The following is a 53445-nucleotide window of genomic DNA, read 5'->3' as shown; positions in this document are numbered from 1 at the left end:
GAACGAGGCGCCGGGGTTTAGAGGGGGGGACCGCCGATCCCCACCGGGAGCATGCGGGGGGACGGAAGACGCGGGGTGTTGAAAGCGGGTGGGCTCGCCGCCGTCGGCGGAACCCTCGTGTCGCGGTCGACGGCCGCCGACGGCGCGGCGGGGCAGGTCGGTTCGACCGAGCGGGGGTGGACCTCCAGTCGCGGGGACCCCGGTAATACCGGGTACGCGGCCGGAGAGAGTGGACCGGACGATCCCGCCGTCGTCGACTGGGAGCACACCGAGTCCGGCGGTTCGGTCGCGGTGAGCGACGGGGTCGTCTACCGGACGGCCGACGGCGCGGTTCACGCCTTCGACGCCGCCGACGGGGAACGGATCGCCGAGAGCGACGACGTCGGCGCGGACGGCACCCCGACGGCCGTCGACGGCAGAGTCTACGTCGGTGGCGAGGATCTCACCGCCCTCGAGAACGAGGGCGCGGAGCCCGTCTGGCAGCAGGGGTTCGAAAGCGACGCGGTTTCCGAGCCGACCGTCGTCGACGGACGAGCGTTCGTCGTCGCCGACGGGACGCTCCACGCGGTCGACGCCGCGGAGGGCGCCAGATTGTGGGCGTTCGAGCCCGACGACGGGACGCTGGTCGATCAGCCCGTCGCCGCCGCCGACGGCGCCGTCTTCGCGACCGACGGGCGGTTGCTGTACGCGCTCGAGGTCGGCAACGGCGACGTGCGCTGGAGCTCCGACGACGGCGGGTTTCGAGAGCAAGTCGTCCTCGCAACGGACGACGTCGTCGCGGTCCAGGTCGGCGGGGTCGACGAGGTCGCCGTCTACGAGACCGAAACCGGCGACCTTCGCTGGATCGGCGACGGGTACGCCGCGACGCTGGCGACCGACGATCGCATCTACACGCTGACCCGGGACGACATCGTCGGCTACGATCGCGAGAGCGGCGAGGAGCGGTGGCGGCCGGCGCTCGAGTCGGCGGTGTACGGTCCGCCGGTCGCGGACGGCGAGACCCTGTACGTCGGCATCCGGAGCGCGAACGGAGGGGCCGGGATCGTCGCGCTCGCCCTCGAGGACGGCACGCTCGAGTGGTCGATCAGAACCGACGCCCACCCCCACGAGCTCGCGCTCGCCGGCGACACCCTCTACGCCGCGGCCGGGGGGCTGCTGGCGATCCGGTCGGAGTCGGCGTTCGACGACGTCAGCGCCAACGAGAGCGACAGCGACAACGTCTCTCAGCCCGAAAACGGCAACGACACCTTCGAAACCCGAGATCCCGAAAACGCCGGCGTCGGGTCCGGAAACGACAGCGGGTCCGGCGAGGGGAGCAACGAAACCGAAGACGCCGACGAGGTGCTCGGCAACGACACCGACGACGAGGACGAGGCGGTACCCGGGTTCACGTCGGGCGCGGGGATCGCCGGCGGCGCCGTCGTCCTCGAGTGGTTGCGACGAAGCGCCGCCGGCGATCGACCCGCGTCCGTCAATCGGAAGTGAGCGTGCAGAGAGCGGGCCGCTTAACATCCTCACTCTCCAAGCGGGGACAATGAGTGAGTCGCGCGCGTTCTGTCCTCGCTGCGGAGATCCGGTACCCGACCGATCGGCGGGCGACCCCGAGGCGGCGACCGATCCGCTCCGCCCCGGCACCGAGGTCGAACTCTGCGATAGCTGTTACTTCGACGACTTCGACTTCGTCGACGCGCCCGAACGGATCGAGGTGCGGGTCTGCGCCCGCTGCGGCGCCGTCTACCGGGGGAACCGCTGGGTCGACGTCGGAGCGAAAGACTACACCGACGTTGCCCTCGAGGCGGTCAGCGAGGCCCTGGCGGTCCACGTCGACGTCGAGGACGTCGCCTGGCAGGTCGAGCCCGAACAGGTCGACGAGAACGCGATCCGGATCCACGCCTACTTCACGGGGGTCGTGCGCGGAACGCCCGTCGAGGAGCAGGTGACGGTCCCGGTCAGGATCGCCCGCCAGACCTGTCAACGGTGCGGCCGGATCGCCGGCGACTACTACGCCAGCATCGTCCAGATCCGCGCCGAGGGCCGAACGCCGACGAGCGAGGAACTCGAGCGCGCCGAGGAGATCGCGAACCAGGTCGTCGCCGACATGGAGGCGACGGGCGACCGCAACGCCTTCGTCACCGAGGTCGGCGAGACCGACGACGGCCTCGACATCAAGGTCTCGACCAACAAGATCGGCAAGAAGATCGCGAACAAGACCGTCGAGGAGTTCGGCGGCTCGGTGAACGACGCCGAGACGCTCGTCACCGAGGACGAGGACGGCAACGAGGTCTACCGGGTCACATTCGCCGTCCGCCTCCCGCCGTACAGGCCGGGCGACGTCATCGACCTCGCGGACGACGACGGCGGTCCGGTCCTCGTCCGCAGCGCCCACGGAAACCTCAAGGGAACCCGGGTGACCACGGGCGAGCGCTACGAGGCCGACTACGAGGAGGGCGACTCGCCGGAGGCCCGCAAGCTCGGCGAGCGCGAGGACGGCGTCGAGACGACGGTCGTCACCGTCGAGGACGAGAACGCGGTTCAGGTGCTCGATCCCGAGACGTTCCGGGCCAAGACCGTCGCCCGTCCCGACTACTTCGATCCCGACGCCGAGACCGTCCCCGTCCTGAAGAGCCGCGAAGGAGTACACATCCTGCCCGATCCCGATCCCGACACCGGCGACGAGGACGACGACGGCTACTACGACCCCTACGAGGACGATGCCTGAGGAGTCCGATCCCGACGCGGATGCGACCGCGGCGACGGGCGCCCTCGAGCGCGCCGACGCGCCGCTGGCGGCCGTCGTCGAGAGCGAGCGGACGGAGACGGCCATCGAGTCGCTTCGCGCCGAGGGCGTCTACGACGACTCGCGGCGCGTACAGGCGGTCAGCGACGTGGTCCGAGACCACGGCGAGCGCGTCGACGAGGCGCTCGAGGGACGCCGGGCTGCGAGCGAAATGACATCCTCGGAGGGCGACGGGAATCGTGAGAAGGGCCCCGAGCGGATCGCGCTCCCGATCACCGAACCCCCGACCGACACCCGCGTCCTCGAGGTCGTCCGCCAGCTCGAGCCCGCGTTCCGGAGCCGAGACCTCGAGGACCTGCTCGCCGAACGGGGCTGGAGCGACGCCGACCTCGAGGGTGCGCCCGGCTCCTGGGCCGTGATCGGCTCGGTCGTCCTCGTGACGCTCCCGAACGAGTGCCCCGACGAGACCGACGTCGCTGAGGCCCTGCTCGAGCTCCACGGCGGGGCCGACAGCGTGCTGGCCGACGAGGGGATCGCCAACGAGGGGACGGCGGGCACCTACCGCGAACCCCGGACCCGCCTGCTCGCGGGCGAGCGCGACACCGAGACGGTCCACGTCGAGCACGGCACCCGATACGGGCTCGATCCCGCGACGGTGATGTTCTCACCGGGCAACCAGGCCGAACGGGTCCGGATGGGCGAGGTCGTCGACCCCGGGGAGCGAGTGTTCGACATGTTCGCCGGCATCGGTTACTTCGCGCTCCCGATGGCTCGCTCAGGTGCGCGGGTGACCGCAACCGAGCTGAACCCGACCGCCTTCCGCTACCTCCTCGAGAACGCCGTGCTCAACGACGTCGGCGATCGGATCGACGCCTACACGGCCGACTGTCGGGAGCTGGCGGGCGACCTCGAGGTCGACAGGGTAGTCATGGGCTACTACGGGCGCGCAGACGGCGCGGGAAGCGAGGACGCGACCGACGCTCGCGGCGCCAGAACCGACGAGGCCCGCGAGTTTCTCCCGCACGCCCTCGAGGCGCTGGCCCCGGGCGGGGTCGTCCACTACCACGAGGCGACCCCGGAGTCGCGGCTGTGGGACCGACCGATCGAACGGCTCGAGGCGGCCGCCGCGGACAGGGAGCTCGAGGTGCTCGAAACGCGACGGGTCAAGAGCCACAGCGCGGGCGTCGCCCACGTCGTCGTCGACGCGCGCTTCGGCGGCGAAGCGTGAGTCGACGCGACTCGAGGAGTGAGCCGGACGTGACATTCATACCGCGGGACTGACTGCGCGTACACATGGACCGAAACCAGCTCATCGCCCTGCTGTTCGTCGTCCTCATGGTGACCTCGATGATCGCCTGGGGCGCGACGGCGGCGCTCTGATGGCCGCCCACGGCTGTCGGCGTGGATCCCAGCGCGGATAGAACCCACGGAGCGGTTCACGGCGAACCGGTATCGGGACGGGAGTACGGTTTCGGCGTTCAGCGGTACCGGTGAACGGGAGAGGACACTGATCCGAGCAGCACCTCCCCGAAAACACCTACCGAGTACGCGACTCCCGTCGAACCGACCGCCTCGTTCCGGGCGGTTGTGGCTCTTACGTCGAAATCGCTTCGAACTCGGAGGCGCCACACTCACAGCCGCTCGGCAGGCCGATGGGTTGAACCGTGTTATCGGAAAACACCCACGCCGAGTAGACGCTCCCGCACTCGAGACACCGTGCGGCCACTTTCGTCCGATCTTCGGTCCCTTCAACGTCGTTTTCCTGCGTTTGCGGGGGGGTAGTCATACGAGCACAGAGATCCTTCCGACGGAAAGCATCGCGGGTTGTATAGACCACGTCGTTCTCGAATCCCGGAACGTACTACTGATCGTCCGGATGGGTAAACGTCAACGTACTCGTGATGAGGTTCTTGTGTGCGGCGTGGAAGCGTTTCGAGAGGGCCTGCTGAGAGACGCCCACGTCGTTCGCCAGTTCGCTCATCGAGATCCCCTGCGGAACGTCGTAGTAGCCTTCCTCGAGTGCAGTCACCAGGGTTTCGCGCTGTTTCGTCGTGAGATCGTACTGCGCGCTCGCCATCGGCTGTTCTTGCTCTTGCAGCTGGTTGAGCTCGAACGAAATATCGTTCTGCTGGCAGTACTCTTCGAACTGCGAGAGAGCCTCTCGGTCGTCGAATCGCATCCGTATCTCCCAGTTTCTATCCCTCGCGACCGCTTGGAGGATCGACGCTCCGAGCTCGACGTACGCGTACACGATCGTTTCGACGTTTTTCGTCCATTCAGCGCGGTACAGGATGGCGGCGTCCGCTCGATCGATACGAGCGACGTCGGTCACCGAATCGTCGTTTTGAAACGCTTCTTCGAACTCCGCGTGATCGCCGCCGCTCACCCAGAAGTACGGCATCACTCTGTTTTCCATCGTCGCCACGACCTGCTCGATTTCGACGACCATGTGTGGGGCTTCGGTGAGCGAATGGCACAGCGCAAAGTCGTCGGATTTTATCGAAAACTCAGCGACGATGCTCATACTGATGCTTTCCCCGATCTCCTAAGAAACGTACGCCGGGAAGCGAATGCAGAAGATCGGCCAAACGCCGGCTCTTCGCTCCCGTCCCGCTATTTGCTCCGGTCCCGACACGACCGCCGTTACCCGTCCGTATCCCAGACGTCCGCTAACGGACTCGAGCCCGACGAGCGTCGCGACCGGGAGCCGGAACCGCCACGACCGCTCCTCGAGTATCCGCTCGAGTTCCGATCCGAACCGCTCCGCGAACGATCGCCCGAACTCGAGCCGTCGACGGCCGCACTCGGCTCGAACGCCGGCAGCTCCGGGCGCTCCATCCGATCGACCTGGGCCGCGAACCAGTCGGGCATATCCGAACGGGCGCGGTCGAAGACGTCGAGCAGGCTCGAGTCGGCGAGGTAGGTCGCGCCGTAGTCGTCGGGCGCGCGGACGACCCGCCCGCAGGCCTGGACGATCGTCCGCAGGGCGGTCCGGTAGTACCACGCCCACTGGCCCTCCTCGAGGCGGTGGGCGACCCTCGAGTCGCCGGTGTTGAGAAACGGGGCCTTACACAGCACCTGCCAGCGACAGAGGTCGCCCTTCAGGTCCAGCGCTTCCTCCATCTTTACCGAGAGGAACACGTCGGGGTCGTCGCTCGCTTTCCACTCCTCTAAGGCGGCGTCGCGGTCGTCGCGGTCGTGGACGCGGATCCGATCGCCGACGCCGAAATCACCCAGGAGGTCGGCCAGTCGCTCCTGGATGGCGTAGGAGTGGGCGTGGATCAACCCCTTCTCGTCGGGGTGTTCCTGCATGAGCCGAACGATCGTCCGGGCGAGCTTCGGCGTCGTCTCCGATCGGTGCTCGTAGGTCATCTTCCCCTGCGTGACGTCGTACAGCGGGCGGTTCTCAACGGGGAAGGTGTGGGGGACGTCGACCAGCGCGACGTCGGCGGGGTCGAGTCCGACCTGCCGACAGAAGGCGTCCTTGTTCAGGATGGTCGCCGACAGCAGCGCGAATTTGTTGCCGCGGTCCCAGACGGTGTGACGGAGGTAGCGCTCGGGGTTCATCGGTTTGATCGTCAGGGGGCCGCCGAGCTTCTCGCCGTCCCCCTCGGAACCACCACCGTCTCCGTCGCTTCCGTTGGAACGCGGTTCGGACTGATCGACCAGCCACGTCGTCGGGCTCTCGGGGTCCCGGTAGTCCGAGACGAACCAGTCGAGTTCGCCGAGCAACTCCTGGAGGCGGTCGCGCTGACGGACCTCCCGGGGCGTGAGCGACTCCTGGCCGAGCAGCTCGTCCTTCCGGCGGGTGCAGATCTGCTCGAGGTTCTCGGCGTACCGGACCGCTCGATCCAGGCCGTCGATCTCGGGAACGCGCAGCTCGTCCCAGAACGGCACCGTCCGCGGCCCCAGCCGAATCGTCGCGTACATCTCGGCCCACTCCGCCAGTCCGTGAGCCTCGTCGATCACGACGACGTCGCGCTTGCGAAACACCTCGCTGCCGGCCGTCTGCATGAAGTAGGCCAGCGTCATCGCCGCAATCGACCGGTTCGAGGCGATCGCCCGGTCGGAGAAGTACGGACACCGGTGTTTGACCGAGCAGTCGTACCCCCGCTCGCGGACGCAGGGGGCCTGGTTCACCGGCGTGTCGCGCTCCTCGGGGAGGATGCAGGTGTAGTTCGACTTCCCACGGATGACGTTGAGATCCGCGAGCAGGTCGTCGGCCGCGACGTCGTCGAGCTGGGAAACCTGCGGGGTCGTGTAGTAGGCGCCCGCGGCCTCGCTGGGCTCGGCCTCGCCGACGGTCCGCGCGCAGCCGGCGACCGCGCGGGCGAGCAGGGACTTCCCGCTGCCCGTCGGCGCCCGCACCAGCACGACGTCGTTGTCGGCCGCGAACGCGTCCCGGACGTCGCGAAGTGCCGCCTCCTGAGCGCCGCGGTAGCTCGGCGCGGGGAAGGCCTCGAAGATCCGCTCGGGATTCACCGTTCGTCCCACGGTTCGGTCGCGCCCTAAAGGCTGCGAACCGTCTCGCGTCCCGCAGTCGTCGCCGACGGTTTCGGCCGACGTAACTCGAGAAGGCGCCGCCTATCGGTCGGTAGGAGCCCGGTACGGTGTCGGTAGCGGGTCGATTACGAATACGGACCCCGTCGTCGACCTCGAGTGCGGAAGGGTCGCTCAGCGGTAGAGCACCGCGGCGCCGTCAGGCCCGCGGCGGCCATCGTGCCTCGTGGCGTTCAAATCCCACCCCTTCCGCTCGCGGCGTCGGGTCGAACCGCGACGGCGATCGCGGTGGTGTGTCACGCGTTTGCTTTCGGTTCGAGGTTCCGTTCTCCGGCGCCGCCTCAGTTCGATTCGAGCCGCGACGTCTCCTCGTCGACCCGGGCCAGTCGCGCGACGTCCGCGTCCGTCGGCTCGTCGGGCAGCGCAGCGATACACGGGTAACACAGCAGGTAGTCCGAACCGTCCTCGAGCTCGAGCGCGATCGCGGTTCCGGCGTTGCCGGCCTCGCCGAACGACCAGATGTTGGCGATCCCGCCGGCGATCGTCACCGTTCGCCCGCAGCCCTCGCAGGTGTCCCGCGCCATGTGCGAGGATCGGCCCCGAGCGGTGAAAGTCGTTCCCCCGGCACAGCCGTTATTGCCGCGCCCACGGTACCGGCGACCATGGAGGTGCACTGCGAGGGCTGTGCCGGCTGCTGTCTCGACTGGCGACCGCTGCTCGAGGAGGGCGGGACCGACGCGGGTGATCGTGCCCTCGGTCGGTCGATTCCCGAAAGCGGCTCCGAGGCCGAGCGCACCCCGATCGACGACGGCTACAACTTCGCCGCGCTCACCCGCGACGAGGTTCGGACCTTCCTCGAGCGGGGGGCGGCCGCGGCGCTGACGCCGCGGTTCTGGGAGGTCGGCGAGGCCGAGGGCGTCGCGGTCGGCGACCGAAGGGTCGCCGCGGTCGCGGGCCGTCCCGCCTTCTTCGTCGGGCTCCGGAAGCCGCCCAAGCCCGTCGCCCCGTTCGGTCGCGAGGACGCGACCTGGCTGCCGACCTGCGTCTTCCTCGACCCGACGACGCTGCAGTGTCGGATCCACGGCACCGACCGCTTTCCCGACAAATGCGGCGTCTACCCCGAGCGAAACCTCGTGCTGGGCGCCGAGACCGAGTGCGAGCGCGTCGAATCGACGTTCGGTGGCGAGCGCCTGCTCGAGCGCGACCACGACGACGCCGACGACCTGCTGTTCGGCCCGCAGGCGATCGGCGCGAAGCTGTTCTGTCACCCTCGACCCGACGATCTCGAGGGACTCCTCGATCGACTCGCCGTAGACGAACTGCGACCCGCCGACCGCGCGGAGTGTCTGGCCGTCGCCGTCGCCTCGAGTCCGGGCACCCTCGCGATCTCCGAGCACCACTACGAGCGGGGGTACGAACGGGTGATCGAGTCGCTCGAGGGGACGAGGGCGGGCGACGCCGCGAGCGACGAGGACGCCTGGGTGGGTCCGGCGATCGAGGAGTGGGAACGACGGGAGGCGAGCGCCGGCGGAGCGATCCCGGCGCCGTCGGCCGCCAGAACGGTCGAGGAAGAGCGGGGCGCACCCGAGACGCCGGGCTGGGACGCCCTCGAGTGAGCTCCGCGGCGAAGGGGCTGCAACGCGACCGATTAAGGATCGAGCGTCCGTCACACCGGTATGAACGTGCTCGTGACCGGTGCGACCGGTTTCGTCGGGAGCCGCCTCGTCGCCGGGCTGTGCGCGCTGACCGACCACGACGTGACGGTGCTCGTTCGGGATGCCGAGGACTACGACCCGCCCGACGACGGGATCACCGTCGCGGAGGGCGACGTCCTCGAGGAGGGCAGCTTCGAGGACGCCCTCGAGGGGATCGATCTCGCCTACTACCTGATCCACACGATGGGGGGCGGCGACGAGGACCTGATCGCACAGGACCGCCAGGCTGCGCGGAACTTCGAGCGGGCGGCGACCGACGCCGGCCTCGGACGGATCGTCTACCTCAGCGGGCTGGGCAACGAGGACGAGCGGCTCTCGGAGCACCTGGCCTCGCGCCGGCTCGTCGAATCCGAGCTTCGGGCCGGCAGCGCCGACGTGACGGTGCTCCGGGCGGCGATTATCATCGGCGCCGAGAGCGCGAGCTTCCGGATCGTCCGCCAGCTCGCGAAGCGACTCCCGGTAATGGTGACTCCGCGGTGGGTCCACGTCGAGTGCCAGCCGATCGCCATCGACGACGTGATCGCGTACCTGCTCGCCGTCCTCGAGCGCCCCGAGACCGCGGGCGAAACCTACGAGATCGGCGGTCCGGACGTGCTCACCTACGGCGAGATGCTTCGAACGACCGCGCGGATCACGAGGGGATGGGAGCCGGTGATCGTCCCGGTTCCGGTGCTGACGCCGACGCTGTCGGCGTACTGGGTCGATCTCGTCACCGACGTCGACCCGCAGGTCGCCCACCGGCTGATCGAAGGGATGGTCAACCCGGTGGTCGTCGAGGACGACCGCCTGCGGGAGCTCGTCGGCGTCGACCCGACGCCGTTCGAGGAGGCAGTCCGCAGCGCGCTCGCCGAGGAGGTAACCCTCGACGGGGACACCCTCGAGAGCGGACTGCCCGACGAGGGGCACCCGCTCGAGGAATGACCCGGACGCCGGAGTACGGCGAGACCTGGGTGTACGAGAGCATCGTCGGCGCGCTGCCGGGCGTCGAGCTCTCGGATCGGCTCGCGATCGCGATCCAGTTCGCCGCCTTCGAGGCCGCGGTACTCGTCGCGGCGACGGCCTACGGGCTGTGGGACGCGGTGGTCGCGGGAACCGTCGCCGTCGCCGTCGCCGCGATCGGCAGCTGGCTCATGCTGCGGTACAGCCGCGCCGTTCGGGCACTTCACGCCCCGGCGGGGTACCGACGCGTGCTGTTCGGCTCGAACATCGAGGTCGTCCTGGGCGTGGTGGCGTTCGTCCTCCTGGTCACGTACCTGTTCGTCACCGATCCCCGGACCAGCGACGTGCCGTTGCTGACGGAGATCCTCGGCCCCGAGCCCCCGGCACTCGCGGTCGCTCTGCTCCTGTTGATCCTCTGGGACGTCGTCTACCGGATCGGCACCTGCTGGTGGGCGACCGTCGCCGGACTCTGGCGGTCGATCGTCTACGAGTTCGAGCCGGAGACGGCCCGAGAGTACGCCCGAACCGACGGGCTCAACGTGGCGTTCGCGGCCGTCCAACTGCTGTTCGTCCCGTTCGTACTCGACCACCCGATCCTCGTCGGCGCGCTCGTGGGCCACGTGATCGCCGTCGTCGCGGTGGCGGCGCTGTCGGTACTGTTACAGCGACGGTCCCAGAGAGAACCCGGCGGGACGACCCCCTAATCGGACTTGATCTCCTCGAACTTGTTCAGCAGCTCCTCGGCGGATTCGCCGGCGTCGTACTCGACCTTGCCGTGGTAGATCGTCCGCTCGTCGTCGAAATCCGCGTCCACCCGCGAGGCCTGCGCCTCGCGCCGCTCGTGTTCGTCCTCGTCATAGGCACCCATTGACATGGTAAGTATACACATTGTAGGGAGCTGACGCTTATCAATGTAACGGTGGTCCACACTCCGACCGTCCCGTCAGCGAACAGTATATACCCTCCCGGGCACAACCTACTGGCGTGGCACGGCCGCTTCGCTTTCGTTACTCGCCCGCTCGCTGGAGCGAGCAACGAGTCCGACAGGAGATACTGGGGCCGCTTCGCTCGAACATCGGCGCTCGAGCCGTCGCCCCGCGATTCGACATCGGCGCAGACTGGGAGACACACCGCTTCGAGATGCAAAACGGCGACCTCGCGCTCTTTGCCCGCAACGGCGAGGAAGCCTACTGGATGGGCAACACCGAGACCCCCTCGGCGCTGTGGAAGACCGACAAGTTCGGCTGGCAGAACGTTCCCTACCACGTCGCCCGGTGGAGCCAGCGGGAGTTGCTCGTGACGCTTCACGAAACCGACCCCTGGCTCGAGGACTACCCGTACCTCTCGTGGTTCTTCCTGCCCGTCTTCATGTCCAAGGACGGCCGCGAGTCGACGCGGGCCTTTTTCCGCGAACACGCCGCGGGCTTTCCCGACGCCGGCCGCCGCGAGTCGACGCAGTTCTTCGAGGAGTTTCTCGAAACCGGCGTCCTGGACGAGTACCGCCACGTCATGGCGGGCAAGCTCGGCACCAGCGACCACGTCGACCGCGTCCGGATGAGCGCCGCGATGGGCGAGTTCGTCGCCGCGAAGATCCTCACCGACGCGGGTTACGAGGTCACCCCCGAGATCGAGGTGACGACCGGTCACTCGCTGGACTACCGGGCGGAAAACGAGGGGACGAACCGCCTCGTCGAGGTGACCCGTCCCCAGCCACCGGGCAACCGGGTCGCAGCCGGCCCCGTCGCCGCCGTGCGCGACACCGCCGAGACCAAAACCGACGGCCAGCTCGCCGAACACGGCGGCGGCGCCGTGTTGTTCGTCGACTGCTCGAGCTTTCGCGAGGACGCCTGGGCCGCAGTTCGGGGCGAACGACCCGACCTGCGACACCGCCCCGCGGTCGTCTACCGCGCCCGCCCGGACGGCCGCGTCGAGGGCTACCGGAAGGGGTCGGTCCCGCTCGAGCTCAGCGATGCGATCGAGTTCGTGGACTAGGCCGCGACAGATCGCGCCGTTTTTGGCCCCCTCGAGGCCGTCCTCAGAACGAAAACGGGTTTACCCGCCGCGCTGTGGCGACACGTATGATCGTCAGCGGATCCACTTCCCAGGCCCTCGGCGCGGCACTCGCCCGCGAACTCGAGGAACCGCTCGCCGCCGTCGAGTACGACCGCTTCCCCGACGGCGAACTGCTCGCGGCCGCCCCCGAGGTCGCCGACCGCGACGTCGAACGGGCGATCGTGGTCGCCTCGACGACCTCGAGCGACGCCCACCTCGAGGTGCTCCAGCTCCAGGACGCCGCTCGGGAGGCCGGCGCCGACGAGGTCGTGACGGTGTTGCCGTACATGGGCTACGGCCGTCAGGATAAGGCCTTCGAGGCGGGCCACCCGATCTCCGCGCGGGCGGTCGCCCGCGCCGTCTCGACCGGAACGGATCGCGTGCTCACCGTCGACCCACACGAGGAGTCGATCTGCGAGTTCTTCGAGCCGTCGGCGACCGCCATCAGCGCCGCCGACCGGCTGGCCGGCCCCCTCCCGACCGATCTCGAGGACCCCGTCTTCCTCTCGCCCGACGCGGGCGCGATCGAACTGGCCGAGACGGTGCGGGACGCCTACGGCGCCGGCGAGACCGACTACTTCGAGAAGACCCGACTCTCGGGGACCGAGGTCGAAATCTCCCCGAGCGACGTCGCCGTGACCGATCGGGACGTCGTCGTCACCGACGACATCATCGCGACGGGGTCGACGATGAGCGAGGCCGTCGGCGTCCTCGGCGAGCGGGGGGTCGGTCGGGTGTTCGTCACCTGCGTCCACCCGTTGCTCGCCCGCGACGCCGTCACGAAGCTCTCGAGGGCCGGCGTCGACGCGATCTACGGCACCGACACGATCGAGCGCCAGTACAGCGCGGTCTCGGTCGCGCCGTCGATCGCCGACGAACTGTAACGGGAGAGCGAAGCACGGTTTCGGTATTCAGCCTCTCGAGTAGAAATTGCGTTCCATATAGGTGAAGACGATATCACGGCCAGCATCCGCGAGCGGAGCGAGCGGTTTCCCGCCGAAGCGGGCGAAGCCCGCGGAGGCGGCTTTTTAGCGTAGATTTTTGGAGGAGTGGTGAGCGAGCCCTGCGAGCGAACCCGACGAGAAAAAGGTACGTCTGCACGCTCTACATAACGATCGACCGTTCTGGGTTCGACATCACGGCCGAACAAAAAATCGGATTGCTAACTACCGGTAACGGAAATCCGGTTTTGCGCTTAGTCCGACGCTTCCGCCGCCGCAACGGGCTCGAGCGCGATCTCCATCGCGACCCCGTCGACGTCCCACTCCTTACGGTGACCGTCCTCGACGGTCCGGAGCTCGTCGGCGCGAACCTCCTCGCGGATCAGGTCCTCGCGTTCCTCGACCAGCGAGGCCACGCGGTCGTCGTCGATCTCGACCTCGAGGACGATCCGTTCCTCGACGTCCAGGTCGAGGTCCTTGCGCATCTCCTGGACCCGGCGGATGACCTCGCGGGCGTACCCCTCGCTCTCGATGTCGTCGGTTAGCGAGGCGTCGACGTAGGCGACCCCGCGGTCGTCGCCGTCGAGCGAGAAGGCGGTGCCGGCGATATCGTCGGGGGTCTCGGTGACGAAGGAGACCATCGACTCCTCGAGTTCCGCTCGCGGCTCGTCGCCGCTCGCGTCTTCCGCGGAGCGTTGCTCCGCGCTCTCGCCGTCCTCGAGGACGTCCGCGACGGCTGCCTCGAGGGCCTCGAGGTCGGGCTCGTCGATCCGGGCCTCGTTGAGCGCGTTCATCACTTCTCCGGCGCGGCCGCCGAAGGCGGGACCGAGTTCGCTCATGTCGGCCTCGGCGCTGTACCGAAGCTCCTCCCAGCGGTTCTCGGCCGAGACGAGTTCGATCTCGCGGGCGTTGAGCCGCTCGGCGAGCAGGTCGGCGTGGCGCTCGACCGCCTCGGCGACCCGCTCGTCGTCGGCAGCGACGACGACCCGCGGGACGGGCCAGCGCAGCTTGCGGCCGGCCTGCTGGCGGGCGTTGGCGCCCGCTTCCTCGATCGCTCGCAGGAAGGCGACGTCGTCCTCTAACTGGTCGTCGACCCAGTACTCCTCGAGGGCGGGCCAGTCGCACATGTGGACGGTGTCGTGTTCGGCCTCGCCCGTGAGGGTGCCGTAGATCTCGTCGCTGACAAAGGGCGCGTAGGGTGCGAGCAGCGCGACCGTCTCCCGCAGGACCCGGTAGATCGTCGCGTAGGCCGCCTCCTTGGAGGGGCTGTCCGATTCCTCCCACATCCGTTCGCGGACCGCCTGGACGTAGAACCGCGAGACGTCCTCGACGACGAACTCGAGCAGCGCGTCGAGGGCCTTGTCCTGGCGGTAGTCCTCGAAGGCCTCGGTCATCTCGGCTTTCGTCGACTGCAGCCGGGCAAGCACCCACTCGTCGATCAGCTCGAGGTCGGTATCAACCTCGTCTAGGGTCGTTTCCTGTGGATCGAAGTCGTCCAGCCGCATGTACGGCAGCGGGAACCGGAAGACGTTCCACAGCGTCCGGAGGGTGTCCTCCATTGTCTGCATGCCGTCCCAGGAGAAGCGCATGTCGTCGCCCTGGGGGTTGTTCGACAGCAAGAAGAGTCGCATCACGTCCCGTCCGTGGCGGTCGATCGCCTCGTGGGGGTCGATCAGGATGTCCTTGGACTTGCTCATCGCGCGGCCGTCGGGCATCAGCGCGTGGCCGTGCATCAACACCTCCTGGTAGGGGCTCTCGCCCAGCGCCGCGGTGCCCATCCCGAGCTGGGACCAGAACCAGCCCCGCGTCTGGTCGTGGGCCTCGAGGATGAGGTCGGCGGGCCAGAGCTCGTCGAACCGGCTGTCGTCGGCGGGGTAGTTCAGGGTGCCCCAGGAGGCCACCGAGGAGTCGAGCCAGACGTCGAAGACGTCCGGAACGCGGGTGTAGGTCCTCCCGTCCTCGGTGATCGTCAGCTCGTCGACGGTGTCCTTGTGGAGGTCGACGGAGTCGTACTCGATCTCCTGGTCGACCCGCTCGACGAGCTCCTCGCGGTCGCCGACGACGATCATCTCCTCGTCGTCGTCGCGATCCTCGGGCGTCCAGACGGGGAGGGGAATGCCCCAGTAGCGCTGGCGGGAGACGTTCCAGTCGGGCGCCTCCTCGACGAAGTCCCGGAACCGGTTGTCCCGGGCCCACTGGGGGTGCCACTCGCTGTCCTCGATGTTCTCGAGCAGTTCCTCCTTGACGTCGGTGATCGTGATGAACCACTGGTCGGTGACAATCTGGACGATACCCGTGTCACAGCGCCAGCAGTGGCCGTAGCTGTGGTGGACCGTGCCCGAGGACAGCATCGCCCCGTTGTCCTCGAGGTCGGCGATGATCTCCTCGTCGGCCTCCTTGACGAACTGGCCCGCGTACGTGCCGGCCTGGTCGGTGTAGACGCCGTCGCCGCCGACCGGACAGAAGATCGGCAGGCCGAGTTCGCGGCCCCGCTCGAAGTCCTCCTCGCCGTGGCCGGGCGCGGAGTGGACGAGCCCGGTGCGGTCGGCCTCGACGTACTCGGCGTCGTAGATCTGGAGTGCGTCGTCGACGTCGACGTGGTCGGGCACCTCCTCGGCGAGGGGGTGCTCGTACTCCCAGCCGATCATCTCCTCGCCCGAGAGCTCCTCGAGGACCTCGTAGTCGTCGTAACGGCCCTCCTTGAGGACGCCCTCGACACACTCCTCGGCGACGTACAGTACGTCCTCCTCGCCGTCGCGCTCGGCGCGGACGCCCTGGTAGGTCAGGTCGGGATCGACCGCGACGAACGTGTTCGCCGGGATCGTCCACGGGGTCGTCGTCCAGATGACGACCGACCCCTCCCGGTCGGCGAGGTCGAATTTCACGTAAATGGAGGGATCCTCGACGTCCTCGTACTCGACCTCGTTGTTCGCGATCGCGGTCTCACAGCGGGGACACTGCGAGATCGAGCGGTGGCCCTTCTCGACCAAGCCGCGCTCGGCGGCCTTCGAAAAGCCCCACCAGGCGGCCTCCATGTACTCGGGTTCGACGGTCCGGTAGGGGTCGTCCCAGTCCATCCAGACGCCGAAGTCCTGGAAGTCGGACTGCAGGCCCTCGAGCTGTTCGTCGGCGTACTCCTTGCACTCCCGGATGAACTCGTCCTCGCCGAACTCCTCGATGTCCTTCTTGTTCTCGAAGCCGAGCCGTTCCTCGACGCGGGTCTCGATCGGTAGCCCGTGCATGTCGTAGCCCGGACGGTCGGTGACGTCGTACCCCTGCATCCGCAGGAAGCGGAGGTAGACGTCCTTCAGGGACTTGTTCCAGGTCGTCCCCATGTGGGCCGACCCCGACGTGTACGGCGGGCCGTCGACGAAGAAGAAGGACTCGCCGTCGGATCGGTGCTCGACCGTCTGTTCGTAGGCGTCGACGTCGTCCCAGTAGTCGAAGACCCGCTGCTCTACGGCGTGGGGGTCGTACTGGTCGTCGACCTCGTCGAACCTGCTCATACCGGATGTAACTAGCCGGGACGGTAAAGAGGAATCGATATTGACGGTCGGTCGCGCCGCTGCGGTCGTTCGGTCGGCCGCCTCGAGAGGAGGAGTCGGGCGCGCCCGCGGGTCGACCTACGTCGAGCGGATCGACGCGAGGAGCTTCTGGTAGCCGATGCCGTAGACGCCGGCGTACAGCATGATCGCGCCGATGGCGGCGAGCCAGAGCGCGACCGTCGCCTCGCCCGAACCGAAGTGCTGGGCGCTGGCGTACTCGCTGGCGATCCCGCCCGCCGTGAGAAGGGCGCCGACCAGGGTGTACAGTAACAACGAGAACGATTCGAGCAGCAGTTCTGAGGCCATTAGTCGTCCGTAACCCGCTCGGCGAACGTAAACTTTTCTTCAGTCCCGCGACGATCCGACTCGCCTATCCCCCTCGAGCCCCGAACGCGCCCGTGCCAGTTTCGAACGACGACTCCGGATCGAGCGCCGAATCGCCGTTTCCCGACTCGAGAAACGTCATCGAACCCGACTGCCGTCGCTGCCCCGCCCTCGCGGAGGATCGCAACTGCATCTCGTGGGGAACGGGACCGCTCGACGCCGACGTGCTGGTCGTCGGTGAGGCGCCTGGGCCCGGGAATCCCGACGCCGACCGCTGGAAGGGCGGCAACTGGACGGGCAAGGCCTACACCTCCAGGCACTCGGGCCGACGCATCCGTCGGATGCTCGAGCGGGTCGGCCGCGACGAGGACGCCTACTACACCAACGCCGTGAAGTGTTTTCCCGCCAGCGAGGAGGACCCGACGAGCAACCGCGAGCCCACCGACGAGGAGCGGGCGACCTGCCGGGCCCACCTGGTGACGGAGGTCGAAACCCTCGAGCCCGACGTCGTCCTCGCGACGGGCAAGCACGCGACGAAATCGGTGCTGGCGGCCGAGGGCCGGGGACTCGAGGGGTTCATCGATTCGGTTCTCGAGCCCGTCCGCTGCGAGCGCCTCGATACCTGGCTCGTTCCGATCCTTCACCCCTCCTACCAGGACGTCTGGATCGTCCGCATGGGGTACGAACCCGAGGCGTACCTCGCCGAGATCGGGGCCGTCCTCGAGGAGTTGTGCTCGTCGGACGGCCCGGACGCCTAAGCCGTTCGCAGCCCAAGCGGGGATATGGTGGTTCGACACCGACTGACGAGCGTCGAAACGGTTCTCGAGGAGGGGTCGTGGTTGTTCACGGTCCGCGATCGACGCGGCGACGACGAGGAGGTGATCCTCGTTCCGTGTCGCGGCGACGACCGCGAGCCCGTCGAAGCGTGGATCAACCGGTGTACCCACGAGGAACAGCGGCTCCACCGCGAGGGCGTCGGCGCCGTGATCCGCGACGGGGAGATCGTCTGTCCGAAACACGGCTCGATGTTCGAGACCTGCTCGGGGTACTGCGACAACGGCGAGGCGGCGGACACGACGCTGGTCGACGTCGAGATCGCCGTCGAGGACGGGGCAGTGTACCTGACCGACGACGACGTCAGCTTCCTCCGGGAGGGCGGAGCCGGCGACGACGACGGCGACGACGGGCCGAGTTCGACCTCCCACATCCGGTTTTGAACACGGATGCCGGGTAACCTTCTTACGGCGAGCCGACACACACTGGCGTATGAGCACGATCTTCACGCAGATCGTCGAGGGAGAGATCCCGGCACGTATCGTCTACGAGGACGAGACCACCGTCGCCTTCCTCGACGCCAACCCGCTGGCGCCGGGACACACGCTGGTGATCCCGAGAGAGGAGTACGAACGACTCAACGACGTCCCCGACGACGTCGCGACGGACCTCTACGCGACGATCCATCGACTCGTGCCGGCCGTCGAGGAGAGCGTCGACGCCGACGCCTCGACGGTCGCGTTCAACAACGGCGAGGCCGCGGGCCAGGAAGTACCCCACGTCCACTGTCACATCGTCCCCCGCTTCGAGGGCGACGGCGGCGGCCCGATCCACGGCGTCGCGGGCGACCCGCCGTCGCTCGAGGACGACGAACTCGACGAGATCGCCGACGACATCGAGTCCCGGACCTGAGAGGGCCGACGTACCGATTTCCCGACGTGACCGCAGGACGTTCGCGGTCGCTCCGGAACTGACCGACAGGCGTCCGCACGAGCCGGCGCCGCCGTGAGGGTTTTGGTCCTGCCGCGTGAGCCACGGGTATGACAGTTCCCGACGTCGGCGCGCGTCTGCGAGCCAACCCCGTCGCGGCGACGATCGAACTCGCGAGCGTCCTCGTCTCGGTCCTGTTGCTCGTCGGAACCCTCGCCTTGCTGCTCGGCGGGTTCCCGATCGATGCCGAGTGGCCCTGGCTGCTGGTCGTCGGAGTCGGCGCGGCGTTCGTCCTGTTCTGGACGGCCCTCGTCCCGGCGTACGAACGAACCCTACAGTAGGGTTCCGAGCAACACGTCGCCGTAGGCAAGCGCAATCACGAGCCCGAGAGCGAGCGGGACGAGGAAGGGCATTCCCGGCGAGACCCAGACCCGATCCCGGGTCGCGAGCGCCTCGAGCCCCGCTCGCAGCTCCGTCGGCGTCGTTCCGTACGCCGTCCCGTCGATATCCTCGAGAAACGCCTCCGCACCCCAGGGGTCGTCGTACTCGCGGGGTTCGGGCGAGGACGCGGCCGATGTGCCCTCGAGCGCGCCGTCGCCGTCGGTGCGGGGTCGAGCGCCGACGGCGCCGTCGGTCGGCGGGTTCGGCGCCGCGGGAAGCGTCGCGGGGTCGCGAACACGGTCGGCTCGCTCGCGAACCGCCGCCAGCGTCAGGCCGCGCCACCGCAGGTACATCCGCAGGGCGTCGAGGTCGAGCCCGCCGCCCGCGTCCTCGGCGGGCGCCGACAGCAGTTTGCCGTGGGTCGTCGGCACCCGGTCCCAGTCGACGGGCCGACCGACGAACATGAGTCGCGTGAACCGGCCGGCAGCGGCGTTGCGGGCCGCCAGCGCGAACGGGATCGCGAGCGCGACGAGGACGGTGTTGGTCAGGATCGTAAACGAAAACGCCCCGAGGGGCGACGTCGCGACCGGAACCGACCAGGATCCGACCCCGTACTGGGGTGCCGTCGGGAACAGCACCGCGAGCACCAGCAGCGCCTTCCCGTCGGCGGCGCCGAACCCGCCGATCCACCAACAGAGGTACGCGAACGGGACGACGAACCCGAGGCTGATCGCCGCCGGGACGAGAAACTCGTACCGCCAGACGGTCGGGCCGATCCCTCGAGCGAGGGCGCCCTCCCAGACCAGCAGGACGGCTCCCAGCAGCGCGAGCGGGATCCAGAGCGTGCTCGGGATTCGCCTGGTCCTGGCGTCGCGAACGGCGGCCCAGCCGAAGACGGGAACCGCGAGGAGCCTGAGCAGGTCCGGAACCGTCGCGACGTCGAAGGGGATCACGGGTCGGTACTCTCGAGCGCGGCGGCGTTATCTTTTCGGCCTCGGGAACCGTTACTTCCGTCTTTTCCCTCCGCGAAAAATTTCGGAAAACGGTAGTGCTGCAGCTGGAGATACGGGCCAAAACAGGAAGATGGAGTTCGGGCCGTTAGATGACGCGGTTCTGCAGGTAGTCGAGGTGCTTCGCGTTGTAGACGATCTTGACCTCGTCGGTCTCGGCGGAACCGATGCAGGTCAGTCGAACGTTCTTCTCCTCGACCTCCTCGTCGGAGAGGATCTGCTGCATGTCCATGTCGATCTCGCCCTCCTTGACGATGGCCGCGCAGTTCGCGCAGGCGCCTGCACGGCAGGAGAAGGGCCAGTCGTAGCCCTGGGCCTCGGCGGCCTCGAGGATGTACTCGCCCTCGGCGACGTCGAGGGTGCCGTAGTCCTCATCGTCGAGGCCAGCGTCGGCGGCCTCCTCGAAGAGGTCGTCGTCGTCCATGTCCCAGCCCTGGTCGTCCAGTACTTCGTAGTTGAGGTATTCTACCGTGGGCATCACACGGCGATTCGAGGCCCGCATTGGTATAGCTTGCTGTTCGATCCGACCCACTGCCGGCTACTGCAGGCGTCTTCCTGACTAACGGGGCTCTGAAGCCGAAACGTGTCTCATCAGTTACCGGATCGACGGTCTGCGGCCGCGGGCGAGCGATCGAAGCGCGTCACAGACCGAACACGGGAACGAACCGGAACGTGAGGTACGCGCCGACCGTCGAGACCACCGGGACGACGTTTTGCATGAGGATCACCCGCGCCGTCGTCGAGGGATCGAACAGATCCGACGCCTGCGGGATGTCCTCGGGGTCTTCCTCGCCGATCTCCGGCGTTCGTTCGCCCTCCTCCTCGGCGGTGAGCGCCCCGACCGAGACGCGCGTCTCCTCGCCCTTGCGGGCGTCCGAGAGCGTCGTCGTCCGCGTGGCACGTCCCCAGCCGAGTCCGATGATGCTCATCGTCGCGATGACGACGAAACTCGCCGGGATGCCGATCGTCGACAGGACGATCACGATCGCCGAGCTGATGATCGCGACCACGATTGCAGCCGTCAGCGGCAGGTTCGTGATGTCGTTGCCGAGCGTATCGAGGGTGCGGCGGGCGATCGTAAAACAGCCGACGGCGACGGCTGCCGATCCGAGCAGGATCAGCGGAACCATGTCGACGTCGCCGGTGCCGTAGATGGGAGCGATCGCGTTGGCGATGTTACTCGTTCCCGAAGAAAAGCCCATCAGACAGCCGATCCCGACGACGACGAACGCGCCCGTGATTTCGCGTCGATTGGCGCCGTCTCCGAACTGCAGACGCGGGGCGGCCCCCGAGCGATCGACCGTGATCATCTCCCGACCCTCCCGGTTGCCTTCGATAGCGACCCACGCGTTGATCCGCGGGTAGAAGTACCGACCGACGACGCCCGCGACCCAGAAGCCGATGATCGGGGCGACGACCCACCAGATGACGATCTGGCCGAGGACGGCGAAGTCGAGTTCGCCGGTCGCGAGTCCGAGCGCCGCGATAGCGCCGACGGCCGTCATCGACGTCGAGGCGGGGACGCCGGCGTAGTTCCCGAGGAACAACGCGCCGCCGATGAAAAAGAGCACGGCGACGTTCGAACGGACCGTGAAGATATCGGTGGTGTGTACCAGATCCTCCCCGAGCGTCGTGACGACCTGCGGCCCGATCGTGATCGCGCCGAGGAAGAAACAGACCGACATCAGTGCGGCCGCCATGAGCTTCGTGATCACATTCGCGCCGACGGCCGGTCCGAACGCGGGACCCGTCGTCGCGCCGCCGATGTTGTAGCCGACGAAGACCGCGACGAGGAGACCAACGACGAGCAGTACTTCCGTCACGGCTACTACTCAAGCGGCGGGCCCTAAAAGAGCGCCTATTCGAACGCCGGCCCCGAACCGCGCACCCTCGGCAGGTCGGCGTCGCCGGAGACAGTCGCTCGCCCGATCCGAGCGGCACCGCGGGGTCTCGAGCGGAGCGGTCGGCCCGACGGGACCGCGTGTTCGCCGCCGCGCGCAGTTCCTTGCCAAAGAATTTCAACCGGTAGTACCGTACGAAACGCCACTGTGTGTTTCGACAGGGAACTCGCTCGACGGACGGAACCGGAACCGCCCTCCGACCGGAGCGACCGCGTCAGTCGGCACCGCTGGATCGACCGCCCGAACGGAACGAGTGAGTCGCGACGATGCTGAACCCGATCCGCGTCGACGCGGCCGTCGACCTCGCCTACGGGGCGTTGATCGCACTCTCGATCGTGTTGATCGCCACGCTCGAGACGAACATCGGCGTCGCGTTCGGGGTCGGTGTGTTCGCCTCCTACGTCGTTCACGTCGTCTGGAAGATGGCCCGCTTCGATCCCGAGTGGATGACCCAGGCGGTCGAGGAGACCGTCGAGAGGGAGGTCGGGGAAGTCCGGACCCAGGTCGAGGAGACCGTCGAGGAGACCGTCGAAGAAACCATCGGCGAGACCGTTAAGAAGCAAGTCGACGAGGTGCAGGCGCAGGTCGAAGCCGTCGACGAGCGTGTCGATCGGCGACCGCGGGAGGACGAGGTCGAAGAGATCGTCGAAGAGTCCGTCGAGGACGAGTCGGAGGTGTAGCGGACCGGCGGCGCGTCAGCGAACGATCGTTACCGGTACCGTCGCCCGCTTCGAGACCGTCTCGGCGACGTTGCCGACGAGGAACCGACGCGTCGCGCGGTTCCGATCCTTCCCGTGTGCGCCGAGCACGATCGCGTCGTAGTCGTCCGCGCGGTCGATGACGTTTCGAGCCGGATGACCGATACCGACGATCGTCCGGATCTCTCGGTCCCGCTCGTCGGCGACTTCGAGGGCGCGGTCGAAAACGGGCTCGGCGCGGTCGGCGGCGGCGTCGCTGAGGTCGTCCTCGAGGGTGAGTGCCACCGCATCGCCCATCATCATCGAGGGAACGCCGACGACGTGCAAGACCGTGACCTCGGCGTCCGGGTGGTTGTCGAGGGCGTACTCGAGGGCGTGGCCGGCGGGGTCGGAGTCGTCCATCGGAACGAGAATTCGCGAGAGCATTGGCCGAGGTACGATATCCGGTGACGTAAGTCCCCCGTCGATCAGGCGACGCCCGGAAGGAGCGTAAAGAACCCGTAAGCAAGCAGCGTCGACATCGACGGGCCGATGATCCACATCGAGATGTACTTGATCACCGCTCGAGGGTTGAACAGGTCGCTCCCGTGGAGCACCTCCTCGGCCTCCGCCTCGCCGATCGGGGGCGCCGGTTCGTCCGCCTTCTCCTCGGCGACGATCGCGCCCAGTTCGATCTCGCGCTCGCGGGCCTCGCTATCGCGGGTGACCGCCTCGCGGAAGGTGATCGGTCGGGTCGCCCGCCCCCAGCCGATCCCGACGATCGTCATCACCGTTCCCATCACGAGGCTGATCGGGATCCCGATGTAGGAGAGGACCGTCGTGATCGTCGAGGCGGTCACCATGACGAACAGCGCCGCGAGTAGCGGAATGTCGCTCAACTCGCCACCGACGGAGTCCATCGTCCGGCGGGCGATGGTGAACCCGCCGAGCCCGATCGCGAGGGTGGCGATGACGACCGCGGTGTTTACCTCCAGTCCCGCGTCGCCGACCAGCGGCGCGGCGGCGTTCGGAACGTTGCTCGCGCCGGCGCTGAACGCCATGTAACAGCCGATGACGAGGACGACGACCGTGGTCCCGAACTCGGTCCAGGTCGTGTTTGGCCCGAAGGCAGGCTTCGGGACCGTTCCCCGACGCTCGAGGGTCAACAACGGCCCGTCGGTCGTTTCGATGTCGACCCGGCGGTTGACTGCCGGGTAGATGTACCGGCCGATGATACCGCCGATCCAGAAGCCGATGATCGGCGTCACGACCCACCAGGAGATGATCTCGGCGATCGTCTCGTAGTTGAGCGTTCCGGTCGCCAGCCCCAGTCCGGCGATGGCGCCGACCGTCGTCATCGACGTCGGCACGGGGACCCCGAAGACGTTGGCGACGAGGATGCCGAGTCCGATAAAGAAGAGGACGGCGACGCCCGACGTCAGCGTGAGATCGGTCGTGATGATCCCCTCGCTGAGCGTCTCCATCACGTTCCGGCCGACGGTAATCCCGCCGAGGAAGACGAAGACGGTCATAACCGCCGCAGCCGTCGTTTTCGTGACGATTCCGGCGCCGACCGAGGGCCCCCAGGTGATCCCGGTCGAAGAGCCGCCGATGTTGAAGCCGACGAAGATCGACGCGATCACCCCTATCAGTAGGAGGGTCTCGACCATTGTCGGTTGTTGCGAGTGTCGTCTTCAAATACCTGCTGAACCTCCTTCGAGGACCGCGTTTCGACTGGAAGCGACAGGCGCTTCGGGCCCACTCCCGGCTCGCGGCCGATTCCCCGAGAATCGGAGGTTCGGGGTCACAGACTCTCATAAGTACGCGATTCTGATGGCGTGGCGATCGACGACCCGGGCCGTGCCACGAAAGTCGGCGAAACCGTCGCCTTTACTCGTCTCGACCGCGCGCACTCGAGTATGCAACCGAACGGGTTCGAGGTGATCCCCGCGGTCGACGTCCAGGACGGCGAGGTCGTCCAGCTGGTTCAGGGCGAGCGCGGCACGGAGAAGGCCTACGGCGACCCCGTCGAGGCCGCCGAGCGCTGGATCGACGCCGGCGCGGAGACGCTCCACCTGGTCGACCTCGACGGCGCCTTCGAGGGCGAGCGCGGGAACGAAGACGCGATCGACGCCGTGATCGACGCCGTCGACGTCCCGACCCAGCTGGGCGGCGGTATCCGAACCGCAGCCGACGCCGCCGACCTGCTCGAGCGCGGCGTCGATCGGGTCGTCCTCGGCACCGCGGCCGTCGAGAACCCCGACATCGTCGCCGAGATCAGCGAGGCACACCCCGACAGCGTAGTGGTCAGCCTCGACGCCAAGAACGGTGAGGTCGTCGTCGAGGGCTGGACCGAAAGCGCCGGCATCTCGCCCGTCGAGGCCGCCGAGCGGTACGCGGAACTCGGCGCCGCCGCGATCCTCTTTACGAACGTCGACGTCGAGGGCCGGCTCGAGGGCGTCGCCACCGACCCCGTCCGGAAACTCGTCGAAGCGACCGAGATTCCGGTGATCGCCAGCGGCGGGGTCGCGACCCTCGAGGACGTGCGGGCGCTCGAGGACGCCGGCGCGGCCGCCGTCGTCGTCGGTACGGCGCTGTACGAGGGCGAGTTTACGCTCGAGGAGGCCCGGGCCGCAGTCGACGAGGACTGAATCGCGTTCGTCGACGGCTACGACTTCCAGAACGCCGGCGTCAGCAGGACGAGCACGGGGATGATCTCGATGCGGCCGATCCACATCATGATCACCATCACGGTCCGAGAGGCGACCGAGAAGCCGGCGTAGTTCTCGAGCGGGCCGGCCCGCTCGAAGGCGGGGCCGATGTTCAGAAAGATCGAGGCCGCGGCACCCATCGCCTCGAACTCGCCGACGGGATCGGCCGTTCTGGCGGCGTCGACGACCAGAAAGATCGTCAGCAGGAAAAAGATCACGAGCGACAGCAGGATGTAGGCGTAGATGTCCCGCACCGTCTCCTCGTCGACGACCTCGGTGCCGAGCCGGAGCGGGCGGACCGCCTCGGGATGGACCGACGTGAAGAGGCTCCGGCGGAACGCCTTCAGCGTCACCAGCCAGCGCAGGGACTTGATCGAGCAGGTCGTCGACCCGGCCATTCCGCCGAGGAACATACAGAGAAACAGCAGGTGCTTCGCGCCGGGACCCCAGAGGTCGAAGTCCGTCGAGGCGTAGCCCGTCGTCGTCACCATCGACGTGACGTTGAACAGGCCGTGACGGATCGTCGTCTCGAACCCCGCGGTCACGTCGGGATCGAGCAGGAGAATCGCGGCAACCAATGTGGCGAAAAACGCCAGCGTGCCGGCGTAGAACCGAAACTCCTGGGACCTGAACGGACGGCGGTAGTCGCCCTGCGTGACGTAGTACAGCAGGACGAAGTTCGTCGATCCCAGGAACATGAACGGGATGATCGCCCACTGGACGGCCGGCGAGAAGGCGCCGACGCTCTCGGGCTCCGGAGAGAATCCGGCGGTGGAGACGCTCGTCAACGCGTGCGAGACGGCGTTGAAGGGGTCCATGTTGGGCCCGAGGCCGACGAGGTGTAACGCGTAAAACGTCGCGGCCGCCAGCGTAGTGAGCCCGACGTACAGCCCCCAGATGAGGCGGGCGGTCTCGTCGATGTGCGGACGGAGTTTGCGGACGTTCCGCGTCTGGGTTTCGGTCTCCATCAGCTGTGCGCCACCGACCATTAGACTCGAGAGCAGCCCGATCGCGACGATCAGGATCCCGAGCCCCCCGAGCCACTGGAGCAGCTGGCGCCAGAGCAGGATCGCCCGCGACTGGTTCGCGAAGTCCCACCCGCTCATCACCGTCGCGCCCGTCGTCGTCAGCCCGCTCATACTCTCGAACAGCGCGTTGACCGGGCCCCCGAGCCCGCCGTGAAACGCCGACTGCGGGTCGGCCGCGAGTCCGGCGACGAAGAACGGGACGGCGCCGATCGCGCCGACGCCGAACCAGGTGAGTGCGACCATCAGGAACGCCTCACGCTGCGCGAGCGAGCGTTCCGTAGAGAGGCGCTCGAGCGCGAATCCGATCGTCACCGTAAGGACGGTCGCGGTCACGAACGGCAACGGGTCGTCGCCGTCGAGAACGGCGAGCGCCAGCGGCGCCGCCATGGGAACGGCGAGCCACTTGAGCACCGTTCCGACGAGGCTACAGCTCGAGCGCCAGTCGACGCGGATGGTCACGCTACCCCGACGGTGTGCGTGGCGGGTAGATAATGGTTCGGAACGCGGATGGACGGCAGGACGACGGCCGCCCTCGGGGGCGGATCACAGCGGTACAGCGCGGAAATCCGCGGCTTCAGCCGTCGGTAGCTGGTGCTCGGTTGTGATCGTGGCCGACATAGAGCGCGACGGCGTTTCCCCCTAACAGAACGGCGAACGCCAGCACTGCTCCGGGATCGTCGAGTCCGTGCGCGAGCAACGGAACGTGGACGAACGGGAGGACGATCGCGGTCCAGAACGCGAGAAACCGCGCGGGACCTTTGATCGAACGGACGAGCCGGCGGCGATACCGATCCGCACCGGTGGCGTCCGGATTGGTGGGGGCGACCGAGTCGTTCGAAAGCGGGGAGTGGTTCGACATGGAAGCGTGACCTACCTCGTTACGTCAGACACGTTCACCGTATCCATCATATAGTCGGTAGAACGTTACGTCGGGTTAGCGCTATTTCACCGTAGCATTGCGTCGAGACGGACGTTTCGAAACCGGTTCAGAACAGGTTAGAAATTTTATAGCCAGTGCTGTCTCACTCGTTTACGGGACGGCTCGCGCCGCCAAGCGGAACCGCCTTGTACCGGCGGCGGCATCGATCCGTCATGACCGATCGGACGGCAACGGTGACCCGCGACACGAGCGAGACGACCATCGAGTGTACCGTCGGGATCGACGGCGACGGGGTGGCCGACGTGGAGACGGGGATCGGCTTCTTCGATCACATGCTGACGTCGCTGGCCAAACACGGCCTGTTCGACCTCGAGGTCAGCTGCGACGGCGACCTCGAGATCGACGACCACCACACCGTCGAGGACGTCGCAATCGTGCTGGGGACGGCGATCGACGAGGCGCTGGGCGATCGGTCGGGGATCGTCCGCTACGCGGACCGACGCGTGCCCTTAGACGAGGCCGTCGCGGACGCCGTCGTCGACGTCAGCGGCCGCCCGCGGTTCTACTTCGACGGCGAGTTCTCCCAGGACGCGATCGGCGAGTTCACGAGCGACATGGCCCGTCACTTCGGGGAGTCGCTCGCGATGAACGTCGGGCTGACGCTGCACCTCGCCGTCGACGGCGAGAACGCCCACCACGAGGTCGAGGCGCTGTTCAAGGCGCTCGCACGAACCCTCGACGACGCGACCCGGATCGACGAGCGGCGAGAGGGAACCCCGAGCACGAAGGGGACGCTGTAGCGGCTTCGGCGACCCCGTTTCGGCGGGCATCGATCACCGATCCTTATACCGCGGCCCGCGTACGCCCGGTACGGACATGTTCGACGAGATCATGGAGAAGTTCGAGGGATCGCCGAGCCAGCAGGCGGTGATCCGCCTGCTGCTCGAGCGCGGGTTCTCCGTCAACGACGACGGGCGGGTCGTCTCGGGCGGCATCGAGATCCCGAACACCGGGATCGCACGGGAAATCGGCGTCGACCGACGGGTCGTCGACTCGACGACCGACGCCATCCTCGAGGACCCCGAGCTCCGGCGGATCTTCCAGAACATCTCGCAGGTACCGAGCCTGATGGATCTGGCGCCGGTCCTCGATCTGACGGTGCTATCGATCGCGGTCGACGACGCCGATCAGAAGGGGATCGTCGCGACGATCACGGGCACCCTGGCCGACCACGACGTGTCGATCCGTCAGACGATCAGCGAGGACCCCGAGTTCACCGACGAGCCCCGGCTCTACCTCGTGACGGATCAGGATCTGTCGGGTGAGGCCATCACCGAGATCCGCGACCTCGAGTTCGTCCGCAAGATCGAACTCCAGTGAACTCACTGGGGGGCGCGCTCCTCGAGGATCGCCTCGAGCGCGCTCGTGAGCTCCTCGAACCGCTCCATCGACATGTCGTCGGTCGTTACCCAGACGCCGTGGCCCCCTCGGATGACCCGCGTCAGGTAGCCGTTCTCGAACATCCGAATCGTCGCCTGGTACTCGCCGAGCTGGGTGTTTCTGTAGGCCGACTGGGAGTGAAAGCCGCGTCGCTCGTGCTCGGCGAAGCCGACCAGATCGGCGGTCCGATCGAGATCCGAGCGCAGGTACGCCTGTTCGACGTCGTCCTCGGTGAAGTAGGTGATACTCCGAAGCTCGTCGCCGACGGTGGTTCGGCAGGCGCTGCGGAGTTCGTCGGCGAAGGCCTCGTCGATGATCGCGTCTTCCATGCAGTGACAGACCGTATCAAAGACCAATAACGTAGCGGATGCGGCATCCCGGTAGCGGCGACCGACGGGCTCTTTTCGGTCGCGTGAGTACGGCCCACATGATCGATCCGGGACGAGGACGGGGTGGTCCCGCGTGAGCGAGACGTACCGAACCGTCGCCGACGCCGCGACGGCGACGTTCGTCGTTCGGGGATCGGAGTTTCTCGGCCACGTCCGCCCCGTCGAGTCCGTCGACGCCGCCGAGGCGTTCGTCGACCGCGTCGCCGCGGAGTACGACGACGCGACCCACAACGTCCCCGCCTACCGGGTGCGAGCCGAGCCCGACGGGGAGTTCTTGCGGGAGTACTCGAGCGACGACGGCGAACCCTCGGGATCGGCCGGGAAGCCGGCGCTGAACGTCCTCACCCAGCAAGGCCTCGAGAACTGCGCGGTCGTCGTCACCCGCTACTACGGCGGGACGAACCTCGGCGTCGGCGGGCTCGTGCGGGCCTACTCGCGAGCGACGAAGGAGGCCGTCGAGGAGGCGGGGATCGTCGAGGAGCGACCCAGCGAACGGGTGACGGTCACCGTCGACTACGACGACTCCGGCACCGTCCGCAGCGTCCTCGAGAGCGAGGCCCTCGAGTTCGAGGCCGACTACGAGGCCGCGGTCACCTTCGACGTTCGGGTTCCGCTCGCGGAGGCCGAGGCGCTGCGGGATCGGCTCCGGAGCGCGACCAGCGGGCGTGCCGATCTGGCGTAGCTACGGGACGGACCGCGCGTTCGCGCCCGCGGCCTCGAACCGCCGTTCGATCGTCTCCCGGACGGCCTCGAGTTCGGCGAGCTCCGAGCGCTCGAGGCGGACGTCGAACAGCCCGCGATCGAGGACGAGTTCGTCCTCGCGCAGCCGGACGTGGGCGACCTCGTCCCAGGGGACGAACGTCTTCGTGAACGGGCGACGCTTGACGAGTCCGTCCTCGTGGACCCGGATTTCGGGGTCGACACCCCACGGCGTCCGCCAGCGGCCCTCGATCGCGCCGGCGACGATCCAGCCCAGCGCGATCAGGAGCCAGACGACGGCGGCCGCGAAGTTCCCGTCGATAGCGTTGCCGAGCGCCAGAACCCCCCAGAGTACCGCGAGTACCGCGTCGGCTCTGCCGCCGCCGGGCGGCGTCCAGTTCCAGGTACCGATCGGCTCGTCCGCGGCGACCGTCTTCACGTACTCGGTCCGAGCGACGGCGCCGAGGACATAGCCGACCACGAGAACGGCGAGCGACGACCCGGTCGCGACGAGGGCCGAGGCGATCGGCGACCACGACCAGGAGGCGGTCGCCGCACCGAGAAGTCCCGGAGCGCCGGGTAGGACGAGCAGCGCGCGGCGACGGCGGCTCCGCCCGAGACGGACCGCGAGATCGTCGTCGAGCCACGCGGCGACGATCCCGAGGATCGTTCCGGTCGCGAGACCGCCGACGAAGACCGCGGCGAGGACGGCATCCGAGACCTGCCCAGTCGCTGCTACGGAGGCGGCGACGCCGGCGACGAGAACGCCGAGGTAGAGACCGAGAGCGATCCGGAACCCGCGACTCGAGGAGTCGACGGGGTGTTCGCTGCTGTCGGGCATACTCCCACCTACGTTGGACTGGTTAAAATAATGATTGGATCGGGCTTAGGCGTCGCCGGCGGCCGTCGCGGACGGCCGCGCGTCGGCCTCCTCGAGATCGGCCCGCGAGCGGTTGCGGTAGGTCAGCGCCGCGAGCATCGCCAGGCCGATCCCCCGGAGCGCGGCGGTGAGCTCGAAGATCGTCAGCGCCGAGGGGACGCCGGCGAGCGCGAGGACCCCCTCGAGGAGCAACAGCGGGATCTCGGGCACCATCAGCAGGATCGACGCGACCGAGTACAGCGCGCGCCTCGTCGGCGTCACCCTGGCGTACTGGTAGCCGATGATCGTCACTCCAAGGGCGTAGACGCCGACGAACATGCCGAATACGGGAATCACGATCTCGGGGACGACGTAGCCGAGGTCGGTGACGTCCGTCCAGCCCGCGACCTCGCCGTCCCGCAGGAACAGGATGCCCGGCGAGAAGACGAAGGCGAACGGCACCAGCACCTTGTTCAACGAGAGCAGGAACGCCAGCGACGCCGTCTTCATCTCCTCGGCCTTCGCGACACCGGCCCCGGCGAAGGCGGCGACGGCAACCGGGGGCGTGACGTCGGCCATCAGCCCCCAGTAGAGCACGAACAGGTGGGCGGCGAGCACGACGACGCCGGCCTCAACCAGCGGCGCCTCGAGCATCGCGACCAGGATGATGTACATCGCGGTCGTCGGCATCCCCATTCCGAAGATGATCGCGGCGACGCCCGTCAGCGTGAGCAGGATCAGCATCGAGTCGCCGCTGATGTCGCCGATGAGCGCGGCCAGGTTCGGTCCCAGCCCGGAGACGCTGATCACGCCCGGCACGACGCCGGCGGCCGCGACGGCGACGACGACTGTCGTCGCGGTGCGGGCGCCCGAATCCATCGACTTCAGGAGGAAGTTTCCGAACCGGTAGGCTCGATTGCCCGAGAGCGCAGGCCGGCCGAGCGCCGCGGCGCTTCGCTCGGCCGCGGCCTCGACCTCGTCGTCGAACTCGAGCAGCGGCGCCTCGGCGCGGGGCCGCAGGAGGACGAAGGCAATGCCGACGAGGAGCGCGATCATGGCGAGGTCGCCGACCGCGGCCGACAGCGCCGCCTCGAGCGCCATCGGGTCGGCGTCGGCCATCCCGCCGAGGCCGACGATCGATCGAACCGCGTCGCCGATCCCGGCCCCGATGGTCGCGTAGGCGCCGGCCTGGACGGCGAATAGCGCCGCAATCGTCGCGAACAGCGGGCCTCGGGTGCGCTCGTCGTAGGCGGCGACGACCGCCAGCAGCGCGACGACGGCGACGATCGTGAGCCAGCCGGAGCGGTTGATCGAGAGCCGCGCGATCACGAGATAGTACAGCAACAACGCGAGCGGGATGAGGTAGAACCAGCCGGTCCGCAGCGCGGAGCGAACGTCGGGCAGTTCGGAACGGGAGAGCCCGCCGATATCGCCCCGGACCGCCTCAAAGTGAACCATCACCCACATCCCGAAGAAAAAAGCCAGCGCGGGCAGCGTCGCGGCGATGATCACGTCGGCGTAAGGGGTCCCCGTGAACTCGACGATGAGGAAGGCCGCGGCGCCCATCACGGGCGGGAGCATCTGGCCGCCCGACGACGAGGAGGACTCGACGGCCCCGGAGAACTCGGGCGAGTAGCCCGAGCGTTTCATCAGCGGGATCGTGAAGGCCCCCGTCGTCACCGTGTTGGCGATCGACGACCCGCTGAGCATCCCCATAAACCCGCTCGAGACGACGCTGGCTTTCGCGGGACCGCCCTTGCGGGTCCCGGTCGCGGAGTAGGCGAGATCGATGAACCACTTGCCCGCGCCACTCATCTCGAGGAACGCGCCAAAGAGGATGAAGATGTAGATGAACCGGACGCTGACGGAGACGGGCTGGCTGTGAACTCCCGCCTCGACCGTGTACCAGAGGTTATACATGATGTTCGCCCAGTTGTCGGGCTGGACCCACAGGGCGCCGATCGCCGAGTCCTGGGGAACGAGGTACCCCCACCGGGCGTACGCGATAAACAGCGCGACCAGCGACGCGAGTACCAGCCCCAGCGCCCGGCGGGTCGCCTCGAGGACCAGCGCCATCCCGAGGACGGCCAGTACGAAGGCCGCCGAGACGTCGGCGATCGGAACGCCGACCGCGCTCAACGCCCCCTCGAACGGGACCAGCACCGGGAATATTTCGGGCAGCGTTTGCGTATCTTCGAACCGGAGGACGGCGATGCGCTGGATCTCGTCGTACTGCGTCGCGGTGTAGTACGCCGGCAGCACGGCGAGAACTGCCAGGAGCACGTCGACCGGCGCGATTCGGTTCATTTCCGGATCGAGGAAGAACCACCCGACGGCGCCGGAGATCCTCGCGGTCGCTCGGGTCACGGGGTGGTCGTCGCCGAGACGGTTTCCGACCGCAGGCTCGATCCGACCGAGCCGACGGGCGAGGAACCCGTCGCCTCGGCTCGTTGGGAACAGCAGGAACGCCAGTACCAGCCCGAACGCGACGTGGATCGCGTTGATCTGCAGCTGCTGGAAACCGACGAGTCGGTACTCGCCCACGAACGGAAGCGTCGCCTCGAACGCGTACCCCCGCGCGGCGATCCACATCTGGAACGCCGAGAACGCGATGGCGATCAGGGAGACGATCGCGATCGCCGGCCCCCGGTGGGACCGACGCCGCTGGACCTCCTCCATGAGTTGCTGTTGTTCCTCGTCGCTGAGTGTCTCCTCGTCCTCCCTGTCTACGCTCATAAGTGCGTCTCGGTCATTCCTGCTGGCGTTCGTGATGTGTTCGTTTCGATTCGCTTTCCCGAGTCCCGCCGGCGACGGCGTCGTCGATCCCCCGTTCGGTCAGAAACAGGACGACGCGACCGTCGGCGACCTCCGCGAGCGGGTACCGTCGCTCCCCCACGATCAGTTCGTGGCCCGCGATCTCGCCGGGCGCGACCCGAAGCTCGTCGTGGATCGTCGAGCCCTCGACCACGTACCCCTCCGCCGTTCGCTCGATATCGGTCGTCGGCAGCCCCGCCCCGAAGGAGTGAAACACTGACCGATCGGCCCGCAGCCTCGAGCCGTCGACGACGTAGACGTCCTCGATCGGCGTCTTCTCGACGCTGTGAGTGTACGCGAGGGTCACCTCCTGTCCCTGATCGACAGGGATCTCGAACAGCCGCTCCCTGGGGCCGCCGGGGGCGCCGCCCACCCCCCGGGGGGCGCCGGCGGCGGCGGGGGTGACGGCGGTCGCTCCGGACAGTGCGCCCGCCGAAACGAGGAGCGCGCGTCGGGTCGGGTGGTCCACGGTGATGTACCGACGGTCGATCGTGATCGACGTTTCGACTCGCTACTCGTCCTCGTCGGCGGTCGCGTTCCCGTCGGTAGCGTTATCTTCGGTAGCGTTGTCCTCGGTGGCGTTACCGTTCCCCTCGCCGGCGCCCGACCCGTCGAAGTACGCCGCCGCCCCCTCGTGGAGTTCGATCGGCATCGCCTCCTGGGCGGTTTCGACGTCGATGTACTCCGACTGGGTCGTGAAGTCGTCGACGTTGTCGAACATCGCCGTCGTGACCTCCTCGACGACCCCCGCATCGACGCCCTCGTGGGTGGCGAGCATCGCCTGCACCGAGATCGTCTCGACATCGTCGTCGACGCCGTCGTAGGTGCCGCCGGGAATGGTGTGCTCGGCGAGCCACTCGGCGTCCGAAAGCAGCGTCTCGCGGACGTCGCCCGACACCTCGACGAACGAGACGTCCTGGGTCGCCGCGAGGTCCTCGATCGCACCCAGCGGGTAGCCGCCGACGGTGATCGCGGCGTCGACGTCGCCGTCCCCGATCTGGTCGGCCGCCGTCCCGAAGTCGGTGTTTTGCTCGTCGAAGTCGTCGACCCCCGCCGACTCGAGAATCTGCAGAGCGTTGACCTGGGTCCCGCTGCCGGCGTCGCCGGTGTTGATCGCCGCTCCCTGGAGGTCCTCGACGGACTCGATCCCCGAATCGGCCTGGGTGACGATGTGGATCGTCTCCGGGTACAGCGAGGCGATCCCCCGGAGGTTCTCGAGGGGCTCGCCGTCGAACTGCTCGAGTTCGACGCCGTTGTACGCGAAGTAGGTGATGTCGTTTTGCACCAGCGCGAGTTCGGCGTCCTCGCGGCCGAGGCTGGCCGCGTTCTCGACGCTCGCCCCCGTCGACTGCACCTGGATCCCGTGAGGCGTCTGATCCTCGACGATGGACTTCATGTCGCCCGCCAGCGGGTAGTACGTCCCCTCGGTCCCCCCGGCGTGCAGGGACAGCGTCTCCCCGCCCTCCTCGGGCTGGGCCTCCTCGAGGTCCTCCCCGTTGTCCCCGTTTCCTTCTCCCTCGGTCGCGTCCTCGCCGATACAACCCGCGGCACCCACGATCCCAGCAGCCCCACCGAGCGCAATGAACTTGCGCCGCTTGATATGTCGAACCATACGGAATGTATAATGTGGAATGTAGTAATAGCTGCTTCGGATTTTTCCCGTACGTTACGGCGCGAACGCCCCGAACGACAAGAACGACACTCGGCGCGTCGAGGAACCACGGCGGTCGCGCGCTCGGCTGGCGGCCGCCGACCCGTCCGTCGCGCGGATCGAGCGACGGCGGCGCGAGCCACGAAGGAAACGCGCGGACAGAATCTGAGGGACCGTTTCGACTCGAGCTCGAGCGACAGAACCGCCCGACGTGGTGGTGATTCGACCGGAAACGAAGGGGTTGGGCGACAGCCTCACGGCGGTGGCGCCCGTCCTCTCGCGCATGGACCGAAACGTCGGCGGACTCGACCGCGCGTTGCGGGTCGCCGCCGGGCTCGCCCTGCTCGCCGTCGGCTACCGGAACCGCGACCGAACGCTCGGCGCGCTCGCGGCCGTCGCCGGCGGCGACCTGCTGGCGACCGCAGTCGTCCAGCGGTGTCCCGCCAACGCCGTGCTCGGGATCGACACCTGCGGGTGACTCGACGGGTCCGCGCTCGAACGTCTCGAGGGCGGCGCCACACGATCCGCCTACGTCGTTCGGAACGCCCGGTCGCCGGCGTCGCCCAGCCCGGGAACGATGAAGCCGTCGTCGTCCAGTCGGTCGTCGATCGAGACCGTCAGCAGGTCGGCCTCGGGGTAGGCCTCCTCGACGCGCAACAGTCCCTCGGGGGCCGACACCGCCGACAGCACGATCAGGTTCTCCGGCTCGGGCGAGGTCTCGATGACGTGCTCGAGGACGGTACACATCGTACTCCCGGTCGCGAGCATCGGGTCGGCGATGATCACCGTGTCCTCCTCGTGGATCTCGGGGAGTTTGACGTAGTCGACGGAGATGGGGAACGAGCCGTCCTCCTCGCGGCCGGCCTCCTCGTCGCGGCTCGCGCTGATGACGCCCTGGCGGGCGCGCGGGAACGCCTTCAGCAGTCCCTCGACGAACGGCGTCGCCGCCCGCAGGACGTTGATGATCACGACGTCGTCCAGCCCGCGGACCCGCTCGCCCATCGTCGGCTCGAGCGGCGTCTCGATCTCGACGTACTCGGTCTCCATTCGGCCGTCGATGATCTCGTAGCCACAGATCCGGCCGAGCTTCACGAGCCCCTTCCGGAAGCTGACCTGCTCGGTTTCGACGTCCCGAAGCTGCGAGAGCGTGTGTTTCGCGAGTGCGTGTGTCACCAGGTGCGCGTTCTCTCGGTCTTCGATCGTCATTACCCGAACTGGCGCGCGCCGGCACTTTCACGGTGTCGGTCCGCCTCGAGCGCCGAACGGGGCGTGTCCCCGCAGCCCACGAGAGTGGCGATCCCACGCAGCGACGAGACTTATGTCGGTCCAACGCATAGCAGTCGCTCAGCCGAATGGAAGAGAGCATCTCGGGATTCAAGGTTCGCGGCGATTGGGGTGACGTCGTCGAGCACGGCGAGCGCATCACGCGCGCACTTCGGAAGGCGGGGGTCCACGATCCCGACCACGACTACGGGGCCAGCTTCGCTCGCGCCTTCGAGGAGTGGGACGAGTGGCGGCCGAAGGCCCACGAGACCCTCGACGCCGACGTCAGCGAGAAGACGGCCGACCAGGCCAGCGTCGAGGAAGGGAAGGGAGAGCGCGCCGGCAAGGAGCCCGACGAGGACATCCGGACCGCCGGGGAGAAACTCTCGGAGTCGTACGAACGCCTCGAGGAGGACGACGCCGACGCCGCGGTCGACCAGTGGAAGGAGTCGATCGACTACGTCGCGCGGGCGGCCGACTCCGCGAGTCGGAAGGCCCTACGGCGGGTCGAGGACACGGTCTACCAGAACGTGATGACCCAGCTCGCGCCGTACTACTTCGACAACGAGCTCATCAGCGCGAACATCCAGCAATCGACCCGCGGCGAGGGCGAGCGGTTTATCTTCGAGGTCAACGTCAACGACGACGCCCTGAAGGAGGACGTCTCCGGCCGGCTCGCCGAGTTCGAGGACTCGATCGATCGCTGGCACGTCGAGGTCGAGAAGGACACCGAAGCCGCCGAGGCGATCGAGGGCGCCGAGCCGCCGCCGGAGGTCGAGGACAACTCGAAGTCGACGACGAACTAACCCTGCTGTCGGCCCTCGACCTGGCCGATCCCCGGGACGGCGACGCGGCGCTCGACGCGGGCCATCAGGTTCGTCGCCGACAGCACGATTCCCAGATAGACCAGCGCCAGCAGCGTGAAGATCGGCATGTACTCGAACGTCGAGGAGGCGATCCGGCTGGCGCGGTAGTACAGCTCGGGGACGGTGATAAAGCCCGCCAGCGAGGAGTACTTGATCAGGTAGACCAGTTCGTTCGTCCAAGCGGGGATCGCGTACCGCAGCGTCTGGGGGAGGACGACGTGGCGGATCCCCTCGAGCTTCGAGAGGCCGATCGCCCGCGCGGCGGTGAGCTGGCCCTCGTCGACGCTCTCTAAGGCGCCCCGGATATACTCGGCCTGGTAGGCCGAGCCGTTGATCGTAAAGCCGAGGATCGCGATCCAGAACGCGTAGTCGGGGACGAACCCCTGCCCGACGGCGTCGAAGTCGTTGAGCCACAGCGCCAGGTACGGCGTGTAGTAGAGCACGAACAGCTGGGCCAGAAGCGGCGTTCCGCGGATCAGCTCGGTGTACGCGAGCGCGATCCACCGGAACGGACCGCCGTAGACCCGCAGCACCGCCGTCGGGACCGCGATGCAAAAGCCCAGCGCGATGCTGGCCGCAGTCAGGACAATCGTGTACCATGCGCCGGTCGCCAGCGCAGGCGCGACGTCGATCGCAAGCGCGACCCCGTCGACGAGGGTGGCCAGCCAGTCGACCGGGATCCTGACCGGACCGAGGGCGACGACCGACCCCTCGAGCGCCGCGGCGGCTTCCTCGAACGGCGTCGGCGAGAGGAAGTTCTCGCCTTCGCCGGGGCCGATCCCCACTCGGGCGAACGCCCAGTCGTAGAGCCAGCGCGTGAGGAGCCATCCCCAGAAGGCGATCCCGGCGACGACCATCGCGATCCGTCCGAGGTCGTCGGTCGACTCGCGGAATCGACTCGCGTCGATCCCCAGGGCGTCGGCGACGCTCACGCTCGAACGCACCCCCCGGCGTCGGCGACGCTACTCATGGCGGATGCTCTCGAAGAACCGCTTCGTTCGCTCGCGCTCGGGGTTCTCGAACAGCTTCTCGGGCGGCCCCCGCTCGACGATCGCACCGTCGGCGAGGAACGTGATCTCGTCGGCCCCGCCGCGGGCGAACCGCATCTCGTGGGTGACGACGACCATCGTCATCCCCTCGGCGACGAGCCCCTGCATCACCTCGAGGACCTCGTTGCTGAGTTCGGGGTCGAGCGCGCTGGTCGGCTCGTCGAACAGCATGACTTCGGGATCCATCGCCAGCGCGCGGGCGATCCCGACCCGCTGTTTCTGCCCGCCCGAGAGCTGGGCCGGGTAGGAGTCAGCCTGGTCGGCCAGTCCGACCCGCTCGAGCTCGCTGTCGGCTCGCTTGCGGGCCTCCTCGGCGCTCAGACCGCGGACCTTCCGCAAGCCGAGCGTGATGTTTTTTCGCGCGGTGAGGTGGGCGAAGAGGTTGATGTCCTGGAACACCATCCCGATCTGCTGGCGAACGGCGTTCGGATCGGTGTCGGGGGCGGTCACCTCGGTATTCCCGAGGTAGATGTGACCGCTATCGATCTCGGTCAGGCGGTTGAGACACCGCAACAGCGTGGACTTCCCACTCCCGCTGGGGCCAACCAGCACCTCGACGTCCCCACGGTCGATCTCGAGGTCGATGCCCCGGAGCACCTCCTCGTCGCCGTAGGACTTGTGGACGTCCTCAATGCGCAATAGCGGTTCGGTCCCGCGGGCCGAGGCGTCGGCGTCGCGTTCCCGGACGGTTCCGTCGGTCGTCTTCGGACGATCACTCACGACGATTCACCTGGAATTGCGAAGCGATTGCTCACGTAGTCGAGGGTGCGGTTGGTTCCGAACGTCAACACGAAGTACAGCAGGCTGATAAAGAGGATGACCTCGAGCACGGCGGTGGTCTGTTCGGTAAAGAGGTCGTAGCTGCGCTTGAGCAGCTCGCCGAGGCCGATCGCGAAGGCGATCGAGGTGTCCTTCAGGACGATCGTGAACTCGTTTTGGAATCCCGGAACGCTGCGGCGCAGCGCCTGCGGGACGATCACGTGTCTGATGGCCTCGAGGCGGCTCATGCCGATCGAGCGGGCGGCCTCCATCTGTCCCTCGTCGATGCTCCCGAGCGCGCCCCGGAAGATCTGGGACTGGTAGGCCGCGCTCCGGAAACCCAGCGCGATCGTCGCCGCGACGAAGGCGTCGGGGACGTCCGTCGGCACGGTAACCGGTGTGGGACCCAGAACGAACTCGAGCGATCGCAGTCCGAACTCCGCGGCCCCCAGGACGACCTCGATGGGTAACACGAAGTACGTAAAGAGCATGATGACCAGGATCGGCGTCCCCCGCAACAGGACGCCGGCCTTCCGGACGAACGCCCGGGAGTACCCGCTCCCGTAGGCTTCGAGCGCGCCGGCCGGGAAGCCGGCGAGAAAGCCAACCAGGATGCTCGTCAGGGTGAGAACGATCGTGACGGCCATCCCCCGTAGCAGGTAGTCGCCGTTCCGGTAGACGAACTCCCAGTCCGCCCCGAGGTACCGACCGACCTGCGCCTCGCCGAGCGACGACAGCTGTCCCGCGGGCAGCGCCGTCGAGAGTTCAGCCAGCGCGACGGTGCCTTCCATATCCGATCAGGCTACTCCCCGAACCACTCCTGGGTGATCTCGTCGTACTCGCCGGACTCCTCGACGGCGGCGATCCCCTCGCTGAGCGCCTCCTGAAGGTCGCCGTCGTCCTGGCGGACGCCGAAGCCGTACTCCTCGCCGGTCTCGAACGTGAAGGCGACCTCGACCTCGCGGTCGTTCGCGAACGACTCGGCGACGGGTTCGTCGATCACGATCGCGTCCAGGGTGCCGCGCTCGAGTTCCTGGACGGCGAGGACGTAGTTGTCGTAGGAGGTGTAACTGACGTCGTCGCCGAGTTCGTCCTCGATGATCCCCTCACCCGTGGTTCCCGACTGGGCGCCGACCTCGAGGCCCTCGAGGTCCTCGAGGTCGCCGACCTCGACGTCCCCGCCGGACTGGACCAGCACCGACTGGTCGGCGCTGTAGTACGGCTCCGAGAAGGCGATCGTCTCCTGGCGCTCCTCGTTGATGGTCATCGCCGCGGCGATGACGTCGATGTTCTCGTTTTCGAGGGCGGGCATGAGCCCGTCGAACTCGAGTTCCTGCCAGTCGCCGAGTTCGTAGTCGGTCTCGGCGACGACGGCCTCGAGCAGGTCGATGTCGAAGCCGACGAGTTCGCCGTCGACGTTCATCTCGAACGGTTCGAACCCGGGCGCGGTTCCGGGGACGATCGTCTGGCCCCCATCACCGTTGCCGCCGTTGTCGCCTTCGCCGTCACCGTTCTCCGCGTCCTCGAGACAGCCGGCGAGGCCGATCGTCGTCGCGACCCCGGCTCCCCCGGCCAGCGTCAGGTACTCCCGCCTGTCGACTCTCCGCTGCTGGTCGCACATAGCTACGCTTCGATAGGGGATCTACTACTTAACACCTAGCGGTATCGACGACCGTGCTCGGCGGCGACGGTGGCGAAGACGGTGGTTGCAGGTCGGCACACACTTGTAGGGGCTCCGAGTAACGTTCAATAGATGGTCGAACTGGTCACGGTCGCGACGTTTCTGATCGCCGCAGCCGCCAGCCTCTTCATGGCGTGGGCGATCGGCGCCGGCTCGAGCGGCTCGACGCCGTTCGCGCCGGCGGTCGGGGCCAACGCGATCTCGGTGATGCGTGCCGGCTTCTTCGTCGGCATCCTCGGGTTCGCCGGCGCGGTACTGCAGGGAGCGAACGTCTCGGAGGCGGTCGGAACGGAGCTGATCGGCGGGGTGACGCTGTCGCCGGCGGCCGCGACGATCGCGCTGATCATCGCCGCGGGACTGGTCGCGATCGGCGTCTTCGCGGGGTATCCCATCGCGACGGCGTTTACCGTCACAGGCGCCGTCGTCGGCGTCGGGCTCTCGATGGGCGGCGATCCCGCCTGGACGAAGTACACCGAGATCGCCACCCTGTGGGTCCTGACGCCGTTCGTCGGCGGCGGAATCGCCTACGCGATCGCACGGGCGCTTCGAGCCGAATCGATCACCGAGGAGTCTCTCATCGTCGCGCTGGCGGCGCTGGTCGGCATCGTCGTCGCCAACATCGAGTTCGCCGTTCTCGGGCCGCCCGACGGCGGCGCGTCGATCGCTCAGAGCGCGAGCGGGTGGATACCCGGGCCCGAATTCGCCGGCGTCGCCGCCGCGACGGCGCTCATCGCGGCCATCTGGGCGGTGGTCATCGGCTTCGACCTCCGGGTCGGAACCGAACGCGGCGAGCGACACTTCCTTCTCGTGCTCGGCGGGCTCGTGGCGTTCTCGGCCGGGGGCAGCCAGGTCGGGCTCGCGATCGGACCGCTGATCCCGCTATCGGGGGATCTCGATCTCCCGTTGCTCGCCCTGCTCGTCGGCGGCGGGTTCGGTCTGTTGCTCGGTTCGTGGACCGGGGCGCCGCGGATGATCAAGGCGATCTCACAGGACTACTCCTCGCTGGGGCCGCGCCGATCGATCGCGGCCCTGATCCCGTCGTTCGTCATCGCGCAGGCGGCCGTGCTCTTCGGTATCCCCGTCTCGTTCAACGAGATCATCGTCAGCTCGATCATCGGAAGCGGGTACGCCGCCGGCTCCGGCGGCGGGGTCAGCGCCCAGAAGATGGGGTACACCGTACTCGCGTGGGTCCTCTCGCTGGCCGGCTCGATCGTCGTCTCGTTCGTCGGCTACCTCGCTATCGACACCCTCCTGCTCTGAAAGAGCCGACACCGAACAGCCTTTACACGATCGGCGGCGAGAGTCGGGTATGGACGCGTCCGAACCGCTCCGGTGGCGACGGGATCCCGATACCTCCCGCACCGTTCGTCTCCTGTGGTCGCTCGGCGTCGGGACCTTCTTCGCCGTGAGCACCATCATCATCTTCTGGCGGCTGTACGACATGGCCGGACAGGTCGGCGGACGATCGGTCGTCGCCGCCGCACTGGCCGCCGTCCTCGTCACGGGCGTCGCGTTCGCCCTCTCCGCCGACCAGCGGCACCTCGAGCGACTCGCCGAAAGGCTTCCCGTCTCGGACCCGTCCGACGTCTCGCTCGACCGCGCCAGGGACGCGATTCTGGGAACGACGGCGATGATCGTCGTCATCGGTTCCCTGATGCTCGTCGGACGGATCGTCTCCCAGCGGGGGCTGCTGGGCGACCTCGGCGCCGGTCCGTTCACCGGTCTGGCCGCGCTGACGCTTCCGATGGCGCTCGTGGCGCTGTTGCTCGCCTCGTTCTTGCGATCGGTCGGCGCCTACGATCCCGACGAACGAACGATCTACCTCTACGACCCCGACCAGGCGATCGACCTCGATGTGATAGAGGGGGCGTCCGTTCGCCGGATCGGCGACGTCGCGATCGTCAGCTTCGACTACGCACAGCCCGACGGGCGGTACGTGCAGGGTCCGCGACGGCTCGCCCTCCCCCCGCGGGTCGCCGACGAAGTCGTCGACGGCGTCGACGGTCGTTAGTTCGCGTCGGGCTCCTCGAGCTCGTCGACCTCCTCGTCGACCTCGTCGTAGTGTTCGAGCTTCTGCAGCCGAGCTTTCATGATGCGGGTGTTCTCGACGGTTTCGACGGTGATACGGACGCCGTCGAACTCGATCTCCTCGCCCTCCTCGACGAGCCGCCCCGCGCGGTTGAAGATGAAGCCGGCGATGGTCTCGAACTCCTCGCCCTCGGGGAGGTCGATCTCGAGGGCCTCGTTGACGTCCTCGATGTTGACCTCGCCGCGGACGAGAACGGTGTCGTCGTCGATCTCCTCGATGGGCTGTTCCTCGCCGCCCTCGAGGATCTCGCCGATGATCTCCTCGACCATGTCCTCCATCGTTACGAGCCCCTCGGTGGTGCCGAACTCGTCGATGACGATCGCCATGTGCATCCGGTTTTCGCGCATCTCGGTGAGCAACTCGTCGACGTTTTTCGACTCGGGAACGTGCAGCGTCGGCTGGATGAGGTCGGCGATCTCGAGGTCTTCGGTTTCGGCCTCTCCGTAGTTGAGATCGCGGACGAGATCGCGGATGTGAACGACGCCCTGCACGTTGTCGAGACTCCCCTCGTAGACCGGAACCCGGGCGTGCCCGCTCTGGATGCAGGTCTCGATCGCCTCGTCGATGCCGGCGTCCTTCGAGATCGCCGTCATGTCCAGTCGCGGGGTCATCACCTCCTTGACGATCGTCTGGTTGAACCGGAAGATCCGGGTGAGCATCTCGTGTTCCTCCTCCTCTAAGACGCCCTCGCGTTCGCCGGATTCGATCATCTCCTGGATCTCGTCGCGGGTGACGTAGGGCGACTCGATTGCGCCCGTCGAACCGGTGAGCTTGTTCACCTGTCTGGTGAGGTAGTCGAAGAGGACGATCAGGGGGTACAGCAGGTACTCGGTGGCCTTTAGCGGTTTCGAGATGCGAATCGACCACGATTCGGTGTTCTCGACCGCGTACGATTTCGGCACGCTCTCGCCGAACAGAAGGACGACCGACGTCACCCCGAAGGTCGCGAGGACCACGCCGACCAGGCCGCCAAAGTAGATCGAGAGCAGGGCCGTCGCGATCGACGACATCGCGATGTTGACGATGTTGTTCCCCACGAGAATCGTCACGAGCAACCGGTGGGGATCGTCCTTCAGCGACTTGACCAGCGCGGCGCCCTCGATGCCGTCCTCGACCATCGTCTCGAGGCGGTGTTTCGGGAGGTTGAACAGCGCGATCTCGGAGGAGGAGAAGAACGCCGAGAGTCCGAGCAGGACGACGAGGACAAGCACCCCGAGGATCGTCACGAGCGACTCATCGACCTCGAGTCCGACGACCGGGAGCTCGTAGGCGGCGAGCACGACCTCGAGCAGCGAAGACAACGCCATTGATGTACTGACTTGCCACCCGATCGGTTAACCGTTTACCATTCGACACTGCGGTTCCGGCGACGATACGTTTACCCGATCGGTTCCCGAACGAACGACTATGTCCGAGCTAACCGACGGGGAGCCGGCGATCACCTTCTATCGGCTCCAGGGGTGTCCGTTCTGCGAGCGCGTCACTCGCACGCTCGAGGAGCAGGGACTGGACTACCGCTCGCGGTTCGTCGAGCCGCTTCACTCGCGGCGCGACGTCGTCAAACGCGTCGCCGGAGTCCGCACTGTGCCCGTGATCGTCGACGACGGGACCGGGGTGACGATGGCCGAGAGCGCGAACATCGTCGACTACCTCGAATCGACCTACGGCGACGACCCGGAGACCGATCCGACGGCCGCGACGCGGGCGGCCGACGCCGGAGGTGAGGACTGATGCCGGAGTTCGACGTCGTCGAGCTCGAACCAGCCGACCACCTCGAGCCTGGCGAGTCGGCCCCCGAGTTCACCAGACCGCTCGTCACCGCCGAGTTCTGGGAGGACCGCTCGCTCGCGGAGCTGGTCGACGGGCGAACCATCCTCGTGTTCACGCCGATGGTCGGCTCGTTCGTCGCCAAGTACGTCTGGGACGAGCTGGCCGAGCGGGGGTGGCTCGAGCGCGAGGACCGCGTCGTCGGCGTCGCGGCCTCGACCCCCTACGGCATCTCGCGGTTTCTCGACGAGAACGACCTCGCGGCCGAGATTTTCGCCGACCCGGCCAACGACGTCGCCGCCGAGTACGGGATCGTCCACGACCTCGACGGGATGACCGGCATCGGCGAGTCTCGGCTCGCGTTCGTCGCTCTCGACGCCGATCGGACCATCGAGTCGATCTGGGTTGCCGAGGAGTGGCCCGAGTTCCCCGACTACGACGAACTCGAGGCCGAACTCGGACTCGACTGACGGTGCGCTTTTGCCGTCGCCGACTCGAGTGGGCAGTATGAGCGAACTCGAGTCCGCCGCCGCGGCGATCCGGAGCGGCGAGCTGGTCGTCTACCCGACCGAGACCGTCTACGGTCTCGGCGCGAACGCCGTCGACGCCGACGCCGTCGAGCGCGTGTTCGAGGCGAAGGGGAGAGACCGGTCGAAACCGATCTCGATGGCCGTCCCGTCGGTGCCCGCCGCGTTCGAGTACGTCCGCGCGAGTTCCCGCGAACGGGAGTTCATGGCGACGTTCCTGCCGGGGCCCGTAACCGTCCTCTGTCGGCGCCGCGAGGCGGTTCCCGACATGCTGACGTCGGGACGGGACCGGGTCGGGATCAGGGTCCCCGACCACCCCCTCGCGCTCCGGCTCTGCGAGCGCGCCGGAACGCCGATCACCGCGACGAGCGCGAACGAAAGCGGGAGCGGGAGCGTCCGCCGTCCGGACGCGCTCGACCCGGCGTTTCGCGAGCGCGTCGCGGCCGTCGTCGACGGTGGCGAGACCCCGGGCACCGAGAGCACCGTCGTCGACGTCTCGAGCGGAACGATCCACCGCCGGGGCGCGCGGGCCGACGAGATCGAGCGCTGGCTCGAGAGCCACTAACCGAACCCGAGCAGGGATCGCAGGGTCCGGGTCCTGACGCCGCACTCGTCGGCGAACTCGCAGGTCTCGCACTTCGAGCGGTTGTCGATCCTGGCTGGCGGGCCGTCGAGTTCCCGGACCGTCCGTAGCGTCCGCCGGTAGCGAGCCTTGCGACGGGTCGTCAGCGAGATCCGACGGATCGTCCCGGAGGCGGGGTACTCGAGCCAGGCGCCCTCGACCGTCCGCTGGTGCTCCCAGGCCAGGGCCTTCGCCGCGGCGACTGCGTGGACGGACTGGGGCTCCCAGACGCCGTTCGTCGGCGGTTTCCCCGCCGAGACGAGGACGGGCACGAGGGGGTCCTCGAGCACCTTGTGGACGATCCCGCGACAGCGCCGTCCGGACGCGAGGACGTCCCGGGCGACTGGATCACGGAGCCGCTCCCAGTGGCCGTCCGCGACGAGACGCTCCCGGGCGGCGTCGAGGCGGTCGCGGTAGGTCGCCGGCGGAACGGCGATCGGCTCGCCGGCGAGGTCGTGACCGTCCTCGAGCAGCGTCTCGTACCGACGCTCGAGGTCGCGGATCTCGGCGACCTCGGGCGGAGGCTCGCGCTCGTCGGCGTCGAGTCGTCGCTGGTAGTAACACTTTCGCGGGCAGTAGGCGGCCGTCCGCAGGTCGCTAAACGGGACGTGGGCTCGGGACACGAGCTCTCTGGCCGCCCCTTCCTATAAGAACCCTCGCCGTCGCTCGAGCGGTTTCGGTCGGGCGATCGACCCGCGGCCGACCGGAGCGGGCGATAGTTCGCGGCTAGAAATCGACGTCGGTCTCCATCCCCTCGGTCGCGTCCTCGAGTCCGTCCTCGCGGACGTCGGTCGCCATCCGTTCGGAGAGGTCGGCGTCGGCGAGGATGCTGTCGAACTCGTCGCGGTAGCGGTCGTTGGCTGCGCGGGACTCGTCTCGAGCCGCGGCGACCCGTCGGTAGCGTTCGATCTCCGGCTCGCTGACGCCGTACTCCTCGGCCAGCGCCGCATTATCCTCCTCGCGCTGACGGATCGCGACGAGGTCGACCTCGTCGGCGTCGTCCTCGTCGACGAGGTGCAGGGACAGTCGGGCCTCGAAGACGTCGTCCTCGTCGACGCCGAGTTCGTCGGCGAGCGCGGCGTCCGAGCGACCCTCGTAGAACCCCTCTGCGATCTCGACGTACTCTCCGGTCCGGAACGGTCCCTCGAGCCCGTAGCGCTCGTTCATCTGCGTCACGACGCTCTCGAGGCGTTCCCGGTCGGTTCGTTCGTCCTTCTCGAGCGAGCCGCGGTCGTCTTCCTGGGCCTCGGTAACGGTCTCCTCGCCGTCGGTAACGTCGGTGAAGAGGTCGCGGAGTTCCTCGGTTTTATCGTTCATGGATGGACACTCGCGGGAGGCGGCCATATAAGCCTGTTGGCAGTCCGTGCCGTCGATTTCGGAACGCGACGGCGGCGATCGGAGTCTCGCAGTTCGTACCGTCGCAAGACGTCGTTCGCTTTCGCCCGGGCGTATCGGGAGCGAACGTGTAAACTGAGAATCCCCATACAATTTACGCGGTACGGCGGCGATGTGGGACGGACAAACTCGTGACAAGTATTAAGTCACGGCTCCCCGCCTAATTGAACATGAACGTCCTCGCGCAGACGGAGGTGACGAGGGAGACCTACTGGGGGCTCAGTAGCACGGAGTACGCGCTGTTCTATCTCCTGGCGACCATGACGATCCTCGTCTTCCTCTCCGGAGTGTACAGCCGGTTCGCACGGTACACCGCCGGCGACGACGACCCGTTCGCCCGCCTCGACGACCTCGCGAGCCGAATCGTCTCGAGCACGAAGATCGTGCTCTCGAACGAGAAACAGTTCGACAGGGACCTCTACGGCGGGCTGATGCACGCCTTTATCATGTGGGGGTTCCTGACGCTGCTGATCGCGACCACGATCCTGATGATCGACGAGTACGCCGCCCAGAAGGTCCTGCAGGCGACGTTCTGGGAGGGCGAGTTCTATCTCGCCTACCAGTTCGTTGTCGACGCGATGGGACTACTCTTCGTCGTCGGGATCGGAATGGCGATCTACCGCCGCTACTGGGTGCGCAACGAACGCCTCTGGGGCCGCCACACCTCCAGTGAGGACGACCTCTTCATCTGGACGCTGTTCGGACTCGGCGTCGGCGGCTTCCTGCTCGAGGGGCTGCGCATCTACGCGACGGGGATGCCCGACCACGAGATCGTCAGCTTCGTCGGCTGGGGGATCGCCTCGCTTTTCGGGGCGGTCGGTCTTCCCGTCCTCGAGGGGACGGCGACCGATCCGAACCACGTCACTCTGGGCGTCTTCGGGTTCAACGCCGAAACCGTCCACTGGCTGACCTGGTGGTCCCACTCGCTGCTCGCGCTGTTTTTCATCGCGTGGATCCCGTACGCCAAGCCGTTCCACATGCTGTCGTCGTTCGCCAACGTCGTCACCCGCGACGAGAACGCGGGGAAGCGACTCCCGAACGTTCCCGCCGACCTCGACGCGACCAACGCCGAGTCCATCGACGACTTCACCTGGAAGGAACTGCTCGACCAGGACGCCTGCACCAAGTGCGGGCGCTGTTCGTCGGTCTGTCCCGCCAAGGCCTCCGACCGCCCGCTCGATCCGCGCAACGTCATCCTCGATCTCAAGAAGTATCGCGAACACCGCGCCGAGGGCGGCGAGGAGCAACCGATCATCGCCGACGGCGGCACCAGCGTGATCGACACGGAGACGATGGAGTCCTGCATGGCCTGTATGGCCTGCATGGACGCCTGTCCCGTCGAGATCGAGCACCTCCAGTCCTTTACGCGGCTCAACCGCCAGATGACCGACCAGGGCGACATCGCCCCTAGCATGCAGGACGTCTTCCAGAACGTCATGCAGAACGGCAACACCTTCGGCGACAGCCCCCGAAACCGGGCCGACTGGGCCGACGACCTCGAGTTCGACGTCGCGGATGCTCGCGAGGAGAAGGTCGACTACCTCTGGTACGTCGGCGACTACCCGAGCTACGACGACCGCAACAAGAAGGTCGCCCGCTCGCTAGCGACGATCCTCCAGGAGGCCGACGTCAGCTTCGGCATCCTCTTCGACGACGAGAAGTACGACGGCAACGACATCCGCCGGGTCGGCGAGGAGTTCCTCTACATCGAACTCGCGGGCCACCACGTCGAGACCTGGGAGGACTGCGAGTTCGAGAAGATCGTCTGTACGGACCCCCACTCCTACAACACGTTCGAGAACGAGTACCCCGAGCTCGACTTCGAGGAGTTCGCCGACGACCCGATGATGCCGTTCGACTACGAAGACGAGTGGAACGCCGACAGCGAGGTCGACGTGCTCCACTGGACCCAGGCGGTGGAGGAAGTCGTCTCCGAGGGCGGGCTCGAGCTCACCGGTACCGAACTCGACTACACGGTCACCTACCACGACCCGTGCCACCTCGGGCGATACAACGACGAGTACGAGGCTCCCCGCGAACTCATCAGAGCGACGGGCTGTACGCTCGAGGAGATGCCCCGTAACCGCGCCAATTCCTTTTGCTGTGGCGGGGGCGGCGGCGGGCTCTGGATGGACTTCGAGGAGGATCCCAAGCCCAGCGAGGAACGGATTCGAGAGGCCCTCGAGGACACCGACGCCGGCTCGGGGATCGAGAAGTTCGTCGTCGCCTGTCCGATGTGTATGACGATGTACGAGGACGGGCGCAAGACCGGCGGCTTCGAGGACGACATCGAGATCGTCGACGTCGCCGAGTTGCTCGTCGAGGCGATCGGCGCCCGGGAGAAGGCGGGGCTCGAGGTTGCGGCGGAGTAGCCGACTGTCGGTTTTCGACCGGAGGGCCCCCTGGTGTGCCCGAACGTAGTTTCGGTACCGCTACTCGCTCGTGATCGTTTCGGGGTCGATTCGATCGACGAGACCGTCGAAATCGTCGTCGAAGCTGAGCACGGCGTCGAGATTGTAGTCCTCGACGAGTGCGATCGTACTCGCATCCGTGAAACTGAGCGAGTGGTCGGCATACCGCTCGAACGTCTCGAGCGTCGCCTCGAACAGTTCCGGCGTTATCGTCGCGAGTTCGATTCGGTCGGGATACGATCCGCGTCCGAGGATGCGCCGACCGAGGGTCCAGGCGTCGTCGTAGCTTCCGGTTCGAGTTCGCGTGAGCGTTATCGCTTCGTCGAACACGTAGTCGCTCGTGTACGGTTGCCCGAATCGTCCCGTCAGAACCGCACGCATTGCGTCCGTCGCCGCGTCGTGTCTCGCCGCTGCGACATCGTGGTGTGCAAAGAACACTCCGGTGTCGATGAAGACCGTCATTCGCCGTACAACACGTCGTCGATCTCGTCTTCGTTCGTCTCGACGCCCGAATCTACCGTTCCGGAGAGCCACTGATCGATCTCCTCGTCGGACAGCGATTCGAAATCGTCGCGGAACGACTCGATCAGTTCGTCCTTCGACTCGTACGTATCGGTGACGATTCGCTCGAGCAGTTCCTGTTGCGTGACGTTCTGACCTGTCTCGAGTCGGATCTCCGCCTGTAACTCCTCGAGTCGCGATTTCGTCGTGTCGGTGACTTTGACCGAGGTGCTCATAGCGGCTAGTAGCGGATGCTACTGAGAAAACTGTTCCGCTGGATTCGATCCGGCCACTCGGAAATCGGGGCCGAGGGTGCAAACATACCTTTTTGCTGCGGGTCCTCGCTCCTGGGGTCGCTCGAAGCGCTTGCAAAAATCTACGCTAAAAAACCGCTCGCTTCCGCTGGTCGCTCGCGGGTGCTGCGCTCGACAACCGGCTACGGCGGTATCAGTTCCGTCTGTACCGATCAATCCGAGGATCCGGCTTGCGTCGACGTCGCTCCGCTCGAGGTAGCCTCGGCCGACTGCAGTTCCGCCACGTACTCGAGGAAGTTCTCGAAGACGAGCTTCGCCTCGCACGCGCTCCGGTAGTTCTCGTCGGTGATCTCCGCGAGCACCGAGTCGCGCCGTTCGTCGGACAGGTCCTTGCGGTGGACGAGCTCGCGGGCCGTCTTCCGGTCGTACTCGGGGTGGAACTGGACGCCGAAGACCCGGTCCTTGCGGAAGCCGTGGTTGGAGTACTCGTTCGCGGCGAGGGGTTCGGCGCCGTCGGGCAGCGCCGACACCTCGTCGGCGTGGCTCGTGAAGGCAGTGAACTCGCTCGAGATCCCCTCGAACAGCCGAGACTCCCCGGAGCGTTCGATCTCGCTGTAGCCTACCTCGTAGGCACCCATGTCCGCGACGGTCCCGCCGAGGACGTCCGCAAGCAGCTGGTGGCCCCAGCAGACGCCGAGGAACGGTACGTCGCGAGCGATCGCCTCCTCGACCCACTCCTTGGTGGCGGCGATCCATTCTTCCTCCCAGTAGACCGACGTTCGCGACCCCGTGACGACGGCGCCGTCGAAGGCGAACGTCTCGGGTAGCTCCCCCTGCGTGATGTCGAACTCCGCCAGCGAGGCGTCGAGTTCGCGTCGAAAGTTTCTCGTGGTGTTCGCGTCCTCGTGAGCCGCGTTCAGGACGGCGATACGAAGCTGATCCATCACGACACCCTGGCCGCTCGGAGGAAAAATGCCTTCTGCTACGGCCGGACGTTGCCGGAAGTTCGGAGCGGCCGGAGTCCTCGAGTCGCACCGATCCGAGGACGCTCACGCGCGGCGGTAACTCCCGTCGTCTCCCCGGCGGAACCGCTCGCCGGTGTCGAACCAGCCGTCGACGAACCCCGAAACGTCGCTCGACTCCGCCTCGTCGCCGTCGCGATCGGCGGCAGGCGTTGCGTACCCGTCGGCGACCACCGGGCCGGACAGCCGTAACCGTCCCGTGGCCTCGCCCTCGAGGACCGCTCCCTCCTCGTCGACGAGTTGCGCGTCGCAGTCGAGGACGGACATGCCGACCGTGTCGGCGTCGGTCGCTCCCGACACCGTCCGGGTCGTCGCCGTCGGGCACGCCGGAGTCCCGTAGGCCCGCGAGACCGAAACGCCGTGCTCGAGCAGCGTCTCGACGGGTGCTTCCTCGACGGTGTGATCGCAGATCGCGCGCTCGAGGCCCGCCAGCGCGGCGGCGTTCTCGTCGGCCGCGAGTTCGCGGATCGGCGCCCGTCCGCCGGAGACGACCGTCACCCCGCTCTCGTCGATCGCCGTCAGCGTGTCGCCGGGGTCGAACGCGCGGTCAAGCAGGAGCCGGCCGCCGGCGTACAGCAAGGGGAGCGCGGTTCGGAACAGCCCGCCGGCCGTCGACAGCGGGTCGAGGACGAACCCCGAATCCTCGCGGGAGAGTCCCCACTCGAGGACGGCGTCGATGCAGTTCCACTCGATGGTCGCCGCCGAGAGGGTCGCGATCGGTGCTCCGGCGTCGCCGTGGATCGCGAGAAGGGGCGCGGCGTCGGTTCGTTCCGTTCCGCCGTCGACGGTCGACGCGTCGGCTTCCACGAGCTCCTCGAGCGTGACGGTTCTGTCGTACGGAATCGAGCGCACGAGGTCGCGCTGGGCGCTCTCGGCGACGACGACGGCGGGCTCGAGGACCTCGAACGGTCGAGTGACGGTCGCGGGCGTCAAGCGGTGAGAGATCGGAGCGAGCGTCGCCCCGAGCCGGCGGCAGGCGAACACGAGCGCCAGCGAGGCCACCCGGTTTCGGGTGACCAGACAGACGGTGTCGCCGGGGTCGACGCCACGGTTCTCGAGCGCGCCCGCGAGCCGACCCGCGATACGAGACAGTTCCGCGTAGGTGACGCGGTCCTCGTGGACGGTCTCGGCCGGCGCGTAGAGGCGGTCCTCGGAGGCGTCGACGATCGCCGTTCGGTCCGGAACGCGCTCGGCGCGGCGAGCCAGCGAGAGGGTCACGGCAGTGTCTTCGGCGGCTAGCGCCGTAGTAGCATGGGGGGACAATCGCAAGCCGGAATCGATCGTTCAGCGGTCGCTACTCGAGCGCTCCTCGAGAAAGCCCAGCAGCCGATCGTTGACCGTCCGCGAGCGCTCGATCCCGACGAGGTGGCCCGCGTCCTCGAGCGGGACGAACTCGCCGCGGGGCAGTCCGGCCGCCAGCTCGCGCCCCGCCTCGACCGGGACGAGCGCGTCTTCGGTGCCGTGGAGGACGCGGGCGGGCAGGGTCACCTCGACGAGCCAGTCGCCGGCGTCGAACCCCTCGAGGGCGGCGAGCTGTGCCTCCCACCCCGCGGGGGCGGCGTCGCCCTCGGCGCGCCAGTCGACGATCCCGTCGAGGACGTCGGGCTGGGATTCCCGGAAGTCCGCCGAGAGCCCCGCCTCGAGCGAGTCCCAAAGCGCCGCACGGTCGTCGGGGGCGGCGAGCAGGGGCTCGAGGTCGAACGCCGAACCCCGGGCCGCGGCGCCGAGGACGGACAGCGTCGCGACACGGGTCGACTCCCGGGCGGCCGCGAGCGCGACGGCACCGCCCAGTCCGGCGCCGACGAGGTGGGCGTTCCGGGCGTCGACGGCGGCCAGGATCGTCTCGAGGTCCGCGACGAGCGTCGCCATCGAGTACGGTCCGGGCGGCGCGTCGGAGCGGCCGGTTCCCCGGAGGTCCCAGACGACGGTCTCGTAGGGCCCGGTCAGCGCGGCGTGTTGCCACCCCCACGACCAGCCGCCGAGGCCGGCCTCCGAGACGAACACGACGGGTTCACCGTCGCCCTCGCCCTCGCGGCGGTAGTACAGCGAGACGCTCCCGTTCGAGACGGTAGACATGTGCGACCGAAGGCGAGCCGCGAGGAAAGAAGCCGCGGTCGAACGTTGGGTTCAGACGTTCAACACGTTGCGCAACACGTCCGGGGCGTCCTCGAGGGCGTCGTCCAGTTCCTCGACGTTCGGGCCCCCGCCTTGCGCGAAGTCCGGCGGGCCGCCGCCGCCGCCGCCGACTCTCGAGGCGAGTTCGGCCGCGGCCCCCCCCCCGGCGGCGCCCCCGGCGGCGGGGCCCCGAACACGGGACCGGGGGCCGGTCTTCCCCCCCCCCC

At 67.6% G+C, this 53445-nt stretch carries 57 protein-coding genes and 1 tRNA gene; 26 read left to right on the top strand and 32 right to left on the bottom strand.

What is annotated here, in order from left to right; all coding sequences use genetic code 11:
* The first annotated feature begins 51 nt into the window (after positions 1–51).
* From GWG54_RS14360 to GWG54_RS14350, 3 genes are read left to right on the top strand one after another with little or no spacing between them, the layout of a single operon-like run.
* Complete coding sequence (locus tag GWG54_RS14360; RefSeq protein ID WP_167938426.1) at positions 52–1485, top strand: PQQ-binding-like beta-propeller repeat protein; 1434 nt, start codon at positions 52–54, stop codon at positions 1483–1485.
* Positions 1486–1534: 49 nt separating this feature from the next.
* Positions 1535–2719, top strand: a complete 1185-nt coding sequence (locus GWG54_RS14355; RefSeq protein WP_167938425.1) for a 60S ribosomal export protein NMD3 — start codon at positions 1535–1537, stop codon at positions 2717–2719.
* Positions 2712–3965, top strand: coding sequence for a class I SAM-dependent methyltransferase family protein (locus GWG54_RS14350; RefSeq protein ID WP_167938424.1), 1254 nt, complete (start codon positions 2712–2714; stop codon positions 3963–3965). The genes GWG54_RS14355 and GWG54_RS14350 overlap by 8 nt, the downstream gene beginning before the upstream one ends.
* A 633-nt stretch (positions 3966–4598) precedes the next feature.
* Here the strand turns inward: GWG54_RS14350 and GWG54_RS14345 are convergent.
* Together GWG54_RS14345 and GWG54_RS14340 are read right to left on the bottom strand one after the other, a co-directional pair.
* Positions 4599–5261 (bottom strand): bacterio-opsin activator domain-containing protein, encoded by a 663-nt coding sequence (locus GWG54_RS14345; protein WP_167938423.1) that lies wholly within the window; start codon positions 5259–5261, stop codon positions 4599–4601.
* A 119-nt stretch (positions 5262–5380) separates the two neighbouring features.
* Positions 5381–7219 carry a helicase C-terminal domain-containing protein gene (locus tag GWG54_RS14340; protein ID WP_167938422.1) on the bottom strand — a complete coding sequence of 613 codons (1839 nt, stop codon included), beginning with the start codon at positions 7217–7219 and terminating at the stop codon, positions 5381–5383.
* 181 nt (positions 7220–7400) lie between these two features.
* On the opposite strand from GWG54_RS14340, the gene GWG54_RS14335 reads away from it, so the two are divergent.
* A tRNA-OTHER gene (locus tag GWG54_RS14335) sits at positions 7401–7489 on the top strand.
* Positions 7490–7578: 89 nt separating this feature from the next.
* Here GWG54_RS14335 and GWG54_RS14330 read toward each other — a convergent pair.
* Positions 7579–7821 carry a hypothetical protein gene (locus GWG54_RS14330; protein WP_167938421.1) on the bottom strand — a complete coding sequence of 81 codons (243 nt, stop codon included), beginning with the start codon at positions 7819–7821 and terminating at the stop codon, positions 7579–7581.
* A 78-nt stretch (positions 7822–7899) separates the two neighbouring features.
* On the opposite strand from GWG54_RS14330, the gene GWG54_RS14325 reads away from it, so the two are divergent.
* Genes GWG54_RS14325 through GWG54_RS14315 form a run of 3 tightly spaced genes read left to right on the top strand, consistent with a single transcriptional unit; the run spans position 7900 to position 10595 of the window.
* Complete coding sequence (locus GWG54_RS14325; protein ID WP_167938420.1) at positions 7900–8853, top strand: YkgJ family cysteine cluster protein; 954 nt, start codon at positions 7900–7902, stop codon at positions 8851–8853.
* Positions 8854–8913: 60 nt separating this feature from the next.
* Complete coding sequence (locus GWG54_RS14320; protein WP_167938419.1) at positions 8914–9873, top strand: NAD(P)H-binding protein; 960 nt, start codon at positions 8914–8916, stop codon at positions 9871–9873.
* Positions 9870–10595 carry a hypothetical protein gene (locus tag GWG54_RS14315; protein WP_167938418.1) on the top strand — a complete coding sequence of 242 codons (726 nt, stop codon included), beginning with the start codon at positions 9870–9872 and terminating at the stop codon, positions 10593–10595. Before GWG54_RS14320 ends, GWG54_RS14315 begins: the two co-directional genes overlap by 4 nt.
* Here GWG54_RS14315 and GWG54_RS14310 read toward each other — a convergent pair.
* Complete coding sequence (locus tag GWG54_RS14310) at positions 10592–10765, bottom strand: DUF5786 family protein (RefSeq protein WP_008421336.1); 174 nt, start codon at positions 10763–10765, stop codon at positions 10592–10594. The two genes, GWG54_RS14315 and GWG54_RS14310, sit on opposite strands and share 4 nt — an antisense overlap.
* Positions 10766–10875: 110 nt before the next feature.
* On the opposite strand from GWG54_RS14310, the gene GWG54_RS14305 reads away from it, so the two are divergent.
* Together GWG54_RS14305 and GWG54_RS14300 are read left to right on the top strand one after the other, a co-directional pair.
* Positions 10876–11883 (top strand): DUF5784 family protein, encoded by a 1008-nt coding sequence (locus GWG54_RS14305; RefSeq protein ID WP_167938417.1) that lies wholly within the window; start codon positions 10876–10878, stop codon positions 11881–11883.
* A gap of 86 nt (positions 11884–11969) precedes the next feature.
* Complete coding sequence (locus GWG54_RS14300; protein WP_167938416.1) at positions 11970–12827, top strand: ribose-phosphate diphosphokinase; 858 nt, start codon at positions 11970–11972, stop codon at positions 12825–12827.
* A 311-nt stretch (positions 12828–13138) separates the two neighbouring features.
* Here the strand turns inward: GWG54_RS14300 and ileS are convergent, their stop codons facing one another.
* Complete coding sequence (ileS, locus tag GWG54_RS14295) at positions 13139–16390, bottom strand: isoleucine--tRNA ligase (protein WP_167938415.1); 3252 nt, start codon at positions 16388–16390, stop codon at positions 13139–13141.
* Positions 16391–16507: 117 nt separating this feature from the next.
* Positions 16508–16735 carry a hypothetical protein gene (locus GWG54_RS14290; RefSeq protein ID WP_167938414.1) on the bottom strand — a complete coding sequence of 76 codons (228 nt, stop codon included), beginning with the start codon at positions 16733–16735 and terminating at the stop codon, positions 16508–16510.
* A 92-nt stretch (positions 16736–16827) separates the two neighbouring features.
* Between GWG54_RS14290 and GWG54_RS14285 the strand changes: the two genes are divergently transcribed.
* From GWG54_RS14285 to GWG54_RS14270, 4 genes are all read left to right on the top strand, one after another.
* Positions 16828–17511 carry a uracil-DNA glycosylase family protein gene (locus tag GWG54_RS14285; protein WP_167938413.1) on the top strand — a complete coding sequence of 228 codons (684 nt, stop codon included), beginning with the start codon at positions 16828–16830 and terminating at the stop codon, positions 17509–17511.
* Between the two features lie 24 nt (positions 17512–17535).
* Positions 17536–17970 carry a Rieske 2Fe-2S domain-containing protein gene (locus tag GWG54_RS14280; RefSeq protein WP_167938412.1) on the top strand — a complete coding sequence of 145 codons (435 nt, stop codon included), beginning with the start codon at positions 17536–17538 and terminating at the stop codon, positions 17968–17970.
* Between the two features lie 49 nt (positions 17971–18019).
* Positions 18020–18439, top strand: a complete 420-nt coding sequence (locus tag GWG54_RS14275) for an HIT family protein (protein WP_167938411.1) — start codon at positions 18020–18022, stop codon at positions 18437–18439.
* A gap of 128 nt (positions 18440–18567) precedes the next feature.
* Entirely contained in the window at positions 18568–18798 is a 231-nt protein-coding gene (locus GWG54_RS14270; protein ID WP_167938410.1) for a hypothetical protein, read from the top strand.
* Here GWG54_RS14270 and GWG54_RS14265 read toward each other — a convergent pair.
* The 3 genes from GWG54_RS14265 to GWG54_RS14255 all read right to left on the bottom strand — a co-directional run bounded on the left by GWG54_RS14265 (position 18790) and on the right by GWG54_RS14255 (position 21671).
* Complete coding sequence (locus GWG54_RS14265) at positions 18790–19791, bottom strand: A24 family peptidase (RefSeq protein WP_167938409.1); 1002 nt, start codon at positions 19789–19791, stop codon at positions 18790–18792. The genes GWG54_RS14270 and GWG54_RS14265 overlap by 9 nt on opposite strands.
* A gap of 145 nt (positions 19792–19936) precedes the next feature.
* Positions 19937–20326: a ferredoxin Fer gene (gene fer, locus GWG54_RS14260; RefSeq protein ID WP_008421311.1), complete on the bottom strand. Its 390-nt coding sequence runs from the start codon at positions 20324–20326 to the stop codon at positions 19937–19939.
* 163 nt (positions 20327–20489) lie between these two features.
* Positions 20490–21671, bottom strand: a complete 1182-nt coding sequence (locus tag GWG54_RS14255; protein WP_167938408.1) for an inorganic phosphate transporter — start codon at positions 21669–21671, stop codon at positions 20490–20492.
* Between the two features lie 344 nt (positions 21672–22015).
* Here GWG54_RS14255 and GWG54_RS14250 point away from each other — a divergent pair, with 344 nt between their 5' ends.
* Complete coding sequence (locus tag GWG54_RS14250) at positions 22016–22429, top strand: hypothetical protein (protein WP_167938407.1); 414 nt, start codon at positions 22016–22018, stop codon at positions 22427–22429.
* Positions 22430–22444: 15 nt separating this feature from the next.
* On the opposite strand, the gene GWG54_RS14245 is transcribed toward GWG54_RS14250, so the two are convergent.
* Both GWG54_RS14245 and GWG54_RS14240 read right to left on the bottom strand, forming a co-directional pair.
* Positions 22445–22873: a universal stress protein gene (locus GWG54_RS14245; RefSeq protein WP_167938406.1), complete on the bottom strand. Its 429-nt coding sequence runs from the start codon at positions 22871–22873 to the stop codon at positions 22445–22447.
* A gap of 41 nt (positions 22874–22914) precedes the next feature.
* Positions 22915–24096, bottom strand: a complete 1182-nt coding sequence (locus tag GWG54_RS14240; RefSeq protein ID WP_167938405.1) for an inorganic phosphate transporter — start codon at positions 24094–24096, stop codon at positions 22915–22917.
* 249 nt (positions 24097–24345) lie between these two features.
* On the opposite strand from GWG54_RS14240, the gene hisA reads away from it, so the two are divergent.
* The gene (hisA, locus tag GWG54_RS14235; protein WP_167938404.1) at positions 24346–25077 is read left to right on the top strand and encodes a 1-(5-phosphoribosyl)-5-[(5-phosphoribosylamino)methylideneamino]imidazole-4-carboxamide isomerase; all 732 of its coding nucleotides are present in this window, start codon (positions 24346–24348) and stop codon (positions 25075–25077) included.
* Between the two features lie 17 nt (positions 25078–25094).
* On the opposite strand, the gene GWG54_RS14230 is transcribed toward hisA, so the two are convergent.
* The gene (locus GWG54_RS14230; protein ID WP_167938403.1) at positions 25095–26624 is read right to left on the bottom strand and encodes a TrkH family potassium uptake protein; all 1530 of its coding nucleotides are present in this window, start codon (positions 26622–26624) and stop codon (positions 25095–25097) included.
* A 115-nt stretch (positions 26625–26739) separates the two neighbouring features.
* Positions 26740–27024 (bottom strand): hypothetical protein, encoded by a 285-nt coding sequence (locus tag GWG54_RS14225; RefSeq protein WP_167938402.1) that lies wholly within the window; start codon positions 27022–27024, stop codon positions 26740–26742.
* Between the two features lie 233 nt (positions 27025–27257).
* On the opposite strand from GWG54_RS14225, the gene hisB reads away from it, so the two are divergent.
* Together hisB and GWG54_RS14215 are read left to right on the top strand one after the other, a co-directional pair.
* Complete coding sequence (gene hisB / locus GWG54_RS14220; RefSeq protein ID WP_167938401.1) at positions 27258–27845, top strand: imidazoleglycerol-phosphate dehydratase HisB; 588 nt, start codon at positions 27258–27260, stop codon at positions 27843–27845.
* Positions 27846–27921: 76 nt separating this feature from the next.
* The gene (locus GWG54_RS14215) at positions 27922–28425 is read left to right on the top strand and encodes an amino acid-binding protein (RefSeq protein ID WP_167938400.1); all 504 of its coding nucleotides are present in this window, start codon (positions 27922–27924) and stop codon (positions 28423–28425) included.
* A gap of 2 nt (positions 28426–28427) precedes the next feature.
* Here GWG54_RS14215 and GWG54_RS14210 read toward each other — a convergent pair whose 3' ends face one another.
* On the bottom strand, positions 28428–28814 hold the full coding sequence (locus tag GWG54_RS14210; protein ID WP_167938399.1) for a hypothetical protein: 387 nt from the start codon (positions 28812–28814) through the stop codon (positions 28428–28430).
* 133 nt (positions 28815–28947) lie between these two features.
* Between GWG54_RS14210 and GWG54_RS14205 the strand changes: the two genes are divergently transcribed.
* Complete coding sequence (locus GWG54_RS14205; protein WP_167938398.1) at positions 28948–29556, top strand: YigZ family protein; 609 nt, start codon at positions 28948–28950, stop codon at positions 29554–29556.
* On the opposite strand, the gene GWG54_RS14200 is transcribed toward GWG54_RS14205, so the two are convergent.
* The 4 genes from GWG54_RS14200 to GWG54_RS14185 are packed head-to-tail and all read right to left on the bottom strand — an operon-like array spanning position 29557 to position 34858.
* Complete coding sequence (locus GWG54_RS14200; RefSeq protein WP_167938397.1) at positions 29557–30414, bottom strand: PH domain-containing protein; 858 nt, start codon at positions 30412–30414, stop codon at positions 29557–29559.
* Between the two features lie 45 nt (positions 30415–30459).
* Entirely contained in the window at positions 30460–33168 is a 2709-nt protein-coding gene (locus tag GWG54_RS14195) for a TRAP transporter fused permease subunit (protein WP_167938396.1), read from the bottom strand.
* Positions 33169–33181: 13 nt separating this feature from the next.
* The gene (locus GWG54_RS14190) at positions 33182–33715 is read right to left on the bottom strand and encodes a DUF1850 domain-containing protein (protein WP_167938395.1); all 534 of its coding nucleotides are present in this window, start codon (positions 33713–33715) and stop codon (positions 33182–33184) included.
* A 42-nt stretch (positions 33716–33757) separates the two neighbouring features.
* Complete coding sequence (locus GWG54_RS14185) at positions 33758–34858, bottom strand: TAXI family TRAP transporter solute-binding subunit (RefSeq protein ID WP_167938394.1); 1101 nt, start codon at positions 34856–34858, stop codon at positions 33758–33760.
* Positions 34859–35114: 256 nt separating this feature from the next.
* Here GWG54_RS14185 and GWG54_RS14180 point away from each other — a divergent pair, with 256 nt between their 5' ends.
* Positions 35115–35375 carry a DUF2892 domain-containing protein gene (locus tag GWG54_RS14180; RefSeq protein ID WP_394352929.1) on the top strand — a complete coding sequence of 87 codons (261 nt, stop codon included), beginning with the start codon at positions 35115–35117 and terminating at the stop codon, positions 35373–35375.
* A gap of 50 nt (positions 35376–35425) precedes the next feature.
* Here GWG54_RS14180 and upp read toward each other — a convergent pair whose 3' ends face one another.
* Positions 35426–36103, bottom strand: coding sequence for a uracil phosphoribosyltransferase (gene upp / locus GWG54_RS14175; protein WP_008421288.1), 678 nt, complete (start codon positions 36101–36103; stop codon positions 35426–35428).
* 146 nt (positions 36104–36249) lie between these two features.
* On the opposite strand from upp, the gene GWG54_RS14170 reads away from it, so the two are divergent.
* The gene (locus GWG54_RS14170; protein WP_167938393.1) at positions 36250–36966 is read left to right on the top strand and encodes a DUF5828 family protein; all 717 of its coding nucleotides are present in this window, start codon (positions 36250–36252) and stop codon (positions 36964–36966) included.
* Here the strand turns inward: GWG54_RS14170 and GWG54_RS14165 are convergent.
* From GWG54_RS14165 to GWG54_RS14150, 4 genes are read right to left on the bottom strand one after another with little or no spacing between them, the layout of a single operon-like run.
* Complete coding sequence (locus GWG54_RS14165) at positions 36963–37958, bottom strand: amino acid ABC transporter permease (RefSeq protein ID WP_167938392.1); 996 nt, start codon at positions 37956–37958, stop codon at positions 36963–36965. The genes GWG54_RS14170 and GWG54_RS14165 overlap by 4 nt on opposite strands.
* A 30-nt stretch (positions 37959–37988) precedes the next feature.
* The gene (locus GWG54_RS14160; RefSeq protein WP_312854291.1) at positions 37989–38795 is read right to left on the bottom strand and encodes an amino acid ABC transporter ATP-binding protein; all 807 of its coding nucleotides are present in this window, start codon (positions 38793–38795) and stop codon (positions 37989–37991) included.
* Positions 38792–39625 (bottom strand): amino acid ABC transporter permease, encoded by an 834-nt coding sequence (locus GWG54_RS14155; protein ID WP_167938391.1) that lies wholly within the window; start codon positions 39623–39625, stop codon positions 38792–38794. The genes GWG54_RS14160 and GWG54_RS14155 overlap by 4 nt, the downstream gene beginning before the upstream one ends.
* A gap of 11 nt (positions 39626–39636) precedes the next feature.
* Positions 39637–40455, bottom strand: a complete 819-nt coding sequence (locus GWG54_RS14150) for a basic amino acid ABC transporter substrate-binding protein (protein WP_167938390.1) — start codon at positions 40453–40455, stop codon at positions 39637–39639.
* Between the two features lie 132 nt (positions 40456–40587).
* On the opposite strand from GWG54_RS14150, the gene GWG54_RS14145 reads away from it, so the two are divergent.
* Entirely contained in the window at positions 40588–41775 is a 1188-nt protein-coding gene (locus tag GWG54_RS14145) for an inorganic phosphate transporter (protein WP_167938389.1), read from the top strand.
* Between the two features lie 49 nt (positions 41776–41824).
* Positions 41825–42526: a hypothetical protein gene (locus GWG54_RS14140; protein ID WP_167938388.1), complete on the top strand. Its 702-nt coding sequence runs from the start codon at positions 41825–41827 to the stop codon at positions 42524–42526.
* On the opposite strand, the gene GWG54_RS14135 is transcribed toward GWG54_RS14140, so the two are convergent.
* Positions 42523–43911: a hemolysin family protein gene (locus tag GWG54_RS14135; protein ID WP_167938387.1), complete on the bottom strand. Its 1389-nt coding sequence runs from the start codon at positions 43909–43911 to the stop codon at positions 42523–42525. The genes GWG54_RS14140 and GWG54_RS14135 overlap by 4 nt on opposite strands.
* Before the next feature lie 100 nt (positions 43912–44011).
* On the opposite strand from GWG54_RS14135, the gene GWG54_RS14130 reads away from it, so the two are divergent.
* Genes GWG54_RS14130 through GWG54_RS14120 form a run of 3 tightly spaced genes read left to right on the top strand, consistent with a single transcriptional unit; the run spans position 44012 to position 45463 of the window.
* Positions 44012–44335: a glutaredoxin gene (locus tag GWG54_RS14130; protein ID WP_167938386.1), complete on the top strand. Its 324-nt coding sequence runs from the start codon at positions 44012–44014 to the stop codon at positions 44333–44335.
* A complete protein-coding gene (locus tag GWG54_RS14125; RefSeq protein WP_167938385.1) occupies positions 44335–44841 on the top strand; it encodes a redoxin domain-containing protein in 507 nt (168 codons plus the stop codon). The genes GWG54_RS14130 and GWG54_RS14125 overlap by 1 nt, the downstream gene beginning before the upstream one ends.
* A gap of 37 nt (positions 44842–44878) precedes the next feature.
* Complete coding sequence (locus tag GWG54_RS14120) at positions 44879–45463, top strand: L-threonylcarbamoyladenylate synthase (RefSeq protein ID WP_167938384.1); 585 nt, start codon at positions 44879–44881, stop codon at positions 45461–45463.
* On the opposite strand, the gene GWG54_RS14115 is transcribed toward GWG54_RS14120, so the two are convergent.
* Both GWG54_RS14115 and GWG54_RS14110 read right to left on the bottom strand, forming a co-directional pair.
* Entirely contained in the window at positions 45460–46143 is a 684-nt protein-coding gene (locus tag GWG54_RS14115; RefSeq protein WP_167938383.1) for a hypothetical protein, read from the bottom strand. The two genes, GWG54_RS14120 and GWG54_RS14115, sit on opposite strands and share 4 nt — an antisense overlap.
* A gap of 103 nt (positions 46144–46246) precedes the next feature.
* Positions 46247–46837, bottom strand: a complete 591-nt coding sequence (locus GWG54_RS14110) for a conditioned medium-induced protein 4 (RefSeq protein WP_167938382.1) — start codon at positions 46835–46837, stop codon at positions 46247–46249.
* A gap of 248 nt (positions 46838–47085) precedes the next feature.
* Between GWG54_RS14110 and GWG54_RS14105 the strand changes: the two genes are divergently transcribed.
* Entirely contained in the window at positions 47086–49287 is a 2202-nt protein-coding gene (locus GWG54_RS14105; RefSeq protein ID WP_167938381.1) for a (Fe-S)-binding protein, read from the top strand.
* Between the two features lie 60 nt (positions 49288–49347).
* Here the strand turns inward: GWG54_RS14105 and GWG54_RS14100 are convergent, their stop codons facing one another.
* The 6 genes from GWG54_RS14100 to GWG54_RS20890 form a co-directional block, all read right to left on the bottom strand.
* Positions 49348–49788: a type II toxin-antitoxin system VapC family toxin gene (locus tag GWG54_RS14100; RefSeq protein WP_167938380.1), complete on the bottom strand. Its 441-nt coding sequence runs from the start codon at positions 49786–49788 to the stop codon at positions 49348–49350.
* Complete coding sequence (locus tag GWG54_RS14095) at positions 49785–50063, bottom strand: hypothetical protein (protein ID WP_167938379.1); 279 nt, start codon at positions 50061–50063, stop codon at positions 49785–49787. The genes GWG54_RS14100 and GWG54_RS14095 overlap by 4 nt, the downstream gene beginning before the upstream one ends.
* Positions 50064–50293: 230 nt before the next feature.
* The gene (locus GWG54_RS14090; protein ID WP_167938378.1) at positions 50294–51025 is read right to left on the bottom strand and encodes a type 1 glutamine amidotransferase; all 732 of its coding nucleotides are present in this window, start codon (positions 51023–51025) and stop codon (positions 50294–50296) included.
* 105 nt (positions 51026–51130) lie between these two features.
* Complete coding sequence (locus GWG54_RS14085; protein ID WP_167938377.1) at positions 51131–52321, bottom strand: AMP-binding protein; 1191 nt, start codon at positions 52319–52321, stop codon at positions 51131–51133.
* A 66-nt stretch (positions 52322–52387) separates the two neighbouring features.
* Complete coding sequence (locus tag GWG54_RS14080) at positions 52388–53179, bottom strand: alpha/beta fold hydrolase (protein ID WP_167938376.1); 792 nt, start codon at positions 53177–53179, stop codon at positions 52388–52390.
* Between the two features lie 51 nt (positions 53180–53230).
* On the bottom strand, positions 53231–53445 hold a 215-nt coding region (locus GWG54_RS20890; protein ID WP_245242813.1), incomplete at its 5' end, for a DHHA1 domain-containing protein.

Origin of the sequence: Natronococcus sp. JC468 (assembly GCF_012163165.1) — an archaeon.
Lineage (GTDB): Archaea > Halobacteriota > Halobacteria > Halobacteriales > Natrialbaceae > Natronococcus > Natronococcus jeotgali.
Note: the sequence above shows the minus strand (reverse complement) of the source record. Positions and strands in the feature narration are given on the sequence as shown.

What these genes read in the sequence shown, in the direction of transcription:
- GWG54_RS14195 (WP_167938396.1), bottom strand. Translation starts at nt 33,168, where the DNA reads ATGAGCGTAGACAGGGAGGACGAGGAGACACTCAGCGACGAGGAACAA.
- GWG54_RS14280 (WP_167938412.1), top strand. Translation starts at nt 17,536, where the DNA reads ATGGTGGTTCGACACCGACTGACGAGCGTCGAAACGGTTCTCGAGGAG.
- GWG54_RS14110 (WP_167938382.1), bottom strand. Translation starts at nt 46,837, where the DNA reads ATGAACGATAAAACCGAGGAACTCCGCGACCTCTTCACCGACGTTACC.
- GWG54_RS14275 (WP_167938411.1), top strand. Translation starts at nt 18,020, where the DNA reads ATGAGCACGATCTTCACGCAGATCGTCGAGGGAGAGATCCCGGCACGT.
- GWG54_RS14215 (WP_167938400.1), top strand. Translation starts at nt 27,922, where the DNA reads ATGTTCGACGAGATCATGGAGAAGTTCGAGGGATCGCCGAGCCAGCAG.
- GWG54_RS14210 (WP_167938399.1), bottom strand. Translation starts at nt 28,814, where the DNA reads ATGGAAGACGCGATCATCGACGAGGCCTTCGCCGACGAACTCCGCAGC.
- upp (WP_008421288.1), bottom strand. Translation starts at nt 36,103, where the DNA reads ATGACGATCGAAGACCGAGAGAACGCGCACCTGGTGACACACGCACTC.
- GWG54_RS14225 (WP_167938402.1), bottom strand. Translation starts at nt 27,024, where the DNA reads ATGTCGAACCACTCCCCGCTTTCGAACGACTCGGTCGCCCCCACCAAT.
- GWG54_RS14300 (WP_167938416.1), top strand. Translation starts at nt 11,970, where the DNA reads ATGATCGTCAGCGGATCCACTTCCCAGGCCCTCGGCGCGGCACTCGCC.
- GWG54_RS14150 (WP_167938390.1), bottom strand. Translation starts at nt 40,455, where the DNA reads ATGTGCGACCAGCAGCGGAGAGTCGACAGGCGGGAGTACCTGACGCTG.
- GWG54_RS14315 (WP_167938418.1), top strand. Translation starts at nt 9,870, where the DNA reads ATGACCCGGACGCCGGAGTACGGCGAGACCTGGGTGTACGAGAGCATC.
- GWG54_RS14135 (WP_167938387.1), bottom strand. Translation starts at nt 43,911, where the DNA reads ATGGCGTTGTCTTCGCTGCTCGAGGTCGTGCTCGCCGCCTACGAGCTC.
- GWG54_RS14155 (WP_167938391.1), bottom strand. Translation starts at nt 39,625, where the DNA reads ATGGAAGGCACCGTCGCGCTGGCTGAACTCTCGACGGCGCTGCCCGCG.
- fer (WP_008421311.1), bottom strand. Translation starts at nt 20,326, where the DNA reads ATGCCCACGGTAGAATACCTCAACTACGAAGTACTGGACGACCAGGGC.
- GWG54_RS14310 (WP_008421336.1), bottom strand. Translation starts at nt 10,765, where the DNA reads ATGTCAATGGGTGCCTATGACGAGGACGAACACGAGCGGCGCGAGGCG.
- GWG54_RS14120 (WP_167938384.1), top strand. Translation starts at nt 44,879, where the DNA reads ATGAGCGAACTCGAGTCCGCCGCCGCGGCGATCCGGAGCGGCGAGCTG.
- GWG54_RS14355 (WP_167938425.1), top strand. Translation starts at nt 1,535, where the DNA reads ATGAGTGAGTCGCGCGCGTTCTGTCCTCGCTGCGGAGATCCGGTACCC.
- GWG54_RS14270 (WP_167938410.1), top strand. Translation starts at nt 18,568, where the DNA reads ATGACAGTTCCCGACGTCGGCGCGCGTCTGCGAGCCAACCCCGTCGCG.
- GWG54_RS14345 (WP_167938423.1), bottom strand. Translation starts at nt 5,261, where the DNA reads ATGAGCATCGTCGCTGAGTTTTCGATAAAATCCGACGACTTTGCGCTG.
- hisA (WP_167938404.1), top strand. Translation starts at nt 24,346, where the DNA reads ATGCAACCGAACGGGTTCGAGGTGATCCCCGCGGTCGACGTCCAGGAC.
- GWG54_RS14290 (WP_167938414.1), bottom strand. Translation starts at nt 16,735, where the DNA reads ATGGCCTCAGAACTGCTGCTCGAATCGTTCTCGTTGTTACTGTACACC.
- ileS (WP_167938415.1), bottom strand. Translation starts at nt 16,390, where the DNA reads ATGAGCAGGTTCGACGAGGTCGACGACCAGTACGACCCCCACGCCGTA.
- GWG54_RS14360 (WP_167938426.1), top strand. Translation starts at nt 52, where the DNA reads ATGCGGGGGGACGGAAGACGCGGGGTGTTGAAAGCGGGTGGGCTCGCC.
- GWG54_RS14325 (WP_167938420.1), top strand. Translation starts at nt 7,900, where the DNA reads ATGGAGGTGCACTGCGAGGGCTGTGCCGGCTGCTGTCTCGACTGGCGA.
- GWG54_RS14170 (WP_167938393.1), top strand. Translation starts at nt 36,250, where the DNA reads ATGGAAGAGAGCATCTCGGGATTCAAGGTTCGCGGCGATTGGGGTGAC.
- GWG54_RS14105 (WP_167938381.1), top strand. Translation starts at nt 47,086, where the DNA reads ATGAACGTCCTCGCGCAGACGGAGGTGACGAGGGAGACCTACTGGGGG.
- GWG54_RS14100 (WP_167938380.1), bottom strand. Translation starts at nt 49,788, where the DNA reads ATGACGGTCTTCATCGACACCGGAGTGTTCTTTGCACACCACGATGTC.
- GWG54_RS14145 (WP_167938389.1), top strand. Translation starts at nt 40,588, where the DNA reads ATGGTCGAACTGGTCACGGTCGCGACGTTTCTGATCGCCGCAGCCGCC.
- GWG54_RS14185 (WP_167938394.1), bottom strand. Translation starts at nt 34,858, where the DNA reads ATGGTTCGACATATCAAGCGGCGCAAGTTCATTGCGCTCGGTGGGGCT.
- GWG54_RS14200 (WP_167938397.1), bottom strand. Translation starts at nt 30,414, where the DNA reads ATGCCCGACAGCAGCGAACACCCCGTCGACTCCTCGAGTCGCGGGTTC.
- GWG54_RS14080 (WP_167938376.1), bottom strand. Translation starts at nt 53,179, where the DNA reads ATGTCTACCGTCTCGAACGGGAGCGTCTCGCTGTACTACCGCCGCGAG.
- GWG54_RS14090 (WP_167938378.1), bottom strand. Translation starts at nt 51,025, where the DNA reads ATGGATCAGCTTCGTATCGCCGTCCTGAACGCGGCTCACGAGGACGCG.
- GWG54_RS14250 (WP_167938407.1), top strand. Translation starts at nt 22,016, where the DNA reads ATGCTGAACCCGATCCGCGTCGACGCGGCCGTCGACCTCGCCTACGGG.
- GWG54_RS14130 (WP_167938386.1), top strand. Translation starts at nt 44,012, where the DNA reads ATGTCCGAGCTAACCGACGGGGAGCCGGCGATCACCTTCTATCGGCTC.
- GWG54_RS14095 (WP_167938379.1), bottom strand. Translation starts at nt 50,063, where the DNA reads ATGAGCACCTCGGTCAAAGTCACCGACACGACGAAATCGCGACTCGAG.
- GWG54_RS14245 (WP_167938406.1), bottom strand. Translation starts at nt 22,873, where the DNA reads ATGCTCTCGCGAATTCTCGTTCCGATGGACGACTCCGACCCCGCCGGC.
- GWG54_RS14330 (WP_167938421.1), bottom strand. Translation starts at nt 7,821, where the DNA reads ATGGCGCGGGACACCTGCGAGGGCTGCGGGCGAACGGTGACGATCGCC.
- GWG54_RS14240 (WP_167938405.1), bottom strand. Translation starts at nt 24,096, where the DNA reads ATGGTCGAGACCCTCCTACTGATAGGGGTGATCGCGTCGATCTTCGTC.
- GWG54_RS14320 (WP_167938419.1), top strand. Translation starts at nt 8,914, where the DNA reads ATGAACGTGCTCGTGACCGGTGCGACCGGTTTCGTCGGGAGCCGCCTC.
- GWG54_RS14125 (WP_167938385.1), top strand. Translation starts at nt 44,335, where the DNA reads ATGCCGGAGTTCGACGTCGTCGAGCTCGAACCAGCCGACCACCTCGAG.
- GWG54_RS14350 (WP_167938424.1), top strand. Translation starts at nt 2,712, where the DNA reads ATGCCTGAGGAGTCCGATCCCGACGCGGATGCGACCGCGGCGACGGGC.
- GWG54_RS14140 (WP_167938388.1), top strand. Translation starts at nt 41,825, where the DNA reads ATGGACGCGTCCGAACCGCTCCGGTGGCGACGGGATCCCGATACCTCC.
- hisB (WP_167938401.1), top strand. Translation starts at nt 27,258, where the DNA reads ATGACCGATCGGACGGCAACGGTGACCCGCGACACGAGCGAGACGACC.